General features: G+C 70.1%; 46 protein-coding genes and 1 pseudogene. 21 read left to right on the top strand and 26 right to left on the bottom strand.

Translation table 11 applies throughout. The annotated features are described in order from the left end of the window. Window positions 1–45 precede the first annotated feature (45 nt). Complete coding sequence (locus tag AKJ13_RS18055; protein ID WP_050734599.1) at window positions 46–1,824, bottom strand: glucan ABC transporter ATP-binding protein/ permease; 1,779 nt, start codon at window positions 1,822–1,824, stop codon at window positions 46–48. A gap of 278 nt (window positions 1,825–2,102) precedes the next feature. On the opposite strand from AKJ13_RS18055, the gene AKJ13_RS18050 reads away from it, so the two are divergent. Both AKJ13_RS18050 and AKJ13_RS18045 read left to right on the top strand, forming a co-directional pair. After that, window positions 2,103–2,876 (top strand): MotA/TolQ/ExbB proton channel family protein, encoded by a 774-nt coding sequence (locus AKJ13_RS18050; protein WP_039902939.1) that lies wholly within the window; start codon window positions 2,103–2,105, stop codon window positions 2,874–2,876. Window position 2,877: 1 nt separating this feature from the next. Then, window positions 2,878–3,711, top strand: coding sequence for a flagellar motor protein MotB (locus AKJ13_RS18045; RefSeq protein WP_050734598.1), 834 nt, complete (start codon window positions 2,878–2,880; stop codon window positions 3,709–3,711). Window positions 3,712–3,716: 5 nt separating this feature from the next. On the opposite strand, the gene AKJ13_RS18040 is transcribed toward AKJ13_RS18045, so the two are convergent. Both AKJ13_RS18040 and AKJ13_RS18035 read right to left on the bottom strand, forming a co-directional pair. Beyond that, window positions 3,717–4,226 (bottom strand): CAP domain-containing protein, encoded by a 510-nt coding sequence (locus AKJ13_RS18040; RefSeq protein WP_200905659.1) that lies wholly within the window; start codon window positions 4,224–4,226, stop codon window positions 3,717–3,719. A gap of 101 nt (window positions 4,227–4,327) precedes the next feature. Next, entirely contained in the window at window positions 4,328–7,015 is a 2,688-nt protein-coding gene (locus tag AKJ13_RS18035) for a DUF3772 domain-containing protein (RefSeq protein WP_050734596.1), read from the bottom strand. Window positions 7,016–7,640: 625 nt separating this feature from the next. On the opposite strand from AKJ13_RS18035, the gene AKJ13_RS18030 reads away from it, so the two are divergent. Further along, a complete protein-coding gene (locus AKJ13_RS18030; protein WP_007563401.1) occupies window positions 7,641–8,189 on the top strand; it encodes an HNH endonuclease in 549 nt (182 codons plus the stop codon). A gap of 7 nt (window positions 8,190–8,196) precedes the next feature. Here AKJ13_RS18030 and AKJ13_RS18025 read toward each other — a convergent pair whose 3' ends face one another. The 3 genes from AKJ13_RS18025 to AKJ13_RS18015 all read right to left on the bottom strand — a co-directional run bounded on the left by AKJ13_RS18025 (window position 8,197) and on the right by AKJ13_RS18015 (window position 10,611). Further along, window positions 8,197–8,442: a hypothetical protein gene (locus AKJ13_RS18025; RefSeq protein ID WP_050734595.1), complete on the bottom strand. Its 246-nt coding sequence runs from the start codon at window positions 8,440–8,442 to the stop codon at window positions 8,197–8,199. Between the two features lie 26 nt (window positions 8,443–8,468). Then, window positions 8,469–9,365 (bottom strand): outer membrane beta-barrel protein, encoded by an 897-nt coding sequence (locus tag AKJ13_RS18020; RefSeq protein ID WP_050734594.1) that lies wholly within the window; start codon window positions 9,363–9,365, stop codon window positions 8,469–8,471. 253 nt (window positions 9,366–9,618) lie between these two features. Then, window positions 9,619–10,611 carry an outer membrane beta-barrel protein gene (locus tag AKJ13_RS18015; RefSeq protein ID WP_050734593.1) on the bottom strand — a complete coding sequence of 331 codons (993 nt, stop codon included), beginning with the start codon at window positions 10,609–10,611 and terminating at the stop codon, window positions 9,619–9,621. Window positions 10,612–10,834: 223 nt separating this feature from the next. Here AKJ13_RS18015 and AKJ13_RS18010 point away from each other — a divergent pair, with 223 nt between their 5' ends. Beyond that, complete coding sequence (locus tag AKJ13_RS18010) at window positions 10,835–11,167, top strand: MmcQ/YjbR family DNA-binding protein (RefSeq protein WP_082317010.1); 333 nt, start codon at window positions 10,835–10,837, stop codon at window positions 11,165–11,167. Window positions 11,168–11,235: 68 nt separating this feature from the next. Here the strand turns inward: AKJ13_RS18010 and glmM are convergent, their stop codons facing one another. The 6 genes from glmM to pal form a co-directional block, all read right to left on the bottom strand. Then, window positions 11,236–12,579 carry a phosphoglucosamine mutase gene (gene glmM / locus AKJ13_RS18005; protein WP_050734592.1) on the bottom strand — a complete coding sequence of 448 codons (1,344 nt, stop codon included), beginning with the start codon at window positions 12,577–12,579 and terminating at the stop codon, window positions 11,236–11,238. 134 nt (window positions 12,580–12,713) lie between these two features. Beyond that, the gene (locus tag AKJ13_RS18000) at window positions 12,714–13,460 is read right to left on the bottom strand and encodes a sulfite exporter TauE/SafE family protein (RefSeq protein ID WP_050734591.1); all 747 of its coding nucleotides are present in this window, start codon (window positions 13,458–13,460) and stop codon (window positions 12,714–12,716) included. 421 nt (window positions 13,461–13,881) lie between these two features. Continuing rightward, window positions 13,882–15,804: an ATP-dependent zinc metalloprotease FtsH gene (ftsH, locus tag AKJ13_RS17995; protein WP_007565388.1), complete on the bottom strand. Its 1,923-nt coding sequence runs from the start codon at window positions 15,802–15,804 to the stop codon at window positions 13,882–13,884. A 147-nt stretch (window positions 15,805–15,951) separates the two neighbouring features. Further along, the gene (gene tilS, locus AKJ13_RS17990) at window positions 15,952–16,962 is read right to left on the bottom strand and encodes a tRNA lysidine(34) synthetase TilS (RefSeq protein WP_050734590.1); all 1,011 of its coding nucleotides are present in this window, start codon (window positions 16,960–16,962) and stop codon (window positions 15,952–15,954) included. 75 nt (window positions 16,963–17,037) lie between these two features. Further along, window positions 17,038–18,048, bottom strand: coding sequence for a tol-pal system protein YbgF (gene ybgF / locus AKJ13_RS17985; RefSeq protein WP_050734589.1), 1,011 nt, complete (start codon window positions 18,046–18,048; stop codon window positions 17,038–17,040). Window positions 18,049–18,220: 172 nt separating this feature from the next. Then, window positions 18,221–18,715 carry a peptidoglycan-associated lipoprotein Pal gene (gene pal / locus AKJ13_RS17980; RefSeq protein ID WP_007565379.1) on the bottom strand — a complete coding sequence of 165 codons (495 nt, stop codon included), beginning with the start codon at window positions 18,713–18,715 and terminating at the stop codon, window positions 18,221–18,223. A gap of 349 nt (window positions 18,716–19,064) precedes the next feature. Here pal and AKJ13_RS17975 point away from each other — a divergent pair, with 349 nt between their 5' ends. Then, window positions 19,065–19,457 carry a response regulator gene (locus tag AKJ13_RS17975; protein ID WP_050734588.1) on the top strand — a complete coding sequence of 131 codons (393 nt, stop codon included), beginning with the start codon at window positions 19,065–19,067 and terminating at the stop codon, window positions 19,455–19,457. Window positions 19,458–19,468: 11 nt separating this feature from the next. Here the strand turns inward: AKJ13_RS17975 and AKJ13_RS17970 are convergent, their stop codons facing one another. Next, on the bottom strand, window positions 19,469–20,536 hold the full coding sequence (locus tag AKJ13_RS17970) for a WcbI family polysaccharide biosynthesis putative acetyltransferase (protein WP_050734587.1): 1,068 nt from the start codon (window positions 20,534–20,536) through the stop codon (window positions 19,469–19,471). Between the two features lie 40 nt (window positions 20,537–20,576). Here AKJ13_RS17970 and AKJ13_RS17965 point away from each other — a divergent pair, with 40 nt between their 5' ends. From AKJ13_RS17965 to AKJ13_RS17945, 5 genes are all read left to right on the top strand, one after another. Continuing rightward, window positions 20,577–21,644 (top strand): GSCFA domain-containing protein, encoded by a 1,068-nt coding sequence (locus tag AKJ13_RS17965; RefSeq protein ID WP_050734586.1) that lies wholly within the window; start codon window positions 20,577–20,579, stop codon window positions 21,642–21,644. Between the two features lie 67 nt (window positions 21,645–21,711). Further along, window positions 21,712–22,203 (top strand): BrnT family toxin, encoded by a 492-nt coding sequence (locus AKJ13_RS33270; RefSeq protein ID WP_348270952.1) that lies wholly within the window; start codon window positions 21,712–21,714, stop codon window positions 22,201–22,203. Beyond that, a complete protein-coding gene (locus AKJ13_RS17955) occupies window positions 22,184–22,486 on the top strand; it encodes a BrnA antitoxin family protein (protein ID WP_050734584.1) in 303 nt (100 codons plus the stop codon). The genes AKJ13_RS33270 and AKJ13_RS17955 overlap by 20 nt, the downstream gene beginning before the upstream one ends. Before the next feature lie 133 nt (window positions 22,487–22,619). Continuing rightward, on the top strand, window positions 22,620–23,219 hold the full coding sequence (locus tag AKJ13_RS17950; RefSeq protein WP_082317007.1) for a nitroreductase family protein: 600 nt from the start codon (window positions 22,620–22,622) through the stop codon (window positions 23,217–23,219). 99 nt (window positions 23,220–23,318) lie between these two features. Further along, complete coding sequence (locus AKJ13_RS17945; protein ID WP_082317006.1) at window positions 23,319–24,101, top strand: SHOCT domain-containing protein; 783 nt, start codon at window positions 23,319–23,321, stop codon at window positions 24,099–24,101. Window positions 24,102–24,138: 37 nt separating this feature from the next. Here AKJ13_RS17945 and AKJ13_RS17940 read toward each other — a convergent pair whose 3' ends face one another. Then, window positions 24,139–25,164 carry a KpsF/GutQ family sugar-phosphate isomerase gene (locus AKJ13_RS17940; protein ID WP_007565364.1) on the bottom strand — a complete coding sequence of 342 codons (1,026 nt, stop codon included), beginning with the start codon at window positions 25,162–25,164 and terminating at the stop codon, window positions 24,139–24,141. A gap of 259 nt (window positions 25,165–25,423) precedes the next feature. Between AKJ13_RS17940 and AKJ13_RS17935 the strand changes: the two genes are divergently transcribed. Further along, entirely contained in the window at window positions 25,424–26,866 is a 1,443-nt protein-coding gene (locus tag AKJ13_RS17935) for an FAD-linked oxidase C-terminal domain-containing protein (RefSeq protein ID WP_050734582.1), read from the top strand. Between the two features lie 73 nt (window positions 26,867–26,939). Here the strand turns inward: AKJ13_RS17935 and AKJ13_RS17930 are convergent, their stop codons facing one another. The 6 genes from AKJ13_RS17930 to AKJ13_RS17905 all read right to left on the bottom strand — a co-directional run bounded on the left by AKJ13_RS17930 (window position 26,940) and on the right by AKJ13_RS17905 (window position 36,366). Next, window positions 26,940–29,708 carry an EAL domain-containing protein gene (locus AKJ13_RS17930; protein WP_050734581.1) on the bottom strand — a complete coding sequence of 923 codons (2,769 nt, stop codon included), beginning with the start codon at window positions 29,706–29,708 and terminating at the stop codon, window positions 26,940–26,942. 158 nt (window positions 29,709–29,866) lie between these two features. Continuing rightward, window positions 29,867–32,095 (bottom strand): EAL domain-containing protein, encoded by a 2,229-nt coding sequence (locus AKJ13_RS17925; RefSeq protein WP_050734580.1) that lies wholly within the window; start codon window positions 32,093–32,095, stop codon window positions 29,867–29,869. Between the two features lie 290 nt (window positions 32,096–32,385). Then, a complete protein-coding gene (locus AKJ13_RS17920; RefSeq protein ID WP_050734579.1) occupies window positions 32,386–32,937 on the bottom strand; it encodes a MucR family transcriptional regulator in 552 nt (183 codons plus the stop codon). Between the two features lie 401 nt (window positions 32,938–33,338). Continuing rightward, a complete protein-coding gene (locus AKJ13_RS17915; protein ID WP_050734578.1) occupies window positions 33,339–34,553 on the bottom strand; it encodes an ABC transporter permease in 1,215 nt (404 codons plus the stop codon). A 58-nt stretch (window positions 34,554–34,611) separates the two neighbouring features. Continuing rightward, entirely contained in the window at window positions 34,612–35,130 is a 519-nt protein-coding gene (locus AKJ13_RS17910; protein ID WP_082317005.1) for a DUF4112 domain-containing protein, read from the bottom strand. An 81-nt stretch (window positions 35,131–35,211) separates the two neighbouring features. After that, window positions 35,212–36,366, bottom strand: a complete 1,155-nt coding sequence (locus tag AKJ13_RS17905; protein WP_050734577.1) for an aminotransferase — start codon at window positions 36,364–36,366, stop codon at window positions 35,212–35,214. 333 nt (window positions 36,367–36,699) lie between these two features. On the opposite strand from AKJ13_RS17905, the gene AKJ13_RS17900 reads away from it, so the two are divergent. From AKJ13_RS17900 to AKJ13_RS17880, 5 genes are all read left to right on the top strand, one after another. Beyond that, a complete protein-coding gene (locus AKJ13_RS17900; RefSeq protein ID WP_050734576.1) occupies window positions 36,700–36,879 on the top strand; it encodes a hypothetical protein in 180 nt (59 codons plus the stop codon). Between the two features lie 212 nt (window positions 36,880–37,091). After that, window positions 37,092–38,480 carry an MdtA/MuxA family multidrug efflux RND transporter periplasmic adaptor subunit gene (locus tag AKJ13_RS17895; protein WP_050734575.1) on the top strand — a complete coding sequence of 463 codons (1,389 nt, stop codon included), beginning with the start codon at window positions 37,092–37,094 and terminating at the stop codon, window positions 38,478–38,480. A gap of 22 nt (window positions 38,481–38,502) precedes the next feature. Further along, the gene (locus tag AKJ13_RS17890; protein WP_050734574.1) at window positions 38,503–41,628 is read left to right on the top strand and encodes an MdtB/MuxB family multidrug efflux RND transporter permease subunit; all 3,126 of its coding nucleotides are present in this window, start codon (window positions 38,503–38,505) and stop codon (window positions 41,626–41,628) included. After that, window positions 41,625–45,062 carry an efflux RND transporter permease subunit gene (locus tag AKJ13_RS17885; protein ID WP_050734573.1) on the top strand — a complete coding sequence of 1,146 codons (3,438 nt, stop codon included), beginning with the start codon at window positions 41,625–41,627 and terminating at the stop codon, window positions 45,060–45,062. The genes AKJ13_RS17890 and AKJ13_RS17885 overlap by 4 nt, the downstream gene beginning before the upstream one ends. Before the next feature lie 197 nt (window positions 45,063–45,259). Continuing rightward, window positions 45,260–46,762, top strand: a complete 1,503-nt coding sequence (locus AKJ13_RS17880) for an efflux transporter outer membrane subunit (RefSeq protein ID WP_144426294.1) — start codon at window positions 45,260–45,262, stop codon at window positions 46,760–46,762. 58 nt (window positions 46,763–46,820) lie between these two features. Here AKJ13_RS17880 and dmeF read toward each other — a convergent pair whose 3' ends face one another. Then, on the bottom strand, window positions 46,821–47,798 hold the full coding sequence (gene dmeF / locus AKJ13_RS17875) for a CDF family Co(II)/Ni(II) efflux transporter DmeF (RefSeq protein ID WP_050734630.1): 978 nt from the start codon (window positions 47,796–47,798) through the stop codon (window positions 46,821–46,823). 116 nt (window positions 47,799–47,914) lie between these two features. On the opposite strand from dmeF, the gene zwf reads away from it, so the two are divergent. Next, window positions 47,915–49,441, top strand: a complete 1,527-nt coding sequence (zwf, locus tag AKJ13_RS17870) for a glucose-6-phosphate dehydrogenase (protein ID WP_050734571.1) — start codon at window positions 47,915–47,917, stop codon at window positions 49,439–49,441. Between the two features lie 136 nt (window positions 49,442–49,577). Here zwf and rnhA read toward each other — a convergent pair whose 3' ends face one another. The 4 genes from rnhA to AKJ13_RS17850 all read right to left on the bottom strand — a co-directional run bounded on the left by rnhA (window position 49,578) and on the right by AKJ13_RS17850 (window position 53,252). Then, a complete protein-coding gene (rnhA, locus tag AKJ13_RS17865; RefSeq protein WP_050734570.1) occupies window positions 49,578–50,051 on the bottom strand; it encodes a ribonuclease HI in 474 nt (157 codons plus the stop codon). 7 nt (window positions 50,052–50,058) lie between these two features. Further along, window positions 50,059–51,024, bottom strand: a complete 966-nt coding sequence (gene thrB, locus AKJ13_RS17860; protein WP_050734629.1) for a homoserine kinase — start codon at window positions 51,022–51,024, stop codon at window positions 50,059–50,061. Between the two features lie 232 nt (window positions 51,025–51,256). Then, window positions 51,257–52,273 carry a 4-hydroxy-3-methylbut-2-enyl diphosphate reductase gene (gene ispH, locus AKJ13_RS17855; RefSeq protein ID WP_050734569.1) on the bottom strand — a complete coding sequence of 339 codons (1,017 nt, stop codon included), beginning with the start codon at window positions 52,271–52,273 and terminating at the stop codon, window positions 51,257–51,259. 133 nt (window positions 52,274–52,406) lie between these two features. Further along, a complete protein-coding gene (locus AKJ13_RS17850) occupies window positions 52,407–53,252 on the bottom strand; it encodes an NlpC/P60 family protein (RefSeq protein WP_050734568.1) in 846 nt (281 codons plus the stop codon). Window positions 53,253–53,520: 268 nt separating this feature from the next. Between AKJ13_RS17850 and AKJ13_RS17845 the strand changes: the two genes are divergently transcribed. Continuing rightward, window positions 53,521–53,853 carry a hypothetical protein gene (locus AKJ13_RS17845; protein WP_244471645.1) on the top strand — a complete coding sequence of 111 codons (333 nt, stop codon included), beginning with the start codon at window positions 53,521–53,523 and terminating at the stop codon, window positions 53,851–53,853. Window positions 53,854–53,934: 81 nt separating this feature from the next. Here the strand turns inward: AKJ13_RS17845 and AKJ13_RS17840 are convergent, their stop codons facing one another. Next, window positions 53,935–54,645 carry an MgtC/SapB family protein gene (locus tag AKJ13_RS17840; protein ID WP_050734566.1) on the bottom strand — a complete coding sequence of 237 codons (711 nt, stop codon included), beginning with the start codon at window positions 54,643–54,645 and terminating at the stop codon, window positions 53,935–53,937. 223 nt (window positions 54,646–54,868) lie between these two features. Here AKJ13_RS17840 and AKJ13_RS17835 point away from each other — a divergent pair, with 223 nt between their 5' ends. From AKJ13_RS17835 to AKJ13_RS17825, 3 genes and pseudogenes are all read left to right on the top strand, one after another. Continuing rightward, window positions 54,869–55,888 carry a MoxR family ATPase gene (locus tag AKJ13_RS17835; RefSeq protein WP_050734565.1) on the top strand — a complete coding sequence of 340 codons (1,020 nt, stop codon included), beginning with the start codon at window positions 54,869–54,871 and terminating at the stop codon, window positions 55,886–55,888. 161 nt (window positions 55,889–56,049) lie between these two features. Beyond that, entirely contained in the window at window positions 56,050–56,907 is an 858-nt protein-coding gene (locus tag AKJ13_RS17830; protein WP_244471647.1) for a DUF58 domain-containing protein, read from the top strand. A gap of 141 nt (window positions 56,908–57,048) precedes the next feature. Next, window positions 57,049–57,267 (top strand): annotated as a pseudogene (locus AKJ13_RS17825) (DUF4381 domain-containing protein); the annotation flags it as partial.

The raw sequence follows: 57,267 nt of genomic DNA, 5'->3' as shown, positions 1-57,267 counted from the left end.
AAAGATTGAGACTTCCTTGGGCGCCGGCTGACCGGCGCCCGTTCCTCACGCCGCCAGGGCCAGGCGACCCTCGTCCTCGTCGGCCGCAGCCGCCATGAACTGGGCCCGGGCGAGTTCGGCGAAGCGGCCGTTCTGGGCGACCAGCGCGTCGAACGTGCCGGCCTCGACGATCCGGCCCTCGTGGAAGACCAGGATGCGGTCGGCGTTGCGGATCGTGGCGAGCCGGTGGGCGATCACGAAGGTGGTGCGCCCCTCCATGACGGCTTCCAGGGCGCCCTGGAGCTTGCGCTCGGTGGCCGCGTCCAGCGCCGAGGTCGCCTCGTCGAGGATCAGGATCGGCGGGTTCTTCAGGAGCGCCCGGGCGATCGAGAGCCGCTGGCGCTCGCCGCCGGAGAGCGACCGGCCGCGCTCGCCGATCACCGTGTCGAGCCCGTCAGGCTGGCGCGCCATGAACGCACCGGCCTGGGCCCGCTCCAGCGCGTCGAGCATCTCGGCATCGGTGGCATCGGGACGGCCGACCTGCAGGTTCTCGCGGATCGAGCGGGCGAACAGCATCGGCTCCTGGAACACCACGCCGATGTTGTGACGCAGGGACGAGAGGCCGATGTCGCGCACGTCGATGTCGTCGATCCGGATCGACCCGGAAGCCGGATCGAAGCTGCGGTGCAGGAGGCCGAGCGTCGTCGACTTGCCCGAGCCGGTGGTGCCGACCAGGGCCACGGTCTCGCCGGGACGGGCCGAGAACGAGACGCCGTCGAGCGCTTGGCGCCGGCCATCATACGAGAAGGCGACGTCGTCGAAGGTGACCTCGCCCTCGAACCGGGCGACCTGGCGGGCATGCGGGCGGTCGGCCACGGCCGGCACGGTGTCGTAGATCTCGAAGAACTCCGCGATCTTGGGTGCCTGCTGAAACAGTCCGTTAACGAAGCCGACCACATGGTCGAGCCGCGCCACGAAGGCGGTGGCCAGGCTCATGAAGGCCACGACCTCGCCCACGGTGGTGGTGCCGGCCTGGTACAGCCAGATGCCGGTGACGAAGATCGCCGTCATGGTGATGGTCGCCGAGGCGCGGGTCGCGACATTGGCGAGCGCCCACCAGGACAGGACCGGAATCTGCGCGGCGAGCAGGTTCGAGATGATGCCACGCATCGCGTCCTTCTCGGCCTTGGCGCGGGTGAAGGACTGGATCACCGCGACGTTGCCCAGCGCGTCGGAGGCGTGGGCGGCGAGGCCCGAATTGAACGCCTCGACCTGGCCCTGGAGCGTCTCGGTCCGGCGCATCACGAAGGTGGTGAGCGCCGTGAACGCCAGCACGAGGACGACCAGGATCGAGCCGAGCTGCCAGTTGATGAACAGGGTCATCGGCAGGAGCACAACCAGCGAGACCAGGGCGACGAGGTGGTCCCGGAAGAAGCCGAGCCACAGCCAGGCCATGCCGTTGGTGCCCTCCAGCATCGCCTTCAGCACCCGGCCCGAATGGTTCGCCGAATGGAATGCCAGCGGCAGGTCGAGGACATGCTCGAAATAGCTCGCCATCGAGGACAGGCGGTTGCGGTGGGCCAACCGGTCGGCGTGGAGCGCGATGAACACGCCCGCCGCGATGGTGAAGAAGCCGAACGCCACCCAGGCGGCCAGCAGGGGCAGCATCGTGCCCATGGCGTTGCCGCCGCGCTGCAGGTGGGTCAGCTGATCGATGATCCGGCCCATGAGCAGCGGCTCGGCGAAGGCCGCGATCGCCAGCACGACGTTGGTGGCGGCCAGACCGATGGCCAGCCGCCGCTCCGCCTTCAGGAAACCAAGGACCCGCCCGTACAGACGAACCATCGCACCGCTCCACCACCCCCGGCGCGGCCCGTGTGCCCGGGTCTCGCGCCATTTCTTAAGGTCCGTGCGGCGGGCGGATACAGCCGCCTTCGCCACCAAACCCCTTACACGACACGGCTTATGCCCGGGCCCGCCTGAACGGGCGATGACGGCCCTATACAGGGTCGAGGCCATCGCCTTTACGGTTCGTTCAGCAAGATTTCCTACCGCTGTGAATAACCCGGCCGCAAGCGACCGCGGAGTCAGCTTTTTTACGTTTCTGGACCGGGCGCTGCAGCATGGATCTCGCAACCGCACTCGGCCTCCTCTCAGGCCTCGGCGTCGTGGTCGGGCTGATCGTGCTCGACGGCGGCCATTTCGGCGCCTACGCGTCGGAGCACGCGGTCGTCGTGGTGTTCGGCGGCGCCACCGCGGCCACGATGATCCGCTTCCCGTTCTCGGTGATCGTCCACGGCCTGCCGATGGGCCTGCGCTTCGCCTTCATGATGCGCTCGGTGAAGCCGCAGGAGCTGATCGAGGAGATCACGAAACTCGCCGACGTGGTCCGCAAGTCCGGCCCGATGGCGCTGGAGAACATGGAGATCTCCGACCCGTTCCTGGCCCAGGGCGCGCGCTACATCGCCGACGGCTACGACCGGGACTTCATCCGGGACACGATGGAGCGGGACCGCGACAACTTCCTGATGCATCTCGACGAGGGCTCGAAGGTCTACCGGGCCTACGGCGACTGCGCCCCCGCCTGGGGCATGATCGGCACGATCCTCGGCATGGTGGCGATGTTCGCCAACATGTCCGACCCCTCGAAGCTCGGCCCCGCCATGGCGACCGCCCTGCTCGCCACCCTGTACGGCGCCGTGATCGCCAACCTGATCACCCTGCCGCTCGCCGACAAGCTGCACGTCAAGCTGGAGGAGGAGGACGTCTCCCGCTCCCTGATCATCGACGGCATCCTGATGATCCGCGACCAGAAGAGCCCGATGCTGGTGCGCGAGATGCTGGTCGCCTACCTGCCGCACAACCATCGCGAAGCGCTGCTGGAACCGGCCGCCTGATATGGCCAGACGGAAGCGCGGCGGCGCGCATGGCGGCCACGGCTGGTTCGTGACCTTCGCCGACCTGATGGCGCTCCTGATGAGCTTCTTCGTGATGGTCGCGGCCTATTCGACGCAGGACCAGAAGAAGATGCAGGTGGTCGCCGGCTCGATGCGCGACGCCTTCGGGGTCAACAAGGAATCGAAGTTCGCCGGCATCCTCGAATCCGAGGGCCTGCCGGCCGCCGACCACGTGAAGTACCTGCGCAGCATCCCGCCCGAGAAGGCCACCGACCGGACGACGCCGCCCCGGCGCGACCAGAGCAGCGAGTTCGGCCTGACCGAGACCGGCGAGCCGGATAATTTCGGCCTCGCGGCGGCCTCCCTGCGGCAGGCGCTGCAGGACATGCCGGACATCGCCGAACTGTCGAAGAACGTCGTGATCGTCCGGACCGACCAGGGTCTCGAACTGTCGATCGTCGACCAGGACGGGCGCTCGATGTTCCCGGACGGCTCGACCCGCCCGAACGAGCGCACGAGGCGCCTCTTGGAGAAGCTCGCCCCGGCCTTGCGGCAGATGCCCAACCGCATCGCCATCACGGGCTTTACCGCCACCGAAAGGCCGGGCCAGCGCCTGCCGGTGTCGCCCTGGGAGCTGTCGGCCGGCCGGGCGATCAGCGTGCGGGAGATCCTGGCCGGGGCGGGCGTGCAGGACGACCGGTTCGCCTCGGTCTCCGGCAAGGCCGACACCGAGCCGATGTTCCCCGACAACCCCTATCTCGCGGCCAACCGCCGGGTGACGGTGACGCTGCTGAAGGAGGCGCCCCCGGTGCCGAACGTGAAGGGGCTGCCGTAGCACGCCTACTTGGCGGTGAGCAGCGCCCAGTAGACCTTGTATTTCGAGCCCGGCGCGTAGGCGGTGGCGATCCCCATCCGGGTCGCCCGGGGGTCGAGCATCGTGGCGTCGTGCGGCCCGCTCTCGCGCCAGCCGGAGAACGCCTCGGCCAGGGTGTGATAGCCGGCCGACAGGTTGGCGTTGACGTCGGAGAAGCCGAGCCGCCCGACCGCGGCCTTCACGGTCTGCGCCTTGCTCGGCCGGTCGGCGACCGCCATGGCGGCCGCCTCGGCCTCGGCCAGACGCTGCAGCTCGGGATCGACCGTGAGCGGCCCCGCGCCGCGGTTGCGGCGATAGGACGAGATCATGTCCCGGGCGGCGTCGGTGTCGACATGGGCGGCCTGGCTGGCCAGCGGCAGGTAGATGCTCGGCAGCGCCGCCGTGGTCGGCGCCTCGGTGGCGCAGGCGCCGAGCAGCGCCAGCGCCGGGATGCAGGCCGCCGCCCAGAAGCCTCGTCTCAGGTTGCGTCCGCCCACGTTCGAAGATCCATGCTCGCGCATCCGGCTCGGACGCCCGGCCCATATAGGGAGCCCCGGGCGATCGCGCGACCGGTCCCGCTGAGGCCGCGCGTGCGCCTTCAGCCCCCGGCGCTCCGGAGGCCGCGGTCGCGCTGCAGCTGGGACGGCGGCGCCTCCTTGGACTCCGGGATCTCCTTCGGCTCCTGGGGCCCAGGCGCGACCTGGCCGAACCGGCTCGCGATCTCGCCCATCGCGGCCTGCATCGTCTCGAAGCCCTGCACGGTGACGATGCTGGCGCCGGGGCCGAGCGGCGGGATGAAGCCCGCGCCCGACAGGGTCGCGAACACCGCGTAGTTCAGGTCGGTCTGGACCTTCAGGCCGAGGCTGACATCGACGATCCAGACCAGCAGCTCGAATTCCAGGAACGGATCGCCGATCTTCTTGAACACCACCCGGGGCGCCGGATCCTTCAGCACGTCGGCATGGGCCTGGGCGCAGCCGACGATCATCTCGGCGGCCCGCACCGGGTCCTGGTTGCGCAGGACGCTGACCGTAATGCTGACCCGGCCCGAACGGTCACCGCGCACGCGGTTCTTGACCACCCCGGAAATCAGGTTCGAGTTCGGCACGATCACGGCCGAGCGGTCGAAGGTCTGGATCTCGGTGGAGCGCACCGAGATGCGCTTCACGATGCCCTCCGAATCGCCGATCACCACCTGGTCGCCGACCCGGATCGGGCGCTCCCACAGGAGCAGCAGGCCGGAGACGAAGTTGTTGACGATCGACTGCAGGCCGAAACCGATACCGACCGACAGGGCGCCGGCCACGATGGTCAGCTTCTCCAGGCTCAGGCCGAGATACGAGAAGGCGAGCGCCAGGGAGAGCAGGAAGCCGCAATAGCCCGCGATCGTGGTGATCGAGTTGCGCAGGCCGGAATCGAGGTCGGTGGCGGGCAGGTAGGTCTGTTCCAGCCAGCGCTGCACCGCCCGGGTGACGAACACGCCGAGCACCAGGATGCCGATGCCGAACGCAATGCTCGACAGGGAGATCGTCACGTCCCCGACCTTGAAGCCGAAGAAGGCCTGCCGGATCGACGAGACGATGTCGGTGGAATCGAGCCCCCAGGGCGCCAGCACGAGCAGTGCCGCCACCAGCATCAGCACGACCCGGGCGGCCCCGGTCGCCAGGACCGAGATCTGGTTCAGCGAGCGCTTGCGCAGGCCGGTATTGGCCTGGAGCGCGGTGGCGAGCCGGGTCTCGTCGGTAAGCGCGCGGCCGACGAAGGTGTCGACGCTCTGGACCAGCAGGTAGAGCAGCACGAGCACGCCCGCGGCCCAGATCAGCTGGTCGATCAGGAAGGCCGCGAAGGCGACGTAGCCGACGAGCGCGCCGAGCCCGATCAGCGCGACCCCGGCCCAGCCGAGGAGCCGGGCTGGGCCGCCGATGCCCGTGGTGGTCTTGGTCGGCACGTAGGGGCCGAAACAGGCCTCTTCCTCCTGCTCGGTATCGGCGAACCGGTGGAGGCCGACCGCCAGGATCAGCGCGGTGGCCACGGCGCCGAGGCCGCGGGTCGCGATCGAGATCGGCAGCGCCGCCGAGATCCCGGAATTGAGCGCCTCCACGGATTTCACCACGGTGATCACCGTGGCGATGCCGACCGCGAGCCGGGTCAACCGGGTGGCGGCCGCGTCGCCGACCGGGGCGGGCCGCCAGGCCGGCTTGTCGGGGCTCAGCAGCCCGTCGCACAGGGCCTCGACGAAGGCGATGAAGGCCAGCCCGCCCAGGATCGCGGCGGCCACCGGCAGCAGCCGGGACGGCAGCAGGTTGGTGGCGTCGAGCGCGTAGTAGACCGCGTAGGAACCCGCCACCGCCGGCACCGTGCCGAGCAGGATCACCCGCCAAGCGGCCAGCAGGGTGGCGCGGCGCGACGGCTCGGTGGCGGACGCGTCCCGGCGGGCGGCCCGGGGCGCGATGTTGCGCCGGCCGAAATACAGCGCGACCGAGATCCCGAAGGCGAGCCCCAGGAATAGCAGGTTGCCCATGCTGCCGTTGCGCGAGAACAGCAGCCCGATATCGGACACGGCGCTCTGCAGCGAGCGGGTATCGCGCGGTATGTCGGCCATGACCTTGGCCCAGAGGCCCGGGCTGACCAGGGGCTGCGAGCGCTGGAACAGGTCGCGGGTGAACGATTCGCGCCGGCGGTTCGACACCCGGTCGATGATCTGGTCGCCCTGCACCAGCAGGGAGCGGGCGAGCCGCTGGGTCTCGTCGATGCGGGTCACCGCAGCCTCGCGCTCCACGCGCTGCTCGGCGATCTCGGGGCTTTCCTGAGTGTCCTTCGGCTTCGGGCCGAGCTGCGCCAGCCGCTCGCGTGCCGCCTCGAGCGGCGCATCGAGCCGGGTGATCAGCGCGCGGATCTCCTCGGTGACGGTCCCGGCGCTGTCGCGAATCGCCGCCAGGTCGGTGGCGGTCAGATCGGGATGCCCCAGCTGCTTCTCGCGCGCCTCGAGCTCGGCCTTGGCGGCGTCGAGCTGGGCCCGGACCGCTTTGAGCTGCTCGGACATCTCGGGTTTCGGCGCCGCGGGCTTGGCGTCGGGCGCCTTCGCGTCGGCCGGCTTGGTCTCCGCGGGCTTGGACTCCGCGGGCTTGGTCCCCGGGTGCTGCCCGGCCGGCGCCTCGCCCTGGGCCCAGGATGCGGGCGGCGCGGCGGCCGGGATGCCCAGCATCAGCGCGGCCAGGAGGGCCAGCGCGGCGGGCCGGCGCGGCGCGCCGTTCGGCTTCCGGGGGCGCACGGGCGTGCGAATCATAGGCTACCTCTCGTCGGGCGCGCCGGGGGCGCGGTCGGAGCCCGGCATCGGCGGACCGGCGGTCATCGGGAACCGCGCGGGCCTTCTCGAGCGCTCGCCGCCGGAGGGGATACCGGTGGGGACGCCGGTTCGGCGTCGGCGAGCGCGTGAATCGAAGCCTGAGGGGCGCGCCTGATCGCAGGGCGATTCGGGCACGGCCCTCGAGGCCGGGCGCTGTGGGCTTCCAATAGGGCGAAACCGTGCCCTCGCCCACCCTGGCGCCGGCCGGCGCGCCCGGCACCCGCTGTGGGTGCGTCCCCAGGCCCCTGAGGGACGAGCTTCACAAGGCTGTCACGGTGGGATTAGATGAACACCAGATGGACAGGGCCTTTTCGTCGTCACGCGAAAGGGTTCGGCCGGCGCCGATGCCGGTCCGGCCCGGCCGCGTTCCGGTTGCTACCGCACCGACTGGCGTCACCGCGCGCCGGCCCGCCGCCCTGTTGCTCCTTCCGCCTCTCCCGCCGAGCCGACGTCCCGTCCGCCGGCCCGTCCTGTACCGGCCCGCGGCCGCGTCGGACGGGCCGGTGGGGCGCCGGCGCGTTCCCGCGCGTTATACGCGTCAGAGATAGTCCGAAGAGTCGCGCCGATGATGGATCTCCAAACCCTCGTCCTGAACGCGGATTATCGGCCGCTCTCCTACAATCCGCTCTCGCTCTGGTCGTGGAAGGACGCCTTCACGGCCCTGTTCCTCGACCGCGTCACTCTGGTGGCGAGCTACGACGTCGAGGCGCGCTCACCCTCACGGGCGCTGCGGGTGCCGAGCGTCGTGGCCTTGAAGAACTACGTGACGCTCGCGCGCAGCCCGGCCTTCACCCGCTACAACATCTACCTGCGCGACGGTTTCAGCTGCCAGTATTGCGGCCTGCGGCTGCCCTCCGGCGGCCTGACCTTCGACCACGTGGTGCCGCGCTCCCGGGGCGGCCTGTCGAGCTGGGAGAACGTCGTGGCGGCCTGCTCGCCCTGCAACCTGCGCAAGGCCAACCGCACGCCGCAGGAGGCCGACATGCCGCTCGCCACCGAGCCCCGCCGGCCGACCCGCTACGAGCTGCACCACCGGCAGCCCGAATTCGACCACCGCCAGTACCACCACACCTGGCTCGACTACCTGTATTGGGACAGCGAGCTGGAGAGCTGAGGCCGGATCACCAAGCCGGCCCGCGGCGGGGCGGCTCGTTGTACATCGGGACGTTGTGGTTGCGCGGCAGGTAGCCCCGGACGATCACGGGCGGCGGCACGGCCGCCAGGTCGGGCCGCACGCGGATCACGCGCCGGAGGCGGGGCGGATCGAAGCCACGGTCCTCGGGCCAGGCGGAGGCCGGCGCGGGGACGAGGGCGAGCCCGGCGAGGAGGCCGAACGTGAGCGGTCGCAATCCCCTCGGGTCGAGCATCGGAAGCCTCCCGGCGCCAGGCCGCATCAGAACTTGACCGCCGCGCCGGCCCGGACTGTGTTCAGGTTGACCTTGTGCCCATCGAACTGACTGAACAGCACGTACTGATACTCGGCGCGCAGCAGGATGTTCGGCGTGATCGCATATTCGAGACCGGCGCCGACCGTCGCACCGGCGACCACCTTGGTCTTCGATTGCGTCTGGATCGACGTGAACGGTGTGCCATTGTAGGGCGCGTTCGGATTGAAGCTCGTATAACCGAAATTGGACACGTAGGTCGGTGTCCCGGAGAGGTTGGCGTTGTAGGCGGTGACGTCGAAGCCATAGTTCCGGTACATCGTCGTGTCGGCGATGCGTGCCCGGCCGATCGCCAGACCGCCGGTCACGAAGGGCAGGAAGTTGCCGAGAGCGTAGCCGGCCCGGGCCCGCAGCGTGCCGTAATCGTTGACGCGCGTGGCCGTGTATCCGGCCATATCGACTGTTTCGAGAATGTTCGAGGCGGTCTTGCTGCGCCCGAGTCCGTCGCTCGACACGCCCATCTTGCCGAAATTCGTGTAGTCGGCCTCGAAGCCGAAGACGAAGTCGTCGAACTGCACATTGTAGCCGACGAAGGCGCCAAAGCTCGTGTCGCCGACCCGCTTCGACGGAGGATTGAGAAGGGTCGACGCACGAAACGTCGATTCGCCGGTCGTATCGTGAGAGTCCCGATAGATCAGGGGTTGCAGCGCGCCCTTTGTACCCAGCGCCGCGGACGTGTACCCGCCATGGCCGCCGACATACACGCCGCTCCAGTCGACCACCGGGGCCGGGACCGGGTCGTAATCGGCGCCGCGCAGGTAATCGTAGTCCAGGTCGGCGGCCTGGGCGGTGCTGGCGCCGCAGAGGCCGAGGATCGCCAGCAGCGGCAGGGTGACGGTACGCATCGGGATCGTCCTGGAACTGCGAGACGGACGGCGGCTCGGGCCTCGATGCAGTGATAGTTGGGTAACCTTAAGCGTCCGTTATTTCGGGGTTCTTCGGAGATCCCGATTCGATCATCGCGACTAGGCCAGAACTATCCGACGGACCAATGTTGATCTGCGCCTCGCGATCGATGTCTGCCCCGGCGACAGGACGAAAAAAAAAACGGCGCGGAGAGCATCCGCGCCGTCGACCATGAGAGATTTGGAGAGACAATTAGTACTTGCGGACCAGCGGGCCGGGGATCGGCTCCGGCATCAGCGGCGGCAGCGGCGCCGCGACCAGGCCGCCGAGGTAGTAGCGCAGGCCGATCTTCACGTCGTGGGCCTCGATGTCCTTCACCTTGATCGGGCGCAGGGCCTCGGTGCAGCACGGGACGAAGCCGGCGCCGGTCTCGGCCTTGCCGAGGTTGAGGTAGCGGTAGGCCACCTCGATCTTCAGGGCGTCGCTCACGTCGTAGGCGAGACCGGCATGCAACGCCCAGGCGAAGCTGCCGCTGGTCTTGCTCTTGTAGAATTTGCTGCCGCTGTTGGTGTTGTACACCGGGTTGCCGTTGTTGTCGTAGACCGGCGCGTAATTGTAGTAGGGCTGGCCGCACTTGCAGTCGTAGATCGGGTTGCCGTAATCGTAGGCGTAGGTCGGGCTGGTGAACTGCTGGTTGGTCGAGTAGCCCGAAATGTGGTTGAAGGCGTAGCCGACGCCCCCACCGATGAACGGCGTGATGCCGTACCAGGTGCCGAGGTCGAAATACGCGTTGGCCAGCACCACCGCGGAATCGAAGTTGCTGGTCGACTTGTTGACCCCGTAGGAGCCGAGGCCGTTGTCGAACTCGGGGCCCTTGTAATACTCGCTGCCACGCAGGCCGGTGGAGTAGCGGTACTCACCGGTCACGTCGCCGCGCAGGAATGGGGTGAACTGGTAGCCGACGCCGACACCCGCGAAACCACCGCCGCCGATCTCGTTGCCGAACGACCGGTTGGCATCCGCGTAGCCGGTGTAATCGTAGGCCTCGGTGTATCTCGGGCGGGTATACACGCTCGCGCCGACATCGCCGCGCAGGTACCAGCCGCCGCCGACCTCGATCGGGGGTGGAGGGGGCGGGGGCGGAGGCGGGGGCAGCAGGTCCGCAGCAGCGGCTAGGCAGGGCGCGCCGACGCTCGCCGCGAGCGTCAGGCTGCGCACCAAAGCGTTCAGCTTGGAGCGGGCCATAAGGATTCCTTCACTGGACTCGTGTGCCGGAAGCTTGACATGCCGGCTCTGATGACGAGGCGAAGGATGGATCGAACGTCTTAAATCCGGCTTAACGTTAAATGTTAGCCTTGCCGGGCTCTTGCAGCCTGGAAAAGCCGCAGCTCAGTAAAGGATTCGCCAGTCTTGGTCCCAGCACCCGGCACGATCGCGACACCCTTCGCCCGCGGGCCGGGCTGAGCCGGTGCTGCCCGAGGACGTGCGCGCCCTGGCGCTGATGCTGCCCGAGACGGTGACGGGCGCCCATCGCGGCAACCCGGATTTCCGCGTCGGTGGCCGGGTGTTCGCGACCCTGTGGGTCGAGGAGGACCGGGTCGTGCTGCGCTTGGCGCCCGCCGACCAAGCGGACCTGTGCGAGGCCGAGCCGGACCTGTTCACGCCGCTCGATGGCGCCTGGGGCCGGCGCGGCTGGACAAATCTCGACCTCGACCCGTGCGAGGAAGAAATTCTGCGCGCCGCCCTGTTGGCGGCCTGGCGGTTCACCGCGCCGGCGATCCTGCGCGCCGCCTACGCGTGAGCGTTGAGCCCTCAGGGGCTCCGCCCCTGAACCCCGCCGGGGCCGCGGGCCCTTCGGGATCCCGGGCCTCAGGCCGCGACCTTCGTCACCGCCTCGACCACCTCGTCGACCACCGCGTTGACGAGGCCGCGGTCGTCACCCTCGGCCATCACGCGGATCACCGGCTCGGTGCCGGAGGGGCGGATCACCAGGCGGCCGCCATTGCCCAGGCGGGCGCGGGCCTGGGCGATCGCGCTGACCACGCTGTCCTGGCTGAGCGGCTCACCGGCGCGGTAGCGGACGTTCTTGAGGATCTGCGGCAGCGGGTCGAAGCAGTGGCAGACCTCGCTCACCGGCCGGCCCTGGCGCTGCACCACGCTGAGCAGCTGCAGGGCCGCCACCAAGCCATCGCCCGTCGTGGTGTAGTCCGACATGATGATGTGGCCGGATTGTTCGCCGCCGAGATTGTAGCCATGCTCGCGCATGTGCTCGAGCACGTAGCGGTCGCCCACCGCGGTCCGGGCCAGGGTTAGGCCAAGGCCGCCGAGGAAGCGCTCCAGGCCGAGATTGGACATGATCGTCGCCACCAGCCCCGGCTGGGTCAGCCGCTCGTCCTCCTGCCAGGAGCGCGCGACCACGGCCATCAGCTGGTCGCCGTCGACTACGTGGCCCTTCTCGTCGACGATCAGCACCCGGTCGGCGTCGCCGTCCAGCGCGATGCCGATATCGGCCCGGCGCTCGCGCACCTTGGCGACCAGCGCCGCCGGGGCGGTGGAGCCGACATCCCGGTTGATGTTGAACCCGTCCGGCTCGGTGCCGATGGCGATCACCTCGGCACCGAGCTCCCACAGGGTCTCGGGGGCGACCCGGTAGGCGGCGCCGTTGGCGCAATCGACCACCACCCGCAGGCCGTCGAGCGTCACGTGCCGGGGCAGGGTGCGCTTGGCGAACTCGATGTAGCGGGCATGCACGCTCTCGATGCGCTTGGCCCGACCGAGATCGGCGGAGCCCGCCAGCTTCGTGTGGAGCTCGGCGTCGATCAGCTCCTCGATCTCATGCTCGATCGTGTCGTTGAGCTTGAACCCGTCGGGACCGAACAGCTTGATGCCGTTATCCTCGAAGGCGTTGTGCGAGGCCGAGATCATCACCCCGATATCGGCCCGCATGGAGCGGGTCAGCATCGCCACCGCGGGAGTCGGCACCGGGCCGAGTTGCAGCACGTCCATGCCCACCGAGGTAAAACCGGCGATCAGCGCGGTCTCGATCATGTAGCCCGACAGGCGGGTATCCTTGCCGATCACCACCCGGTGGCGGTGGTCGCCGCGCTGGAACACCAGGCCCGCCGCCTGCCCGACCTTGAGGGCGAGTTCCGGGGTGATCACCCCGTTGGCCCGGCCCCGGATGCCGTCGGTTCCGAAATACTTGCGCGCCATCAGGATCTCCGGTGCCCGGCCTCTCGTCCGGCCAACGCGGCGACAGAGTAGCCCGACAGAACTTAGCAGATTGGATTGTCCCGGGTGCTCCCCGACAAAGACGGTCGAAATGCGGCGTGACTCCGGGCGAGGCGCTACAGCACCCGTGGGAGCGCCGCCGCCAGCAGCGTGATCCCGGAGATCGTGAGGAGGCCGAGCACCACCCGGCGGAAGGCCGTCTCGCTCAGGCCGACATAGACCCGGGTGCCCAGCAGGACCGGGATCAGCATGGCGGGCAGCACCACGGCCAGCATCGGCAGCGCCGTGCGGGTGACGAGGCCCGAGCCGAGATAGACGAGCATCGTGACGGCCAGCATCGTCAGGTTGAAGTTCTGGATGATCGTGCGCTGCACGTCGCGCTCGTAGCCGCGCAGCACGCACCACAGGGTCGGCAGCGTGCCGGTGAAGCCGCCGAGCCCGCCGAGCATGCCGCCGCTCATGCCGACGACGGCGTCCGCGAGCCGCCCGCCCGTGGTGATCCGCGGCAAGTCCTTGGCGAGCAGCATGGCCGGGCACCAGACCACCAGCAGGGTGCCGAGCACCACCTTGAACCAGTCGGCATTGAGGTGCGGCAGCAGGAACACGCCCAGCGGAATGCCGGCGAGCCCGCCCAGCACGAACGGGGCGAGGCGGGCCCGGTCGAAGCCCCGCCGGACCGTGACGGCGGCCACGACTTGGCCGGTGAGGGACCCGGCCACCGCCAGGACGGCGGCGAGTTGCGGATCGATCACCCAGGCCCAGAACGACAGGGCCACCAGCCCGAAGGCGAAGCCCGACAGCCCCTGCACGAAGCCGGCGACCGCGGCCCCGAGGGCGACGACGAGATAAACGGACAACGCCATCGGGTGTGCGGCTCGGACAGGTTCCCGCCCCGGTCTTTCCGATTCGCCGGCCGGAGCCGAGCCTCCGGCCAAGCTTCCGGGCAACGTTCACGGACAGGCGGGGCGGATTGTCATGCGGGGAGGCGCAGGGCGGTCAGTCCAGATCTGCCACGCGCCTTCCCTCCACGGCAATCCATGGTGGTCACACAACGGTCGGCGGGGATCGCGACGTGCCCCCTTTCCCGTGCGGGAGAGGGTTGGGGTGAGGGATACGCCCTATCCGGACGAACCTGTTCCCTCGCCCTGTCCCTCTCCCGCACGGGAGAGGGGACCCGCGCCATATCCGGCGCTGTGAAATCGGATCATCCCGAAACGGGCCCGGCGCGGAAGACCCAACGAAAAAGGGCGCCTCGCGGCGCCCTTCTCATCCATCCGTCCAAATTCAGGCTTGCGGCTGAGGCTCCAGGCCGCCGTCGCTCTCCTTCGGCCGGCCGCGGCCGGCGGAGGGGACCGAGGAGCCTCGGGCCGGGGTCGGCGGCACGTCGCCGCCGTCGCGGATCGGGGGCTGGCCGCGCAGGAGGTTGCGGATCTCGTCGCCCGAGAGCGTCTCGTATTCGAGCAGCCCCTGGGCCAGGGCCTCCAGGTCGTCCTTGTGCTCGGCCAGGATGCGGCGGGCCTCCTCCAGGCCGGTCTCGACCAGGCGGCGAACCTCGGCGTCGATCTTCTGGGCGGTCGACTCGGAGACCGATTGCTGCCGGCCCATCGACATGCCGAGGAAGACCTCGTCGTTGTTCTCGCCGTAGGCCACGGTGCCGAGCTCGGGCGAGAAGCCCCAGCGGGTCACCATCATCTTGGCAAGCCGCGTCGCCTGCTCGATGTCCGATTGGGCGCCCGATGTCACCTTGTCCCGGCCGAAGGTCATCTCCTCGGCGATGCGGCCGCCCATCATGATCGCCAGCCGCGAGGTCATCTGCTCGAAGCTCATGGAGAGCTTGTCGCGCTCGGGCAGCTGCATGACCATGCCCAACGCCCGACCGCGCGGGATGATGGTCGCCTTGTGAACCGGGTCGGTGGCCGGGACGTTCAGCGCCACGATGGCGTGGCCGCCCTCGTGATAGGCAGTCAGCCGCTTCTCGTCCTCGGTCATGACCAGGGTGCGCCGCTCGGCGCCCATCATGACCTTGTCCTTGGCGTCCTCGAACTCATGCATCGTGACGATGCGCTTGCCGCGACGGGCCGCCAGCAGGGCCGACTCGTTGACGAGGTTCATCAGGTCGGCGCCCGAGAAGCCCGGAGTGCCGCGCGCGATGGTCTTGAGGTCGACGTCGGGGGCCAGCGGCACCTTGCGGACGTGGACCCGCAGGATGCGCTCGCGGCCGGTGACATCCGGGTTCGGCACCATGATCTGGCGGTCGAACCGGCCCGGACGCAGCAGCGCCGGGTCGAGCACGTCGGGGCGGTTCGTCGCCGCGATGATGATGACGCCCTCGTTGGCCTCGAACCCGTCCATCTCCACGAGGAGCTGGTTCAGGGTCTGCTCGCGCTCGTCATTGCCGCCGCCCAGGCCGGCGCCGCGATGACGGCCGACCGCGTCGATCTCGTCGATGAAGATGATGCAGGGCGCGTTCTTCTTGGCCTGCTCAAACATGTCGCGCACGCGGCTGGCGCCGACGCCCACGAACATCTCGACGAAGTCGGAGCCCGAGATGGTGAAGAACGGCACGTTGGCCTCGCCCGCGACCGCCCGGGCGATCAGGGTCTTACCGGTGCCGGGCGGGCCGACGAGCAGCACGCCACGCGGAATCCGGCCGCCGAGCCGCTGAAACTTCTGCGGGTCGCGCAGGAATTCCACGATCTCCTGAAGGTCTTCCTTGGCCTCCTCGACGCCTGCCACGTCGTCGAAGGAGACGCGGCCGTGGGCCTCGTTCAGGAGCTTCGCCTTCGACTTGCCGAAGCCCATGGCGCGGCCGGCGCCGGACTGCATCTGGCGCGACAGAAAGATCCAGGCGCCGATGAAGACGAGGATCGGCAGCCAGCTCACGAGCAGCTGGATGAACCAGGGGGTATTGTCCGACGGCGGGCGGGCCGTGATCGTCACGCCCTTGCCCTGGAGCTTGGAGACCAGGCTCGGGTCGTTGGGCGCGTAGCTGGTGAAGTTGCCGCCCCCGACATAGGTGCCGGACACGTCCTGCCCGGAGATCACCACCGACTGGATCTTGCCGGCATCGGCGTCGTTGAGGAGCTGGCTGTAGGCAATCTCACTGCCGCCGCCCCGGTGACCCGGGTTCTGGAACAGGGTCACGAGGGCCAGCACCAGCAGGAAGATGACGACCCACAAGGCAAAGTTGCGAAAATTCGGGTTCATCGATCGATCCTTGGTGCGTGCGGCCCCCTAGACGGACACATCGCGCGGCTTTGCCGGTCCATCCGTGCACACCTCGCCAATGTAGGCGGGGGGGCCTTCGTTGCCAAGTAAGCCGGCCCCCCCTGCGGCGAGGGGAACATCTGTTCTTCAATCCGCCGCCTTGAAACGCCGGGGCGGCGCAAGGGTGAGGGTCAGGGTGCCAGCGGCATCGGCGGCGACCAGGATTCCCGCCAGGGTCCGCCGGATCGGCTCCCGGCGGCGCAGGGCGGGAAGCAGCGCGTCGAGCACAAGAGATTCCAGGCGCTCCAGGCGGCGCGGTCCGGCGCCGGCCCGGGTCAGGGCGGTGTCGAGGCAGCGCAGGGCAAGGGCTTCCGGCAGGGCCGCCAACGCGGCGCCGTCGAGGTGCAACGCCGCAGCGTCGGTATTCTTTGCCGGCAGAAGGGCCGCCGCAAGGGCCTGCTCGGCCGCGGCCCGGAGGGCGTCGTCGTCCCGGGCGGCCCGTTCGGCGAGGCGCGCGAGCCGCGCTGGGCTCAGGCCCTCGCGCTCCAGGGTCGCCCAGGTGGCGCGCAGGCGGCCCCGGGCGAAGCGCGAATCGGCATTGGCCGGGTCGCGGACATGCGGGATGCCCCGGGCCGCGCACCAGGCCACCAGCGTCGCCTTGGGCAGGGCCAGGAAGGGCCGCCCGAGGGTGAGGCCGGGGGCGAGGGGACGCTCGGTCCGCATGCCGGCAAGCCCCGCCGGTCCGCTGCCGGCGGCGAGCCGCATCAGCACGGTCTCGGCCTGGTCGTCCCGGGTATGGCCGGTGAGCACGAGGCCGGCGCCGATCGCCGCCGCGTGCGCGGCCAGCAACCGGTAGCGGGCGGCCCGGGCCGCATCCTGCAGGCCGGTTCCGGGCTTCGGCCCCGTCCAGGTCAGGACCGCATGCGGCAGGCCGAGCGCCCGGGCCGCCCGCCCGACCCCCTCGGCCTCCGGTCCGGAATCCGGGCGCAACCCGTGATCGACGGTGGCGACCTGCACGGAGGCGCCGAGCGCCGCGGCGGCGTGCATCAGCGCGCTCGAATCGGGCCCGCCCGAGACGGCGAGCAGCACGCCCCGGTCGGACCGGCCGAGCCAGGGCCCGAGGGCGCGGAGGACCGGATCGTCCGATGGGCCAGTCATGGATTCAAAAGGTCCGGGACCTTTTGCGGGTTCAGGGCAGAGCCCTGCTGCCGGGCATGCCCTTCGGGAGGCCGGTCAGGCCGAGCAGTGGGCGCGCTTCTGCTCCCGGACGACGCCCTGGCGGACGGTGCTGCCGGCATTGGGGAACTTCCGGTCGAGCTCGGCCAGGGTCGCGCAGGCCTGCTCGCGGGCCCCGAGGGCGTTGAGCGTGACGCCGAGCTTCAGCATCGCGTCCGGCGCCTGGGACGAGCGGGCATAGTCGGTGGAGACCTTCAGGAACTGCTCGGCCGCCTCGCGGTTGCGGCCGCGGGCCAGGTAGCTCTCGCCCAGCCAGTAGGTCGCGCCGGCGACCCGGTTGTCGCGGGGATGCGACTGGATGAACTGGCGCAGGCCCATCTCGGCCTGCTCGTACTGCTTGGAGCGAACCAGCTCGACCGCGGCCTCGTAATCGGCGGCCGGGTCGCCGGTTCGGGTGGCGGCCACGCTCTCGGCCGGGCGGGTCGCCGGGACCGGGATTGCGCCGGTGCGGGCGGGCGGCCGCAGGTCCACGGGCTCGTCGTAGCCGGGGGCGGCGCCCTCGGCGTCGGGATCCTCGTCCTCGATCGCGGCTCGGGGCAGGGCCTGCGGCCGGGCCGGCGCCGCCTCGGCGGCCTCCCGGGCCGGCAAGGGCGGGGAGGGCGGGGTGCTGCCGAGCGGCATCGGCGCCCCGGGGGCGCCGGGGGCGTGGGACGGGTCGAACGCGTCGCCGCGCTTCCCCGGGCGCCCGGCACCCGGATTGCCGCCATTGACCGCGCCGGCCGGAGCCGGCGCCGCCGAAGGGGCCGCCGATGGGCTGGATCTGCCGCCGCCCTTGCCCTCGTTCAGGCGAAACTCGACATCCTCCTGGAACTTGCGCAGCTGCTCTTTCAGCTGACGGTTCTCATACTGGAGGGTCTCGATCTGCCCGGCCATGATCCGGGACTGGTTCTCGATGCGCCCCAGGCGCACCACCAGTTCCGAGGCGTCCTGCGCGGCGGCCGGATGGCCGAGGAGCAGGGCCCCGAGGATCGTCGTGAGCGCGAGGCGAGTGCGAAGGCGGGCGGGCATGATGGGCTGCGGTCCGATGGAAGCGCGAGGCCCTATCAGATGCGCCGTTCCGCGGCAAAACTGCGGCGCAGCCGGGTCGGCGCCGCGGCCGGCGAATTCTTTGCGGCAATGCCTGCCGGTTCTTCGAAGGAACCGGCAGGCGGACGTAGCTTAGCGGCGAATCCGTGAAGACTTACGCGCCGGCGCCGCGGTCGAGCACGATCACCGCGCGGCGGTTCTGCGACCAGCACGAGATGTCGTTGCACACCGCCACCGGCCGCTCCTTTCCGTAGGAGACCGTGCGCATCCGGTTCGCCCCGATGCCCCGCGTGGCCAGGTAGTCGTTGACCGCCTGGGCCCGGCGTGCGCCCAGGGAGAAGTTGTACTCGCGGGTGCCGCGCTCGTCGGCGTGGCCCTCGATGATGAAAGTGTAGCGCGGGTAGCGCTGCAGCCAGGCCGCCTGCTTGTCCAGGGTGGCGGTGGCGGTGGGCGTCAGGTCGGTGGAATCCGATTCGAAGAAGACCCGGTCGCCGATATTGACGACGAAGTCCTGCGCGCTGCCCGGGGTCGCGGCGCCGGCCCCGAAGGCGGAGGCGTCGGCGAGATCCTTGTCGTTGCTGCAGGCGCCGAGCCCGAGAGCGGCGCAGACAGCGAGGCCGAGGGCGAGTGCGCGGAAACGCTGGGGCATGATCGTTCAACTCCTCGAGCGGTGCCGAAGGCCGGCTGCTGGTCTTCGAGGCGGGTCCGCGTAGTCCTGAGCGCCGGTGATAGGCGCGGATGGTTAAGCGACGGTTCCGACCGGCGCCGAGGAGCGTCCTGCGAGTCCCGGCCGGTCGGCGGCGTGCGCTGCCGCACGCTGGCGGATGCTGACGCGCCCGGATTGCGGCAGGGCCGGGGCGATGGAACAAGCGGGGCCATTTCCGCTCGGCCGGTTGCCGCGGTGCAACAGGGCCCGATACCGCTTTCGCGGCCACTTTAAGAGATCCTCAACCCTATGGGTTCTTGATTCGCCCCATCGATCCCCGGACCCTCAAAGCATGCGCCCCGCCCAGTGCGTCCTCATCGTCGAGGATAGCTACCTGCTCCTCGAGATCATCGCGAGCCTGTGCGAGACGCAGGGCATTCGGGTGATCGAGGCCTCCACGGGCGAGGCGGCGCTGACGCTGCTGCGGGCGCGGGGCGCCGAGATCGACTGGTTGTTCACCGATATCCACCTGCCCGGGCTGATCGACGGCTGGACCGTGGCCCACGCCTTCCGGGCGATCCATGCCGACCGGCCGGTGGTCTACACCTCGACGGATTCGAGCGGCGGACGGGGCGTCCCGGGCAGCTTGTTCCTGCGCAAGCCGTTCCAGGTGCAGGCGGTCAACGGCCTGGTGCGGATGATGGTCGAGGGCCTGAGCGACGCGCCCCTGTGTGCGGCAGTCTGAGCAGGTCTCGCCTATCCGGCCCGGAACAGGGCGACGATCTCGGGCGCGGCGAGCCACGCATCCACCCGCTGGCAGGCGAGGTCGCCGGCCGGCATCGCGTCGTAGATCGCGAAGCTCGCCGCGATGAAGCCCGGCAGGTCGTAGAGCTTCGGAAAATCGTCGCCCCGGGGCTTCATCTTGAACAGGAACGAGCCGGTCAGCCCGAAATGCTCGGCGATCGGCGGGTAGAGCGGCCAGACCACGTCCTGGGCCAGTTCGTCGCCGAGATAATCCTCGACCTCCACGGGCTCGGGTCGAATCCCGCTCTCCAGCAGCAGCCGCCGGGCGATGTCGCCGATGACGAAGGCCTTGGGGTGGTTCATCACGTGCATGAAGGCGCCCCGCCGCGCCCAGCGGGTCACCTCCCGGTCCAGGCCGAAGCCCAGGGCGGATGCGGACGCGACCAGCTCGTGGACGGCCGGATCCCAATGGTCGAGATAGCCGAGCCGCCGGAACACGTCCTCGCGGAACAGGGCGGCGGTCCGCCCGGCATCGAGGCCGAGCCGGTGGGCGCAGAGGACGATCGCCGAGTGATACTGCCCCATCGGCGAGGGCGCGAGCTTGAGCGCGGCGAGGTCCGAGGCCTGGCCGACATAGACCATGTCGGGATGGAAGGCCGAGAACACGATCGACGGGAACAGCTTGAGCCGCGGGTCGGCCGCCCGCAGGGTCGCGATATCGCCTCCCGGGATCAGGCCGGCCGGGAAGGCCTGCGAGAAGACGTGGTCGTGGGAGCGCAAGGTCCGGATCAGGCCGTCGACATGGCCGTGGTCGCGCTTGAGCGAGCCCATGGGCAGGTAGCGCACGGGGCTCTTCGGCGCGAGCAGGCGCATCGCCTGGGCGATCCCCCGGGCCTGGCAATTGCCCAGCACCGCGATGGCCGGTCCGTCGCGCGTCGTGGCGGCGCGCGCGCGGTTTCGCCATGGTGTCGCCCAGGTAGGCGCCCAACTGGGGGTCGACAGGGAAAACGCGCTGCGGGCGCGCCGGGGCAGATCGTTCAGGGCCACGTCGCGTGCCGGTGTCAGCGGACGGCTCAGCATCCCCGAGGGCGCTCGCCGTCGTGAAGAAGAGGGTTCGAAGATGGCGTTGAATCCGTACACGGGTCTACCGGCCGAGCGATTCTGGCGCAAGGTCGTGACCAACGTGCCGCCCTTCGCGGTCAATCCGCATCCGAAGGCCACGTTCGCGATCGGGCCGACCGACAAGGTCGCCACCGGCGGCTCCTGCTTCGCGCAGCGGGTGGCCGAGGCGGTGCGCGGCGCCGGCTTCAACTACTACCTGACCGAGCCGCCGCCTCCCGGCATGAGCGCCGAGGAGGCCAATGCCCGCCAGTTCGGCACCTTCTCGGCCCGGTACGGCAATCTCTACTACACGCGCCAGTTCGTGCAGCTGTTCGACCGGGCCTACGGACGGTTCGAGCCGGAGCTGAAGGCGTGGCTGCGCGACGACGGCCGCTACGTCGACCCGTTCCGCCCCACCGTCGAGCCGGCGGGCTTTGCCAGCGAGGCCGAGGTGGTCGCAGCCCGCGACGCGCATCTGGCCGAGGTGCGCCGGCTGTTCGAGACCCTCGACGTGTTCGTGCTGACGCTCGGCCTCACCGAGGGCTGGCGCTGGCGGGCCGACGGCGCGGCGCTGCCCCTCGCCCCCGGGGTCGCGGGCGGCACCTTCGATCCGGAGCTCTACGAGTGCGTCAATGCCGGCGCGGCCGAGGTCCTGGGCGACCTCAACGGTTTCCTGGACCGGCTCTGGAGCGTGAACCCGAAGGCGCGGGTGATCTTCACGGTTTCGCCGGTGCCGATGATCGCCACCTACATGGACCGGCACGTGATGGAGTCGAACAGCTACTCCAAGTCGGTGCTGCGTGTGGCTGCCGGCGAGGTGGTCGGCCGGGGCGATCCGCGGGCGGTGTACTTCCCGGCCTACGACATCGTCACGAGCAACGTGAATGCCGGGCGCTACTACAACGAGGACCAGCGGACCATTAACGACGCGGGCGTGCGCCACGTCATGCGGCTGTTCCTCTCGACCTTCGCGCGCGACCGCGCCGCCGCTGCCCCGACCCACGCCCCCGTGGACCTCGCGGCCGAGTTCGAGGGCAATGCCGGCGTGATCTGCGACGAGGAGGAGATCGAGCGCAGCGTGGCGTGAAGTCGGCGCGGCGCGAGCCCGGGGAGTTCCGCGCCGGTCATTCTGCTGACGGCGTCCTGCTTTCGGTCTGAGCCGATCGCTGCAGCTTGAGCACGAGGGAGCCGGGGATCATCGGCTCGCCTCGGGTCCGAGCGGCGAGCCCGCCGGCTGTAGCCAACGATTCGCAAACGTAGATCCGATCCCATCTACGACGGGTCCTTCAAACGGAGACACCAGCGATAGGGAAGCTGTCCTTTGTGATGATGCTCATAATTATGTACATTACGATATCGGTGAGAATGAGCTGACCGAGTGGGATGATGAGAAGAATGCGCTCACGATCTCCCGCCGTAAGATCGACTTCGCCGATCTGGCAGCGGCCTTCGATGGGCGATTTGCCCTGGTCAAAGAGGATCAGCGGCAGGATTACGGCGAACAGCGCTTCAATATGATCGTTGAGGTGCACGGAATCATCTTCAACATCACCTTCACGCCGCGCGGGGGCAAACAGCGGATCGCGTCCGCCCGCCTCGCCAACCGGAAAGAAAGGAGGGCCTACCATGCCAGGGAAAGCAGCTAAGCCCCCACAGGGCCAGACCGATTGGGCGGCCCTGCGTGCCCTGTCCGAGGATGAGATCGAGCGGATGGCCGCTGAGGACATAGACAACCCGGCGACTGTCAGTGACGACGCGTGGGCGCAGGCGACCGTCTACGTCCCCATAGGCAAGACCGCGGTCCACGCGACGTTCGACCGGGATGTAGTGGCGTTCTTCAAGCAGGGCGGCAGGGGTTATCAGACCCGCATGAACGCCGTGCTGCGGCGCTACATGGAAACCCAGCAGGCCAAGAAGGCCGGACGATAAAGCCAACGCGAAACAGGCTTGAGCCTTCCGCGGGCCTCCGCGGCCCGGGTTCCAATCCGGGTTTGCCTCCGGCCAACCCTTTCGGGCAAGCTGGACCTTGCCCGGGCGCCCATGCCCTCCGGAGACGAATCCCTTGAGCCTGCCCCCGCCCCGCCAGCCCGACCACGCCATCGATCCGATCTTCGTGGCGCGGCACTCGCCCCGGGCCTTCACGGGCGAGGCGCTGCCCGAATCCGAGCTGCTCCGGATGATCGAGGCAGCGCGCTGGTCGCCCTCGGCGTACAATTCGCAGCCCTGGCGCTTCCTCTACGCCCTGCGGGGCGACGCGAACTGGGACACGTTCTTCGGCCTGCTGGTGCCCGGCAACCAGAAATGGGTCTCGGGCACCGGCGCGATCCTGTTCCTGGTCTCGAACGGCCTCATGAAGGTCGGCGACGAGCTGAAGCCGTCCTACAGCCACTCCTTCGACACCGGCACCGCCTCGCTGGCCTTCCAGCTCCAGGCGATCCACCAGGGCTGGCACGCCCATGGCATGACCGGGTTCGACCATGTCCGCGCGCCCGAGGTGCTGCGCCTGCCGGAGAACCACCGGGTCGAGGCCGCCTTCGCGGTGGGCCGCAAGGTCCCGGATGCCGAGCTCACCGAGGAGCAGCGGCCTCGCGAGGCCCCGAACGGCCGCCGGCCGATCACCGATTTCGTCATCGCCGGCCCGTTCCCGCAATCCGACCGCTGACGCGGTCCGGAACCGGGGGTGCGACCGGGACTTGGTCGATATTGCCATCGCGCGGCGGGGCTGACGCATCCCCCGCCCCGCGCCGATCGGAGTTCGCCCATGGACCCGAAACCCTCGGCCCCGCCCGGCGGCACGGCCGCCCCCGCGCCGTTCCTGGACGAGGGCGGGTTTGACCACGCCTCGGGCCTGCGCAGCATCGCCGAGCGCCACGGGGTCAGCCTCGATGCGGTCCGCCATCTCGTCCAGGCCCTGGAGCGCGGGCACGGCACGATGGCGCAGTTCAACCATCCCGATCTCGGCGGGATGGGGCAGTGGTTCTCCGGTGGCATGGTGATGGTGGGCCGGATGTTCGACGACGGCCTGAAGGCGCGGGTCGACGCCCTCTGCACCGAACTCGCCGCGGCCCTGCCGGCGGGCGGGTTCTCGGACGCCGCGCCCGAATCGCGGCGCGGGGGCGGCGATTGGTGGCCGGCCGGCCTCGGGCACCCCGCGAGCACCGGCGCGCAGGATGGAATGCGCTACGCCTATTTTCCCGAGACGCGGCGGCTCGCGATCGATTCGGGGGCCGGCATCGCCCTCTACGATACCGGCGAGCACCACATCTCGGGGGTCTCGCAGGCGAACGGCAGCCTCGACCTCACGGGCCCGCGGGGCGTCGTCGCCCTCGACCGCCTGCGCCGCATCGAGGCGGAGACGGCCGCCCCAAGGCAGGTCGACCCGGCAGCACCGCCGGCCGCACCGCCTCAGCCGGCCGCGCCGGAGGCATCATCCTCGGGTGACGTGCTAGCGACGATCGAGCGGCTGGCGGAGCTGCACGCCCGCGGCATCCTCACCGAGCGGGAGTTTTCGGACAAGAAGGCCGAGCTGCTGGCACGGCTGTAGAGGCGTCTCGGCACGCAGCCGGCCGGATACCGACCGCTCAGGCGATGCCGGCGCGCAGCAGATCGTGAACGTGGACGATGCCCACCGGCCGGCCATCCGTAACCGCGAAGACTGCGGTGATCAGCCGGCGGTTCATCAGTTCGAGGGCGGCCTGGGCGAGCTTGTGCGGCTCCACGGTGATCGGGTCGCGGGTCATGATCGCCGAGACCGGGGTATCGAGGATCTCGGGGCCCATGTGGCGGCGCAGGTCGCCGTCCGTGACGATGCCGACGAGGCGGCCGGCGCCGTCGGTGACGCCGACGCAGCCGTAGCGGCGCGCCGCGATCTCGATCAGCACCTCGGACATCAGCGCGGTCTCGTGGACCAGCGGCATGTCCTGCGGCCCGTGCATCACCTGCTGCACGGTCTTGAGCCGGGCCGCGAGCGTCCCGCCCGGATGGAGCGTGTGGAAGCGCGCCGAGGTGAAGCCGCGCCGCTCCAGCAGCGCCACCGCCAGGGCGTCGCCCAGCGCCAGCTGGATGAGGCTGGAGGAGGTCGGCGCCAGGTCGTGCGGGCAGGCCTCGCGGACCCGGGGCAGTTCCAGCAGCACGTCGGCGGCCTTGCCCAGCGTGCTGGCGCCGTTGCGGGTGATGGCGACCAGGGGAATCGAGAAGCGGCGGCTGAAGCCGACGAGGTCGGACAGCTCCGCGGTCTCCCCGGACCAGGACAGGGCGACGATCACGTCGTCGCGGGCGATCATGCCGAGATCGCCGTGGCTCGCCTCGGTGGGGTGGACGAAGAACGCATGGGTGCCCGTGGAGGCGAGCGTCGCGGCGATCTTGCGGCCGATATGCCCGCTCTTGCCGATGCCGCTGACGATCACCCGGCCCTTGCTCTGCAGGATGGTCTGGACCGCCTCCTCGAAGGCCACGCCGAGCCGGCCCTGGAACGCCGCGCTGGTCTCCTGCAGGGCGGCGATGCCCAGCTGCAGGCTGCGGATCCCGACATCGCGGGTGCTGGCGAGGTTCGTGGACGCCGAATCGTAGAGATCGTCGCGCAGGGCGCTGGAGGCGGGAGCGTTCATCGGTTCCGTTCTGGACCCGTCGGGCGGATCCGGCGCCCAAGGGGCTGCAAGGGGGGCGATGCGAAGCGAGGCTCGCGACGCTAGGGAGCCGTCATGGTTGAAATGTGACGCCGGGACGACATGCCGCCCCTCTCTGTCCGCCCGGCGGTTGAAGGCAGGCCCCGGCGGGTCCATGCTCCCGGCACGCCAGGAACAGGCATCCTCCCGAAAGCCGGCCCGCGCCGTTCGGGAGGACGCTTCAAAGAAGGGCCCGAGCCCCATGACCATCCGCTTCCCCGAGCCCGACCCCAAGATCCTCGCCCGGCGGGAGGCGATCCTGGCGGGCCTCGCACCCCTGGTCGCCCCGGAGGCGCTGGTGACCAGCGAGGACGAGCGCCGGGCCTTCGAGACCGACGGGCTCACCGCCTACCGGCAGATGCCCCTGGCCGTGGTCCTGCCCTCGACCACCCAGGAGGTGGCGGCCGTCATGGCCTATTGCCACGCCCAGGGCGTGCGGGTGGTGCCGCGGGGCGCCGGCACCTCGCTCGCCGGCGGGGCGATCGCGCAGGGCGACGCCATCATCCTGGGGGTCGGCAAGATGACCCAGGTGCTCGACCTCGACTTCGAGAACCGCACCGCCCGGGTGCAGAGCGGGCTCACCAACCTGGCGATCTCGGGCGCGGTCGCCCATGAGGGCTTCTTCTACGCCCCCGACCCGTCGAGCCAGCTCGCCTGCACCATCGCGGGCAACATCGCGATGAATTCCGGCGGCGCGCATTGCCTGAAATACGGTGTGACCACCAACAACCTGCTGGGCGTCACCCTGGTGCTCAACGACGGCACCGTGGTCGAGGTCGGCGGCCAGCATCTCGACAGCCCGGGCTACGATCTCCTCGGCCTGATCTGCGGGTCGGAAGGCCAGCTCGGCATCGTCACCGAGGCCACGGTGCGGATCCTGCGCGCCGCGGAAGGGGCGCGGCCGGTGCTGGTCGGCTTCTCGAAGGTCGAGGATGCGGGCGATTGCGTCGCCGCGATCATCGCGGCCGGCATCATCCCGGTCGCGATCGAGTACATGGACCGCGAGGCGATCCTGATCACCGAGGATTTCGCGAAAGCCGGCTACCCGCGCGACGCCGAGGCGATGCTGATCATCGAGGTCGAGGGCTCGGATGCCGAGTGCGACGCGATGCTGGCGCGCATCGAGGCGATCGCCAAGGATTTTCGACCGACCAGCGTGCGGGTCTCCCGCTCGGAGGCGGAGTCGGCCGCGATCTGGAAGGGCCGCAAGTCGGCCTTCGGGGCCACGGGCCGGATCTCCGACTACATCTGCATGGACGGCACGATCCCGACCGGCCAGCTCGGGCCGGTGCTGGAGCGGATCGGGGCGATCTGCGCCGGGCACGGCCTGCGGGTGGCCAACGTGTTCCATGCCGGCGATGGCAACCTGCACCCGCTGATCCTGTTCGACATCAACAAGCCGGGCGAGTTGCAGAAGGCCGAGGCCGCCGGCGACGAGATCCTCAAGCTCTGCGTCGAGGTGGGCGGCTGCCTGACCGGCGAGCACGGCGTCGGCATCGAGAAGCGCGAGCTGATGCGCTTCCAGTACAGCCAGGCCGACCTGGAGCAGCAGATGCGGGTGAAGGCGGTGTTCGATCCCGACTGGATGCTCAATCCCGCCAAGGTTTTTCCGCTGGAGGGACGGCTGGAATCCAGGGCAGCCTGAATTCGGGGATCCCAAAGGGCTCAGCCCTTTGGCGGGGTTCAGGGCAGAGCCCTGATGAAGCTCCGACTCTTTGTCAGGCCGCCACACCGTCGCGCCTCAGCCCGACTTCCGGCGCCCGCAGGCTTCCCGAGGTGAGGGCAAGGATCGCGGCGAGGTCGGCCACCGGCGCGGGGCGGCCGAACAGGTTGCCCTGCAGCTCCTGGCAGCCTTCCTCGCGCAGGATCCGGGCCTGCTCGGGGGTCTCGACCCCCTCGGCCAGGACGTCGATCTTCAGGGCCCGCCCGAGCCAGACCATGGCCCGCAGGATCTCGACGCTGCCGCCGTCGCGCGCCAGCCCGCGCACGAAGCCCGGGTCGATCTTGAGCCGGTCGAACGGGAACCGGTGCAGGGTGCCGAGGCTCGAATACCCGGTTCCGAACGCGTCCATGGCGATCCGCACGCCCGCGGCGCGCAGCGCCCGCAGGACCGACAGGTTCGCGGCGTTGTCCTGCGACAGGACCGATTCCGTGATCTCGAGCTCGAGGCGTTCCGGGCGCAGGCCGCTCTCGGCGAGCGCCGCCCGCACATCCGCGTCGAGGCCCTCGCCGGCGAAGTGCAGGGGCGACAGGTTGACCGCGACCCTCACCGAGTCCGGCCAGGCGGCGGCGGCCCGGCAGGCGGTGGCGAGCATCCAGGCGCCCAGCGGCTTGATCAGCCCGACCTCCTCGGCCAGCGGGATGAACTCCGCCAGGCCGACATCGCCGTGCTCAGGGTGATGCCAGCGCGGCAGAGCCTCGAAGCCGTGCAGGGCCTGGCTGTGGGCCCCGACGATCGGCTGGAAGTGCAGCACGAACCGGCCTTCGGCCAAAGCGCGGCGCAGGTCGGTGCCGAGCTGGCGGCGGCGCTGGATCTCGACATCCATGGCCGGATCGAAGAAGCGCCAGGTGCCGCGCCCGGCGGCCTTGGCCTGGTACAGGGCGATGTCGCCCTGCCGCAGGAGCGTGGCGGCGGTGCTGGAGGCGTCGTCGGCGCTCGCGATGCCGATGCTGGTGCCGATCGCGAGCGTGTGACCGTTCACCGTGATGGGGGCCTCGAGCGCCGCCACGAGGCTCCGGGCCAGGCGCGCCGCATCCGCCGGCAGGGCGGCCATGCCGAGGACGATGGCGAACTCGTCGCCGCCGAGCCGGGCCACGAGGTCGTCGGCCGCCACCGTCGCGGCGAACCGGGCCGCCACAGCGCAGAGCAGCGCGTCGCCGACCGGATGCCCGTGGGTGTCGTTGACGGTCTTGAACCCGTCGAGATCGAGGCACAGCACCGTGGCCGGGGCGCGGGGTTCGCAGCGGGCGAGCGCGGCATCCATGCGCTCCTTCAGGACGAGGCGGTTCGGCAGGCCCGTGAGCGCGTCGTGCCGGGCCATATGGGCGACCCGGGCCTCGCTGCGGCGGCGCTCGGTGACGTCCTCGTGGGTGCAGAGCCAGCCGCCACCGGGGATCGGCGCGTGGACCACGTTGACCGCCCGGCCGTCGGCGAAATCGCAGGTCAGCGAGACCGGATGGCCTTGCGCGGCGGTGTGCTCGCAGGCCGCCACCAGGGCCGCGGCGGCTGCCGGGCCGAGGCCGCGCTCGGGGTCTTCCAGATGGGCGAGGAGGGCGGGCAGCGCGGTCCCGGGCCGGCGCAGGGCCTCGGGCGCCGCGTACATCTGCGCGAAGCGCGCGTTCATGACGATGAGGGAGGCGTCCCGGTCGAACAGGCACAGGCCCTGGACCATGTTGTCGAGGGCGATGCCGAACCGGGCATCCTGGACGCGCAGAGCCCGCTCGCCGCGCTCGCGCGCCTCGGCCGCCGCCCGGGCCGCCTCGGACTGGGCGAGCTGCGCCTGCGCACGGGCCCTCCGGCGGCCGAGCAGGACCAGCCCGAGCAGGCCGAGATCGAGCAGGAGCGTCGCGGCGCCCACGATGACCGCCTGTTGGCGCACGGCCGCCAGGCAGGCCTCGGCGGTGCGGCTGACGCTGAGGATCAGCGGGTAGGTCTTCAGGGCGCGGGCGGCCACGAGCCGGTCCTGGCCGTCGATCGGGCTGACGGTGCGCGTGACGCCGCCGAGGGCGGGGCTTGCGGAGATCAGGGCCGCGCCGGCCTGGGAAAAGATCCGGCCGATCGTCCCCGGGCGGTGCGGGTGCCGGACCAGCAGCATGCCGTCGTTGCGAAACAGCGACACGACGGCGTCGTCCGCCGGCGAGATCCGATCGTACAGGCCCTCGAAATAGCCGAGCTCGACCGCGCCCAGGACCAGGCCAAGGAAGGTGCCGTCCGGGGCCGCGACCTTCCGGGCGATGTAGATCGTCATGGCGCCGTCGCCCCGGTTGGAGACCGGACGGCCGACGTAGCGCTGCAGGCTCGGCTCGGAGGAGAGCGCCTTGAAGTAGTCCCGGTCGGCGATGTTGACCGTCGGGATCGGCCAGTAGCGGCTGAAATTGAGCAGCTGTCCGCTCGCGTCGACCAGCGTGATGGCGTTGGCCTGCGGCAGCGCCGCGATCCAGGTCCGCAGGGCCGCGTGCATGGCCGGCCGGGAGGCCACCTCGGCATATTGGTCGGCGCTGCGGATCCCCGCGGTCCGGAACTCGGCCAGGACGGCATCCTGGACGAGCTCGATCGCCTGCAGGGCCCGGTCCGCCTGGTCGGCCAGGATCGTGGCGAGGCCGCCGAGGCTGCGCTCGTTGTCCTCGACCGCACGGGTTTCCAGGTGGACGATGAACAGGGCGGCCGAGCCGGTGATGACCAGAGCGAGGCCGAGGGCCGCCCAGGCCCGCAGATCGAGCGCGTGCCGCCCGCCCATGCGCCGGCCCGCCCACGCGACGAACGGCATGATAGATTTCGAACCCACCTGAACACGCCCGAACAACGCTCGATAACAGCGCTATAGTGGCCCCGTTAATGAGTTGTTGTTCCGATCGTGTGGATTGGCGGACGATTCGACAATTGATTTTCGTGTGCGTTGTATGCCGCCGCGGGCGATCCCGGCCCTCATTCGGCCGCGCGCAGGGTCGGGACGCTCAGCCACGCATCCCCCTGGCGGCCTGCCAGGAGACCCGTCAGGCCGGCGGCCGGCATCGCCCGCCCGTAGTGGAAGCCCTGGCCGACCTTGCAGCCCAGCGCCCGCAGGACGACCTCCTGGCCCTCGGTCTCGATGCCCTCGGCCACGGTTTCGAGGCCGAGGTCGTTGCTCATCCGGATGATGGCGCGGGTGATCGCCGCGTCGTTGGCCTGGGTGAGCAGGTCGCTCACGAAGGTCCGGTCGATCTTCAGGGTCGTCAGCGGGAAGCGCTTGAGGCTGCTCAGCGAGGCGTAGCCTGTCCCGAAATCGTCGAAGGCGATCCGCACCCCGAGGGCGCGCAGGTCCCGGATCGTCCCGAGGGTGCGGTCGTCGCTCTGCAGGACGACCCGCTCGGTGATCTCCAGCTCCAGCCAGTCCGGCGCGACGCGATGGCGGGCGAGCGCGTCGGCGACCTCGCGCACGAGGTTGCCCGCCTTGAACTGGGCGGAGAACAGGTTCGCCCCGACCCGGAAGGGCGGCAGCCCCTGGTTCCGCCAGGCCGCGATCTGCCGGCAGGCGGCGTCCAGCACCCAGGCCCCGACCGGGAGCGCCAGCGGGCTCATCTTGATCGCCGGAAGGAACGCGCCGGGCAGGAGGAGGCCGCGCTCCGGGTGCTGCCAGCGGATCAGGGCCTCGGCGCCGACGAGCTGGCCGGTCGCGAGGCAGATCTGCGGCTGGTAGTGCAGCACCAGCTCGTCGCCGTGCAGCGCGCGCAGCAACGCGTCCTGGGTGCTGCGCAGCGCCACCGCGGCATGGCGCATCTCGGACGTGAACATCCGCGCACCGCCCCCGCCTTCCTGCTTGGCCCGGTAGAGCGCGAAATCCGCGCTGCCGATCAGCTCCTCGCCGTTCCGGCCGTGATCGGGGGCCAGGGCGAAGCCGATGCTCGCGCCGACCCGCAGGATATGGGCCTCGACCACGACCGGATCCGCCAGTGCGGCCAGGATCGCGCTGGCGCAGGTGCGTGCTGCCAGGGGATCGCCGGTCCCAGGCAGCAGGACGACGAACTCGTCGCCGCCCAGGCGGGCCATCACGGCACGGCTCGGCAGCACCGCCGGGATCCGGACCGCGATCGCCTGCAGGAGCGCGTCGCCGACCGCGTGGCCGAGGCTGTCGTTGACCGCCTTGAACCCGTCGAGATCGACCAGCAGCACCGTCGCGGCCTCACCGCGGCGATACAGGTCGTTCAGCAGGGCCTCGAACCGACGCCGATTCGTGAGGCCGGTCAGGGCATCCTGGTGGGCGAGCTGAAGCAGACCGGCCTCGCGCCGACGCCGCGCGGAGATGTCCTGGATGACGGCGCCGAGATTCGGCTCGCGCTCGTCGTCCCACAGGGACAGGGAGACCTCCACCGGGCATTCCGAGCCGTCCTTGCGCCGGACCATCACCTCGAGGGTGCGGCCGACGACCTTCGCGAGATGGCCTTCAAAGATCCGCCCCAGGGCGGCCCTGTGGGCCGCGCGCATCCGCTCGGGCACGATCAGCTCGAAGGGCGCGCCCAGCATCTCGTCGAGATCGTAGCCGAACAGGGACGCGGCCGCCCGGTTGGCGAACCGGATCCGCCCCTCCCGGGTGAGCGCCAGCAGCGCCAGCTCGGTGGCGTTGGCGAAGCCCATCATGGACAGCCGCGCCAATTCGCTGCGCCGCAGGGTCATCTGCTCGACCACCATCGCGGCGAGATCCGCCAGCGCCTGGCGGTCATGGGCCGGGAAGAGCTCGCGCGGCGCCGTGTCGGCCACGCACAGGGCCCCGAGCCGGAAGCCGTCGGCGGTAATCAAGGGGGCGCCCGCGTAGAAGCGGACGAAGGGCAGCCCAACGACCCGAGGATTGTCGATAAAGCGCGGGTCGCGCTGCGTATCCGGGATGACCAGAAGATCGTCCGACCGGATCGTGTGGGTGCAGAACGACGCGCTGCGGGGCGTCGGCCCCCGATCGAGGCCGACCGGACCGAGGCCGGTCTGCGCCTTGAGCCATTGCCAATGCTGGTCGATCAGCGAGACGTAGGCGATCGGCGTCCGGAACAGGCGCGCGGCCAGCCGGGCGATCGCGTCGAAGCGCTCCTCCGGGGCCGTTCCCGTGATCTGGAACCGGCCCAGCGCGTGAAGGCGCAGCGATTCCTGCTCCGCCAGAGCACATTCCGACGTGGTCGCTGCCGACACCAGTTCTGCCCCCGGCGCTTCAGACCCGACATTCTCGGGCGCTGCCAGGGATGAACTTAATCCGCGAGTCTTATCGGAGGTTTAAATCAGTGGTTGTTGCGGTGTTTCGGTCCTGAAGACCGCATCGCGCCCGTTCGAAACGACGGCTCTCGACCGTTTCCGGCCGAGAGCCTGTATCCGCCCGGCAATCGCGCCGCAATCTCTGTCACCCGCGACGCGATTGCCTCAATCCGAGACCGCGAAATCGTGCCCCGGCCCATGACGGTGCCGGGGACGGCCTGCGAGAGCTCTCAGGCGGCCTCGACCGACTTGCGGCTTGTGCGGCCCTTGGTGGCGGGGGCGGATTCGGTCTTGCGGCCGCGGCGAGCCGGAGCGGGCGTCGGCTCCGCGTCGGCCTCCACGTCCAGTTCCTTGCCGCCCTGCTGGGCGCGGCCGGGCTGGCCGAGGCCGAGGCTCTTGGCCAGGGCCGAGCGCTGCGCCGAATAATTCGCCGAGGTGGTCGGGTAATCGGCTGGCAGGCCAAAGCGCTCGCGGTAGCTCTGCGGATCCAGGCCGTGCTTGGTCAGGTGGCGCTTGAGCGTCTTGTACGATTTGCCGTCGATGAAGCTGATCAGGCCATCGGGCCGGATCGACTTGCGGATCTGGGCCGGGGTCGGCCGATCCACAGTGTCTTCGGCTGCGGCAGAAGGCCCCGAGGCGATCGAATTCAGCGCCTCATGGATGCTCGCGATCAGCGACGGCAATTCGGTGGGGGGGAGGGAGTTGTTGGCGACATAGGCCGCGACGACGTCCACGGTCCGCTCGATATAGTGCACTTGGGATGTCGGCGCTTCTTCGGACATTCTCACTTTCCCTGGGTTGGACGCTCGTTGAGGTAGCCTCTTATTGCGAATTAAAACACCGGCTGAAAAAAGCAAGGTGACCCATACAATTCCCCGTGATCGCGTGAAAGTTCAGGTCTACATCGACCGGCCATGGCTACAGGTTGAAGTTGCATTGGCAGCGTTTTCACCGCACTTGCCCAGCGCTTTATCCTGACGCGGGCGACGAATTCTGCTGCAGGCCGGAGGCCGGGTTTTCGCTGGCGGGAGAGACAGTTACGCCCTAGGTGAACGGCGGCCGTGCGCGGTCTAGGCGGGTCTTTCCCGGCCCTGCACCGGTCTTGCCATGAAGACGCAAAATATTTTTGCTGACCCGTCAATCGCCTGTGTGTTCCCGCACCGCGGGGACGGCTGATTCGGGCTCAGGCGAAGGATTTGCGCGGATCGAACGCGTCGCGCACTGCTTCACCGGCAAAGACCAGGAGGCTGAGCATGACCGCGATGACCAGGAATCCGGTCAGCCCGAGCCACGGGGCGGTCAGGTTGTCCTTGCCCTGGGCGAGCAGCTCCCCGAGCGAAGGCGAGCCCGGCGGCAGGCCGAAGCCTAGGAAGTCCAGGGAGGTCAGCGTCGTGATCGAGCCGTTCAGGATGAACGGCAGGAAGGTCAGGGTCGCCACCATGGCGTTGGGCAGCAGGTGAACCGTCATGATCCGCAGGTTCGACAGGCCCAGCGCGCGCGCGGCCCGGACGTATTCGAAGTTCCGGGCCCGCAGGAATTCGGCCCGCACGACGCTGACCAGCGCCACCCACGAGAACAGCAGCATGATCCCGAGCAGAACGAAGAAGCCCGGGGCGATGAAGGCCGAGATGATGATGATCAGGTAGAGGGTCGGGATGCCGCCCCAGACCTCGATGAAGCGCTGGAAGGCGAGATCGACCCAGCCGCCGAAATAGCCCTGTACGGCCCCGGCCACGACCCCGATGGCGGACGAGACCGCGGCCAGGATCAGCCCGAACAGAACCGAGATGCGGAAGCCGTAGATCACCCGCGCCAGCACGTCCCGGGTGGTGTTGTCGGTGCCGAGCCAGTGCCAGGGAATGTCGGCACAGGTCGCGCCGCCGAGCTTCTCCGCCACCGGCTTGCACTGGGCGTCCGAGAGCATCCAGGTCGGCGGCGAGGGCGAGGGCGTCGGCAGGTCCTCGTTGATCGTGTCGTAGGAGAACCGGATCGGCGGCCAGAGCGCCCAGCCGTGCTCGGCGATCTCCTTGCGGATCTCGGGCGAGCGGAAATCCGTCACCGCCAGGAACCCGCCGAACTTCTCCTCCGGGTAGTCGACCAGAACCGGGACCAGCCACTCGCCCTTGTAGGACAGGACGATCGGACGGTCGTTGGCGATGAATTCGGCGAACAGGCTGAGGACGAACAGCGCGGCGAAGATCAGGAACGACCAGTAGCCGAGGCGGTTGCGCCGGAAATTGTCGAGCCGGCGTCGGTTGAGCGGCGACAGCCAGCCGCGCCCGCCCGAGACCGGGGCCGGCGCGGGAACGGCCTCATCGGGCCGCAGGACGATCGGCTGGGCGCCGGGCAGCGGCGCCGGGACGACCTCGCTCTCGCCGGGACGCGCGATCTCGTTCATGGCCGCGGCCCTTGGCGAACGGGACGGGCCACGTCCGGCTGCGACGTCCGAAGACCGATCAGGTATCGAGGCGGATCGCGGTGCCCTCGATCTCGTTCGGGCGGACGCCGCCGGTCCGCTCCATCCAGCGCCGGAGCAGGTGGACGTTGCGGCGATTGGCCTTGAAGGCGGCATCGAACAGGTCGCCCGCCAGGGGGACCACGCCGAGCAGGCCGTCGACGGCGACGTTCAGCCCCATCCGGGCGACCAGCCAGCGGGGCGCTCCGAGGCGCTTGGCCTCGTAGACGATGAACGAGGAGATTACCATGCTGGCCACATCGCCGATCACCGGCACGAGGCCGATCAGCGCGTCGAACCCGACCCGCCGGTTGATCCCCGGGATCACGAAGGCGGTGTCCATGACATGCGCCAGCGTCTCCAGACGGGCGAGGCTGGCCTCGCGGTCGAGATTCGCCGACAGGAACGGCGGCAGCCGGGTGGACGTCGCGCCGGCAGAATTCCTGCCGCCGGGAAAGGCCTCGGCGCCCACGATGGGACCGGTCCGGGGAGCCTGCCGGGAAGCCTGGGTGAAATCCATCGCGGGGATCCGTCGGAGAGCCATCACCCTCAACGACGTGGCCCCCCGGCCGGATCCTCGCAAGGCGGCGGCCTGCGACCATCATGCCGCACCCCCGGCGAGGCCGCGCATCCGTTCCAGGGCGGTGTCCAGGGTGGCGTCGGCCTTGGCGAAGCACAGGCGCACGAGGCTGCGCACCGACCCGTCCGGATAGAAGGCGCTGACCGGGATCGCCGCGACGCCGTGTCGGGTGACCAGAGCCTCGCAGAAGGCCACGTCGTCGGCGTAGCCGAGACCCGTTATGTCGATGTTGAGGAACCACGTGGCCTGCGCCGGAAGGACCCGGAAGCCGAGATCGCGCAGGCCCGCGTCCAGCCGGTCGCGGGAGGCGGCGTAGCCCGCCCGCATGGCGTCGAACCAGGGATCCGGCTTGGCGAGGCCGTAGGCCACCGCATCCTGGAGGTTGGGCGGCGTGGTGAAGGTTAGGAACTGGTGCGCCTTGGCGAGCACGCGCATCAGCCGGGCATCGGCCATCACGAACCCGACCTTCCAGCCGGTAAGGGAAAAAATCTTGCCCGCCGAGCCGATCTTGACCGTCCGCTCGCGCATCCCGGGCAGCGCCATCAGCGGCTGGTGGCGGGCGCCGTCGAAGACCACGTGCTCCCAGACCTCGTCGCAGATCGCGGTGACGTCGAAGCGCGTGCAGTACCTGGCGAGCAGCGCCAGGTCGTCCGCCGCGAACAGGGTCGCGCTCGGGTTGAGCGGGTTGTTCAGAACCACGGCCCTGGTCCGCGGGCCGAACGCGGCGGCGAGCGCCACCTCGTCGAGCCGGAAGAAGGGTGGCTGCAGGGACACGACCCGCGGCACGCCGCCGGCCCGCTGCACCAGGGGCAGGTAGGCATCGTACATCGGGGCGAACAGCACGACCTCGTCGCCGGGCTCGATCAGCGCCAGCAGGGCGCCGGCCAGCGCCTCGGTGGCGCCGGAGGTCACCATCACCTCGGTGTCGGGATCGAGGGTCAGGCCCTGGTGCCGGGCGTAATGCGCGGCCACGGCCTCGCGCAGGGCCGGCAGACCCATCATCGGCGGGTACTGGTTCCAGCCGTCGATCAGGGCCCGGGCGCCGCGCTCGCGCACATCCGCGGGGCCCGCATCGTCCGGAAAACCCTGCCCGAGATTGACCGCGTCATGGGCCCGGGCGAGCCGCGACATAGTCTCGAACACCGTGGTCGGCAGGGCGGCGAAGACCGGGTTCATGCGGGGCGGGACGCCGCTTCGGGCGCTGCAGACGAGCGAGACATTGTCGGCATGTAGCATGGGGTCGGCGGCGTGCGGAATGTGCGCGGCCGCACAGACCCGGACGCCACCACCGGACGCCGGGACTGACGAATGTTGACATTCATCAGTCGTATCGTAGGTTTGTCACACGGCTGGGGCGGCGCTCTTGCCGGCGGGGCTTTGCCCCCTCGCTCCGTCAGCGAGACGCCGCTCCGGTCCCGTCAAAGGGCCACCGATCCCCGGATCGGTGGCCCTTTTCGCATGCCGAAGGCCGGTCGCTCTGGTAGCGTCTCAGGCCCGACGGAAGCGACCATGCGGACGACACGCTGCCTCCTCCTCGCCGTGCTGATCGCCGGCCTGGGCCTCGCCCTCCGCCTCGGCGTGCCGGTCACGCCCGTGGATCCGCCTTTCCGCGCCGTGCTCAACGCCTATGCGGCACCGGATTCGTCCGCGGCGGGACCCAGCAACACGGCTGAAACCTCGCCGCCCTAGTGACGGCGCATTGGCCGGGCATCCAACACTCGCCCGGCGACGGAATATGCCGCAGCGGCTAGACGCAGTCCGGCCCCTATAGCCGCGTAGGCCGATGCGACCGTCCGGGCCACCGAAGCGTAGGCGGCCGGGACATGCGCCATGGGGGCGTGCACAGCGAGGGATAGGGTACCGTCGGTCGCGCAGGCGTCCGGCATGTGCTCTAGTCAGGCATGAACGAGAGTTCACCGATCCGCACCGACACGGCGCGTGCCTACCAGCCGGGCGAGGCGCCGGCGCGCGAGGTCCGCACGCGGCGCTTCCGGCCGATCCGGTGGCTCGTGATCCTGGCCCTGCTGGCGGGGGCCGGGGCGATCGGGCACCGCTGGTACGAGGCGCGCACCGACAAGGGCGCCGAGCCGGCCACGGCCCACAGGGCCGGCGGCCGCGGCGGACGGCACGGCGGCGGCGACATGGCGCAGGCGGTGGGCATCGCCACCGTGACGACCGGCGACATGCCGGTAGTGCTCCAGGGCCTCGGCACGGTGACACCGCTCGCCACCGTGACGGTGAAGTCGCAGATCAGCGGCTACCTGATGGCCGTGAAGTTCCGCGAAGGCCAGACCGTCAAGGCCGGCGACGAGCTCGCCCTGATCGATTCCCGCCCCTACGAGGCGCTGCTCGCCCAGTACCAAGGTCAGCTCGCCCGCGACCAAGCGCTGCTTCAGAACTCGAAGCTCGACCTCCAGCGCTACCAGACGCTGAACCGGCAGGACTCGATCTCGAAGCAGAACGTCGACACGCAGGCCGCCCTGGTCAAGCAGAACGAGGGCACAGTGGCGGCCGACCAGGCGCTGGTCGACCAGCAGAAGCTCAACATCGCCTACACCCACATCACGTCGCCGGTGGACGGGCGGGTCGGCCTGCGCCAAGTCGACCAGGGCAATTACGTCTCGGCCGCCTCGACCGCGATCGTGGTGGTGACCCAGCTCCATCCGATCTCGGTGATCTTCACCCTGCCGGAGGACGACGTCGCCCGGGTGATGCGCCAGGTCCGGGCCGGCACCAAGCTCGCCGTGCGCGCCTACGACCGCGGCGACGCCCACCAGATCGCGGTCGGCAGCCTCGACACGGTCGACAACCAGATCGACACGACCACCGGCACGGTGAAGCTCCGGGCCCTGTTCGACAATGCCGACGAGGAGCTGTTCCCGAACCAGTTCGTCAACGCCAAGCTCACGGTCGACACGGTGCGGGGTGCCGCCCTGGTGTCGAATTCCAGCCTGCTGCAGGGCACGCCCGGCACCTACGTCTACCTGATGGATGGGGACAACAAGGTCACGGTCCGGCCGGTCAAGACCGGCGAGACCGACGGGACCAACACCGTCGTGGTCTCGGGCCTGAAGCCCGGCGACCGGGTCGTCGTCGACGGCACCGACCGGCTCAAGGACGGCGCCGAGGTCCGGATCACCGACGGCGCGCAGGCCGCAGGCGCGGCCGGCGCGGTCACGGGCGCGGGCGACAAGCCCGGCGGGAAGCCGGCCGCCGGACCGGACGGGACGGCCGATACCGCCCGCCCGGCCGCTCCGGAGGGCGGGCGCCGGCGCCGCCAGCAGCCGTGAACCCGGCTTCGGCGCGCCTGCCATGAACCCGTCCCGCCTGTTCATCCTGCGGCCGGTGGCGACGACGCTGCTGATGCTGGCGATCCTGATCGTCGGTGGCGTGTCGTACCTGAACCTGCCGGTCTCGGCGCTGCCGGCCGTCGATTACCCGACGATCCAGATCCAGACCTTCTATCCGGGCGCGAGCCCTGAGGTGATGACCTCCTCGGTCACGGCGCCGCTGGAGCGGCAATTCGGCCAGCTCGCCAACCTCAACCAGATGACCTCGCAATCCTCGGCGGGCGCCTCGGTCATCACGCTGCAATTCAGCCTGGACCTGGCGCTGGACGTGGCCGAGCAGCAGGTCCAGGCGGCGATCAACGCCGCCGGCAACCTGCTGCCCTCGGACCTGCCGGCCCCGCCGATCTACGCCAAGGTCAACCCGGCCGACGCGCCGGTCCTGACCCTCGCGCTGACCTCGAAGACCCTGCCGCTGACCCAGGTGCGCGATCTCGCCGAGTCGCGGCTCGCCCAGAAGATCAGCCAGGTGGCGGGCGTCGGCCTGGTCAGCATCTCGGGGGGCCAGCGCCCGGCGATCCGGGTGCGGTTCAATGCGCGGGCGCTCGCCGCCTACGGGCTGAACATCGACGACCTGCGCACCACCATCACCAACCTGAACGTCAACACCCCCAAGGGCTCGATCGACGGCCCGAAGCAATCCTACGCGATCAACGCCAACGACCAGATCCGCGACCCGAAGGCCTACAATTCGGCGATCATCGCCTATCGCAACGGCGCCCCGGTGATGCTCTCGGAGGTCGCCGACGTGGTCGAGGGGCCGGAGAACACCAAGCTCGGCGCCTGGGCCGACGGGACGCCGGCGGTGATCCTCAACATCCAGCGCCAGCCGGGCGCCAACGTCATCGCCACGGTCGACAAGATCAAGGCGCTGCTGCCCCAAATGCAGGCGAGCCTGCCGACCGCGGTGGCGGTGGCGCCGCTCACCGACCGCACCACCACGATCCGGTCTTCGGTGGAGGACGTGCAGTTCGAGCTCGGGCTGGCGATCGCGCTGGTCGTGCTGGTGATCTTCCTGTTCCTGCGCAGCCTGTCGGCGACGCTGATCCCGAGCCTGTCGGTGCCCCTGTCGCTGATCGGCGCCCTGTCGGTGATGGACCTGTACGGCTTCTCCCTCGACAACCTGTCCCTGATGGCGCTGACCATCGCCACCGGCTTCGTGGTCGACGACGCCATCGTGGTGATCGAGAACATCGCCCGCCACGTGGAGGCCGGCGATTCGCCCCTCGAAGCGTCCCTGAAGGGGTCGCGCGAGATCGGCTTCACCATCATCTCGCTCACCGTCTCGCTGATCGCGGTGCTGATCCCGCTGCTGTTCATGGGCGACGTGGTCGGGCGCCTGTTCCACGAATTCGCCATCACGCTGGCGGCCACCATCGTGATCTCTGCGGTGGTCTCGCTGACCCTCGTGCCGATGCTCTGCGCGCGCCTGCTCAAGCACGTGCCCGAGGCCCAGATCCGCCGCCGCGAGGGCGTGGTGTCGCGCGCGGGCCGGCGCGCCATCGACGGCCTGATCGCTGGCTACGGCCGCGCCCTGCGCGTGGTCCTGAACCACCAGGGCCTGACCCTGCTGGTGGCCCTCGGGACCCTGGTCCTGACCGTCTACCTGTTCGTGGTCATCCCCAAGGGGTTCTTCCCGGTGCAGGATACCGGCGTGATCCAGGGCATCACGCAGGCGGACCAGTCGGTCTCCTACGGGGCGATGGCCGAGCGCCAGCAGCGGATGGCCGCGATCATCCTGCAGGATCCGGACGTGGCCAGCCTGTCCTCGTTCATCGGGGTCGACGGCCAGAACGTCACGCTCAATTCCGGCCGAATGCTGATCAACCTCAAGCCGCGCGACCAGCGGACGGACTCGGCCAGCGCGATCATCCGGCGGATCAATGCGGCGGCCCGGGCCGAGCCCGGCATGCGCCTGTACATGCAGCCGATCCAGGACCTGACTATCGACACCGCGGTCTCGGCGACCCAGTACCAAGTCATCTTGGAGACCCCGAACCTCAACGATTTCGAGACCTGGGTGCCGCGCTTCACCGAGGCCCTGGCGAAATCCCCCGTGGTCGCCGACGTGGCGAGCGACCACCAGGCGCAGGGGCTGGCCGCCTACGTCACCATCGACCGGCCCACGGCGGGCCGCTACGGCATCACCCCGGCGACCATCGACAACGCCCTCTACGACGCCTTCGGCCAGCGGATCATCTCGACGATCTTCACCCAGTCCAACCAGTACCGGGTGATCCTGGAGGCCGACCCGAACCTGCACACCACCCTGCGCAGCCTCGAGACGATCTACCTGCCGTCCTCGACGGCGGCCAACGGCCAGGTGCCGCTCTCCGCGGTGGCGCGGATCAGCGAGCGGCGGGCGCCCCTGCTGATCTCGCATCTCGGGCAGTTCCCCGCCACGACGGTGTCGTTCAACCTCGCACCCGGCGCGGCCCTCGGGCAGGCGGTCGAGGCGATCGAGCAGGCCAAGGCCGCGATCGACCTGCCGCCCTCGTTCCGGGTGGTGCCGCAGGGCTCGGTCTTCGCGTTCCAGTCGGCGCTCAGCAACGAGCTGTTCCTGGTGCTCGCGGCGATCATCACGGTCTACATCGTGCTGGGCGTGCTCTACGAGAGCTTCATCCACCCGATCACGATCCTGTCGACCCTGCCGTCCGCCGGCATCGGGGCGCTGCTCGGCCTGATGCTGTTCGGCCTGTCCCTCGACATCATCGCGGTGATCGGCATCGTGCTGCTGATCGGCATCGTGAAGAAGAACGCGATCATGATGATCGACTTCGCGCTCCAGGCCGAGCGCGAGGACGGGCTCGATCCCCGGGAGGCGATCTTCCAGGCCTGCCTGCTGCGCTTCCGCCCGATCCTGATGACCACGCTGGCCGCCCTGTTCGCCGCGGTGCCGCTGATCCTCGGCACCGGCGTCGGCTCGGAGTTGCGCCAGCCGCTCGGCATCTGCATCGCCGGCGGCCTGATCGTCAGCCAGGTGCTGACCCTGTTCACGACCCCGGTGATCTACCTGGCGTTCGACCGGCTGGAGCGCCGGATCGCCGGGCGGCGGGCGCCGGATGTCGCGGGCGGCGAGGCGCTCCCGTGAACATCTCCGAGCCGTTCATCCGCCGGCCGGTCGCGACCACGCTGCTCACGATCGGCGTGCTGCTCGCCGGCCTGTTCGCGTTCCTGAAGCTGCCGGTGGCGCCGCTGCCGCAGATCGACTTCCCGGTCATCCTGGTCCAGGCGCAGATGCCGGGCGGCTCACCCGAGACCATGGCGACCACCGTGGCGGCCCCCCTCGAGCGGCGGCTCGGCGCCATCGCGGACGTCAACGAGATGACGTCCACGAACGCGCTCGGCTCCACCCGGATCGTGCTGCTGTTCGGCCTGAACCGCGACATCGACGGGGCCGCGCGCGACGTGCAGGCTGCGATCAACGCGGCGCGCGCCGACCTGCCGGCCTCGCTCCGGCAGAACCCGACCTACCGCAAGTTCAACCCCGCCGACACGCCGATCATCATCCTGGGCCTGACCTCGGAAACGCTGACCCGCGGCCAGGTCTATGATTCGGCCGCCACAGTGGTGCAGCAGAAGCTGTCCCAGCTGCCGGGCGTCGGCAATGTCGATATCGGCGGCTCGTCCCTGCCGGCGGTGCGGGTGGAGCTCGATCCCACCGCCCTGTTCAATTACGGCATCGGCCTCGAGGGCATCCGGGCGGCGCTCGCCTCGGCGAACGCCAACTCGCCCAAGGGCGAGATCGATGCCGGCGGACGGCGCTACCAGCTCTACGCCAACGACCAGGGCCGCAAGGCCGAGGATTACCGCGACATCATCGTGGCCTACCGCAACGGCGCCGCGGTGAAGCTCACGGATGTGGGCCAGGTGCTCGACGGCGTCGAGGACAAGCGCAACCTCGGCATCGTCAACGGCAAGGCCGGGGTGCTGCTGTTCGTCTACAAGCAGCCTGGCGCCAACGTGGTCGAGACCATCGACGCCGTGAAGAAGGCGCTGCCGCAGCTCACCGCGGCGCTGCCGGGCGGCATCGACATCAAGCTCACCGGCGACCGCAGCGCCACGATCCGGGCGTCGCTGGCGGCCACCGAGGAGACCCTGCTCGTGGCGGTCGGCCTCGTGATCCTGGTGGTGTTCGGCTTCCTGCGCTCCGGCCGGGCGACCCTGATCCCCGCGGTGGCGGTGCCGATCTCGATCATCGGTACCTTCTCGGCGATGTACCTGCTCGGCTACTCGCTCAACATCCTGTCGCTCACCGCCCTGATCATCGGCACCGGCTTCGTGGTCGACGACGCCATCGTGGTGCTGGAGAATGTCCAGCGCCACATCGAGGAGGGCAAGCCGCGGCTGCAGGCGGCCCTGATCGGCGCCCGGGAGGTCGGCTTCACGGTGATCTCGATGAGCCTGTCGCTCATCGCGGTGTTCCTGCCGATCCTGCTGATGGGTGGCCTGATCGGCCGGATCTTCCAGGAATTCTCCGTCACCCTGTCGCTGTCGATCCTGATTTCTCTGGTGTTGTCGCTCACGACGACACCGATGATGTGTGCCCGGCTGCTGCGGCCCGAGGGGCACGGGCGTCCGGTGGGACGCCGCCCGAATATCCTGATTCGCGGCCTGGAGGGCGGCTTCTCCTGGCTGCTCGACGCCTATGCCCGGACGCTCGCGGTGGCGCTGGCGCACCCGCGCCTCGTGCTGCTGAGCCTGCTCGCCACGGTGGGGCTCAACGTCTACCTCTACGTCATCGTGCCGAAGGGCTTCTTCCCCGAGCAGGATACCGGCCAGATGATGGGCGGCGTCCAGGCCGATCAGCGCATCTCGTTCCAGTCCATGGAGACCAAGCTCCGGCAGGCCACCGCCATCGTGGGCGCGGATCCGGCGGTGGAGAGCGTCGTGGGCTTCACGGGCGGGCGCGGCACCAACTCGGCCAACGTGTTCATCGGCCTGAAGCCCATCGGCGAACGGGCGCCGATCTCCGCCGTGATGGCGCGGCTCCGGCCGAAGCTGGCCCAGGTGGCGGGCGCGCGGCTCTACGTCTTCCCGCGTCAGGATCTGCAGATGGGCGGCCGCCAGAGCTTCGCCCAGTACCAGTACACCCTCCAGGGCGACACCGCCGAGGAGCTGTTCGCCGCCGCCCCGAAGCTGCTGGCCGCCCTGCAGAAGGACCCGACCTTCGCGGACGTCACCTCGGACCAGCAGGAGGGTGGGCTGGAGACCCGGGTCGTGATCGACCGCGCCACCGCGTTCCGGTACGGCATCACCCCGAACAAGATCGACAACACGCTGTACGACGCCTTCGGCCAGCGCCAGGTCTCGACGATCTACAACCCCCTGAACCAGTACCACGTCGTGATGGAGATCGCCCCGCGCTACCTGGAATCCCCCGAGACCCTGAAGCAGATCTTCGTCTCGACCTCCGGGGGCAACGCGCCGGGCTCGGCCACCACCAACGCGGTGGCCGGCACCGTGGCGGCGGCGGGTGGCGTCAACACCAATGCGGCCACCGGCACCAGCAGCCCGGGGAGCGGCGCCGCCGCGACGGGGGCCACGACCGGCACGGGCGCGGTCGGCGGCGCGTCCACCGGCGTCGCCGCCGCGTCGACCGCGGCCGCCAGCACGGCCGACGCATCCTCGAACGCCGCCGCGATCGCCTCCGATTCAGCCCGCAACGCCTCCTCGAACGCCATCGCGGCGAGCAAGGGCGGGGCCTCGTCGAGCGCGCCGGTCTCGGCCGCCAAGGAGACCATGGTTCCGCTCTCGGCCTTCGCGCGGATCGAGCCCGGCAACGCCCCCGTGCAGGTGAGCCACCAGGGCCTGTTCGTGGCGACCACGATCTCGTTCAACCTGGCGCCGGGCAAGAGCCTGTCGGATGCCACGGTGGCGATCGACCGGGCGATGTCGTCCCTGCGGCTGCCGGCCACGATCCACGGCGAATATGCCGGCGCAGCCAAGAACTACGTCGCCTCGGCCTCGCGTCAGCCGCTCCTGATCCTGGCCGCGATCCTGGCGGTCTACGCGGTGCTCGGCATCCTATACGAGAGCTTCGTGCACCCGCTGACGATCCTCTCGACCCTGCCGTCGGCGGGCGTCGGGGCTGTGCTGGCCCTGCTGGTGACCGGCACCGAATTCACCATCATCGCGCTGATCGCGGTGTTCCTGCTGATCGGCATCGTGAAGAAGAACGCGATCATGATGATCGACGTGGCCCTCGATGCCGAGCGGACCCGGGGCGCGAATCCCGTGGACGCGATCCGCGAGGCCTGTCTCGTGCGCTTCCGGCCGATCATGATGACCACGCTCGCCGCGATGCTCGGGGCCGTGCCGCTGATCCTGGCCACCGGCGAGGGGGCCGAGCTGCGCCGGCCCCTGGGCATCGCCATCGTGGGCGGATTGATCGTGAGCCAGATCCTGACCCTGTACACCACCCCCGTCGTCTACCTGACCCTCGACCGCCTCCGGCACCGGGTGCTCGCCCGCCGCAGGCGCGCCGGGCGCGGCGGCGCAGCGGCATTGCCGGCCGGAGAGTGATGCGCCCGTTTTCACGTGAAACACCGCCGGCACCCGCGCGCGCGCCCATATCCGTCGGCACTGTGGGCTGCACGCGCGCATCTTCGACGGATGCGGCGCAGGTCCCCTCTCCCGTGCGGGATAGGGGGCACGTCGCAGCTCAACGCCTACTGACGCAGGGTGACTTGCCTCCTTACGCAGAGGGCAGAGGGAGACGTATCGGCAACCTACGCAGCGCCCTGATCCTCCTCCCCATCATCCCCGCGTTGGCGGGCTGCGTGGTCGGCCCCGACTATGCCCGGCCCTCCGTCGAGACACCGCTCGCCTACAGGGAAGGCGGCAAGCGGGAGGACAGCCCAGCCGTCGTGGCCGCGCGCAAGAAGGGCTGGCGCGAGGCCCGGCCCAACGACGCGGCCGAGCGGGGCGATTGGTGGCGGGTGTTCAAGGACCCGATCCTCGACCGCCTGATCCGCCTGGTCGACGTCGACAACCAATCCCTGCGGCAGGCGGTGGCGAATTACCGGCAGGCCCGGGCCCTGGTCGCCTCGGCCCAGGCCGCCCTGTACCCGACCGTCATCGGCGCCCCGAGCATTACCCGGACAGGCAGCGGCAACACCGTGCGCACCAGCGCGTCGCTGCTCGGCCAGGCCAGCTGGGAGCTCGACCTGTTCGGCGGCACCCGCCGGAACATCGAGAGCGAGGCGGCGCTCGCCCAGTCCGACGCGGCCACGATCGCGTTGACCCGCCTGACCATCCAGGCCGAGATCGCCGCCGACTACCTGACCGTGCGCTACGCCGACGCCCTCCAGAAGGTGCTCGACGAGAACGTGGCGAACTTCAAGAAGACGCTCGCCATCACCGAGAACCAGTACGCCGCCGGCGTCGCGGCCCGCTCCGACGTGATCACCGCGCAGACCCAGGTCCAGACCATCGAGGCCCAGGCCATCGCGGTTCGGCTGACCCGGGTGCAATACGTCAACGCCATCGCCACCCTGATCGGGCGGCCACCCTCGGAGGTCTCGATCCCGGTGGCCGGCATCGGCCGCAACCCGCCCGCCGTGCCGGTCGGAATCCCGTCCGACCTTCTCGAGCGGCGCCCCGACGTGGCTCAGGCCGAGCGTGTGGTGCAGGGACAGAGCGAGCGGATCGGCGTCGCCGTGGCGGCCTTCTTCCCGACCGTCACGATCTCGGCCCAGGGCGGGGTCTCCGGGCTGACCCGCAACGGCCTGTTCTCCGCGGCCAACCAGGTCTGGTCGACGACCGCGGCCGGGACCGAGGTCCTGTTCGATGGCGGCGCCCGCACCGCGGCCGTGCGCTCGGCCGAGGCCGGCTACGACGCGGCGGTGGCCAATTACCGGCAGGTGGTGCTCGCCGCCCTGGCGGAGGTCGAGAACCAGATGGCGGCCCTGCGCATCCTCGGCCTGCAGCAGGGGGCCCAGGATGCGGCCGTCGAATCCTCGCGCAAGGCCGTGGAGATCACCCTCAACGAGTACCGGGCCGGCACGCAGAACTTCACCACCGTGGTGACCGCCCAGGGCCTGCTCGTGAACAACGAGATCAACGCCCTTCAGGTCCGGCTCAGCCGCTTCACCGCGGCGGTCACGCTGATTCGGGCGCTCGGCGGCGGCTGGGACGTGCGCTCCCTGCCCAGCGACGCCGAATTGAAGGGCCCGGCCCTGCCGATCGACCGGGGCGGTCAGGCCGTCCGGGTGGACGAGTAGCTTATCGGGGCTCCGCCCCCGAACCCCGCCAAAGGGCTGAGCCCTTTGGGATCCCGGATCAGGCATGTCCCGGGCAGGGCTGCACCTCGATCGTGACGTGGCTCAGGTCGCGCAGCCCGGCGAGCCGGGCCTTGTAGTGGGCCGGCGGCTGCGGGTTGTCGCTGACCAGGGCGATCACGGCGGCGCGATGGCCCGGCCCGACCTGCCAGAGATGCAGGTCGCTCACCCGGTCGCCGTCCGTCTCCAGGCGGGCGCGGATCTCCGCGGTGGCAGCCGGCGACGGCCGGGCGTCGAGGAGCACGAGGCCGGCCGTGCGCAGGAGGCTCCAGGACCAGGCCAGGATCACCACCGTGCCGACCAGACCCATGGCCGGATCGAGCCAGGCGAGGCCGAGATAGCGCCCGCCGAGGAGGGCGGCGATCGCCAGCACCGAGGTCAGCGCATCCGCGAGCACGTGGATATAGGCGGCGCGGAAATTGGTGTCGTGCCCGCCATGCCCGTGAACACCATGACCATGCCCCCCGTGCCCGCCATGGCTGTGGCCGCCATGGGCATGGCCATGATGCCCGTGGTCGTCATGGTCGTCGTGCAGGAGCCAGACGCTGGCGAGGTTCACGGCCAGCCCGAGGATCGCGATCGGGATCGCCTGCCCGAAGCCGATCGGCGCCGGATGGAGCAGCCGGTCGATGCTCTCGGCGCCGATCAGGAGCGCGACCAGGCCCAGGATGATCGCGCTGGCAAACGCCGCCAGATCCCCGAACTTGCCGGTGCCGAAGGTGAAGCGCGGATCCTCCGCGTGCCGTCGGGCAAAGCGATAGGCCAGGGCCGCGATGCCGAGCGCCGCCGCATGGGTCGACATGTGCCAGCCATCGGCCACCAGCGCCATCGAGCCGAACCAGCTGCCGCCGGCGATCTCGACCACCATCGTGACCGCCGTCAGCGCCACCACCGCCCAGGTCCGGCGCGCGTGCCGGTCGTGCCGATCCCCCAGGAAGACGTGGCCGTGGCTCCAGGGTTCGAGGGAATGGGTATGCATGCGCATCTCCGTTGCAATCGTCTCGGTGGAGCATAGCGGCGGACAGCCGGAACGGGCATTGCTACAGGCCAGTTGTCACGCCGATTTGCTGCACCGCAGACCGATGGGAGCCAGGAATGGCCGAGCAGACGACAGCCCTCAAAGATGATGCGGCCAGCGGTACCAAGCCGGCGCCGCCCTGCACGCTGGTGATCTTCGGAGCCGGCGGCGACTTGACCAAGCGCCTGCTGATGCCCTCGCTCTACAACCTCGCCGGGGCCGGGCTCCTGCCGGAGGGCTTTTCCATCCTGGGCGTCGACCATTCCGACGGGACCGACGAATCCCTGCGCGACAGCCTCACCAAAACCATGGAGGCGTTCAGCAAGGATCCGACCTCGGAGTTCCACGCCGACCATATCGATCCCAAGAGCTGGGGCTTCATCCGCGACCGGCTCCATTACCTGAAGGGCGATTTCGAGAAGCCCGAGACCTTCGCCGCGGTCAAAGACAAGGTGCGCGGCAGTGCGGTGTTCTACTGCGCGGTGGCGGCCCGGTTCTTCGGGACGATCGTCGATGGCCTCGGCCAGGCCGGGCTGCTCCGCCAAGAGAACGGCGATTTCCGCCGGGTGGTGATCGAGAAGCCGTTCGGTTCCGACCTCGCCTCCGCCCGGGAGCTCAACGCCCGGATCCTGAAACAGGGCGACGAGAGCCAGTTCTACCGGATCGACCACTTCCTCGGGAAGGAGACGGTCCAGTCGATCATGGCGTTCCGCTTCGCCAACGGCCTGCTGGAACCGGTCTGGCGGCGGGAATACATCGACAGCGTCCAGATCACCGCGGCCGAGACCGTGGGCGTCGAGGAGCGCGGCGGCTTCTATGAGCCGACCGGGGCCCTGCGGGACATGGTGCCCAACCACATGTTCCAGCTGCTCTGCATGGTCGCCATGGAGCCGCCGAACTCCTTCGACGCCGAGGCGGTGCGCTCGGAGAAGGCCAAGCTCGCCCAGGCGGTCAAGCCGATCCCCCCGGAGGACGCAGTGCGCGGCCAGTACACCGCGGGCACGTCGGAGGGGCATGACGTGCCGGGCTACCGCGACGAGCCGCATGTCGCCAAGGATTCGGTCACCGAGACCTACATCGCCCTCAAGCTCAACATCGAGAACTGGCGCTGGGCCGGCGTGCCGTTCTACGTCCGCACCGGCAAGCGCATGACCGGGCGGCGCACCGAGATCGCGGTGCTGTTCAAGCCGGCTCCGTTCAAGATGTTCGAGGACACGCCCAACGCCGATCTTGGCCCGACCGTGATGCGGATCATGATCGATCCGGACCACGGGGTCAGCACCGAGTTCAACGTGAAGGTCCCGGGCCCGGAGATGCGGATCGGCCGGGTCGGGGCAACGTTCCGCTACAAGGACTTCTTTCCCGATCAGCCGAATGTCGGCTACGAGACCCTGCTGTACGATTGCATGATCGGCGACGCGACCCTGTTCCAGCGGGCCGACAATATCGAAGCCGGCTGGGCGGCGGTCGATCCGCTGCTCAAGGGCTGGCCGCAGGCGGATGTGAAGCCCTATCCCGCCGGCAGCACGGGGCCGAAGGAGGCCGACGAGCTCCTGGCCCGCGACGGCCGCCATTGGCTGGGCCTCGACGGCAAGACGGATTGAAACCAGTTCTCAAGGACTCGGCTTCGATCCGCGAAAGCCCCGGATTCAAAAGGTCCGGGACCTTTTGCGGGTACGGGCAGAGCCCGCACTCTTCAAGGGCTTCGCCAAAGGGCTGAGCCCTTTGGAAACCCCGATCTCAGCGCCGCTTGAACGGCAGCATCGCGGCCACGGCGAGCGCGTCGACCCGGTTGTTCAGCGGGTCGCTGGCATGGCCCTTGACCCAGTGCCAGGCCACATCGTGGCGCTCGCGAGCGGCGTCGATCCGGCGCCAGAGATCCTCGTTCTTCACCGGCTTCTTGTCGGCGGTGCGCCAGCCCCGGGCCTTCCAATTGTGGATCCAGCTGGTGATGCCCTGGCGCAGGTACTGGGAGTCCGTGAACAGGTCGACCCGACAGGGGCGCTTGAGCGCCTCCAGGGATTCGATCGCGGCCAGGATCTCCATGCGGTTGTTGGTGGTGAAGGCCTCGCCGCCCGAGAGCTCCTTCTGGGTGTCGCCGAAGATCAGGATCGCGCCCCAGCCGCCCGGGCCGGGATTCCCCGAGCAGGCGCCGTCCGTGTAGATCTTCACCCGCGTCGGCTCGGCCGCGGTCTCGGTCGTCTCGGTGCTCATCCGTCCCTCAGGCCTGCCGCCCGTAATCCTGCGCGTCCCGCGCCTGGCGGTGGAAGGTCAGCCGGTGATCGAATTCCCGCGGGTCCTTGGGCTTCACCAGGGCACCGGGCGGCACGTTCAGCCAATCGACCAGGCGGGTCAGCATGAAGCGCAGCGCCGCGCCCCGGCACAGGATCGGCAGCGCCGCGACTTCCGCGGGCTCCAGGGGTCGCACCGCCTCGTAGCCGGCAATCAAGGCAGCCGCCATGTCCCGGTGGAAGGTGCCGTCGGCCTCGAAGCACCAGGCGTTGAGGCAGACCGCGAGGTCGTACGCGAAGGCGTCCGTGCAGGCGAAGTAGAAGTCGATCAGCCCCGAGAGGGCGTCGCCGATGAAGAACACGTTGTCGGTGAACAGATCCGCGTGGATCACCCCGCCCGGCAGGTTTTCGGGCCAGGACGCTTCGAGGAGCGCGAGGTCGGCGCGGGTGCGCTCCGCCAGCCCCGGCGCGACCGAATCGGCCTGGGCCTCGGCCTGCGCGAAGAGCGGGCGCCAGGATTCCACCGAGAGGCTGTTCTCGCGCACCATGCGGAAATCGGCGCCGGCGGCGTGCAGCTCGGCGAGCGCCCGGCCGAGTTCCCGGCAATGCCCGACGCCCGGTGTCTTGACCGAGACCCCCTCCAGAAAGCTGACGATGGCGGCGGGCCGGCCGCAGAGCTGGCCCAGAGCCGTGCCGGCCCGGTCCCGCACCGGCTGCGGGCAGGCGAGCCCGCGGGCCGAGAGATGCTCCATCAGCCCGATGAAGAACGGCAGATCCCCCTCCCGCACCCGCTTCTCGTAGAGGGTCAGGATGTAGCGGCCCCGGGTGGTCTGCAGGAAGAAGTTGGAATTCTCAACGCCCTCGGCGATGCCCTTGAAGGAGAGCAGGCTGCCGATGTCGTAGGCGGACAGGAACTCGGAGAGCGCCGCGTCGGATACCTCGGTGTAGACGGCCACGTGTTCGCGCTCGGGTTCGGGATTCGTTTGGGATTCGGGATCGCCCATGGGCCGGACGGTCCCGGTCTTCCGCCCCCTCATCCTGAGATGCTGCGCAGCAGCCGCGAAGGAGGGCTCCAGCCGGCCGCACGACCCCTGAAGCCCTCCTTCGCGGCTCCCGCTACGCTTCGGCCCCTCAGGATGCGGGATTTGGTCGGGATAAGCCCCCGTCGGGGGCCGTATCCGGAGCGGCCTACTCGGCCGCTTCGCTGCGCAGCTCGCGCGGCAACGGGAAGACCATGTCCTCGACCACTGTCGAGACCGTGTCGACGATCACGTCGTAGCGGGCCGCGAAGGCTTCGATGATCTCCTCGACCAGCACCTCGGGGGCCGAGGCGCCGGCCGTGAGGCCGAGCTTGCGGATGCCCTCGAAGGCCGGCCAGTCGATCTCCTCGGCGCGCAGCACGAGGCGGGTGATCGGGCAGCCGACGCGCTCGGCGACCTCGCGCAGGCGCTGCGAGTTCGAGGAGTTCGAGGAGCCGACCACGATCAGGGCGTCCACCAGCGGGGCCACCTGCTTCACCGCTTCCTGGCGGTTGGTGGTGGCGTAGCAGATGTCGTCCTTGTGCGGCCCGGTGATGTTCGGGAACTTCTTCTTCAGCGCCTCGACGATGTGGCGGGTGTCGTCGACCGACAGGGTCGTCTGGGTGACCCAGGCGAGGTTGTCGGGGTTCTCGGGGGTCAGGGCCTGGATCTGGTCCAGATCCTCCACCAGGGTGATCGAGCCCTTGGGCAGCTGGCCCATGGTGCCGACCACCTCGGGATGGCCGGAATGGCCGACCAGCAGCACGTGGCGGCCGCGCTTGTGGTGGATCTCGGCCTCGCGATGCACCTTGGTCACCAGCGGGCAGGTGGCGTCGATCGTGGTCAGCCCGCGGGAATCGGCGTTGGCCGGCACGGTCTTGGCGACGCCGTGGGCGGAGAAGATCACCGGGGCGCCGCTATCGGGCACCTCGTCGAGCTCGCGCACGAACACGGCGCCCTTCCGCTTCAGGCTCTCGACCACGTACTTGTTGTGGACGATCTCGTGCCGGACGTAGACGGGCGGCCCGTAGAGGGCGAGAGCCCGCTCGACCACGTCGATGGCCCGCACCACGCCGGCGCAGAAGCCGCGGGGGGCACAGAGCAGGATCTCCAGCGGCGGCTTGCCGGTGGTGCCTTCACCAGAGGAGCTCTGGGCGGGCGCGAGGGACGCGATGTCTGCGGTCATGGGGGCGATGTGGCGAGGGCGGGGCTGTCCTGTCAACGGTCCTGGACTGCGAACCGGGCAGGAAGACGACCGCGGAGCGCCTCTGTAGCACGTTTGCCGCGCCAATTGGACCCGGGGCGCCCGGATCCACCCCCTAGAGCCGCCGGATCCCCGTCACCGCCCCAAAACTGTTCTCCTGGATCCGGGCGACCGCGCCGGCCAGGGGCTCGACCGCCACGGCCATGTGGTGGCCGTTGGCGTGGATCAGCGTCTCCGGGTCGAGCATCAGCCCGACATGGCCGCGCCAGAACACGAAATCGCCCCGGCGCAATCCTTCCAACGCCAGCGGCAGCGCCCGGCCGAGGTCGCGCTCCTGCATGTCCGCGTCGCGCGGGCAGGGGAGGCCGGCGGCGTCGAGGCAGAGTTGCACGAGGCCGGAGCAATCGAGCCCCAGGCTGGTGCGGCCGCCCCAGAGATAGGGAATGCCCACGAGCCGCTCGGCCGTGGCGGCGTAGTCGGGCTCGTGCTGCGCCAGCGGGGCGCAGTGGCGCGCGAAGACGTAGCCGCCGGGGGTCTCGAGATAGGCCCCCGCCTCACCGGTGACCACGAGGCGCGCGCCGAGGCTGAGATGCGCGCGCACCGGCCGCTTCAGGTCGGGCTCGGGATACAGGAAGGTGCGCAACGCCGTGACCCGATGGGTCGGCTCGGGATCGGCGTCGCCCAGGGATGCGGCCGGCAGGTAGCCGACATAGCTATCCCGGACGAGTTGCACGAAGGCGAACCCGTCCTGCTCGGCGTAAAAATCCACGGCGTCGCCGAGCAGCGCCTCGGTGTCGAGCCCGGCCGCCGGGGAGGGCGCCCGGCGCAGGGGCGCGGCGGGCGCCACGACCCGGCGCGGCGTGGCGGCGACGAACCGCTCCGCCGTGACCCGGCCTCTCAGACTCAGGTCGGCGATGTCCGGGCGCGCCGGGGTCAGGCGGGGATCGAGCGATTCGGTCATGGCGGTCAGCCTATACATTCACCGGCCCGCCCGGGATCGGACGGGGCATTCCGTCTGGCCGCTGGTCGATATGCGCGCTCTTATGCCGCATCGGGATGCCGGACGACTACCGGATGATTTCGCCCTGGGAAATCAGGCCGCTGGCCTGCCTGATGCCGTGACACCGATGCGAGTCATGTTCCCGGGACGGGCGGCCGACGTTTTTGATGCACTGCACAACCCGTCGGGAAAGCGCTATGTCCGTCCCATGATGACCGCGAGTCGCCCCGTGAAGAAGACGCAGAAGAGCTTCGCCGACCTGCCGCCGATCCGCGTGCGCCGCGAGCCGCCGACGGTGAACGAGGCGGTCGCCGCCGCCCAGGATCTGGCCGACGATGTCGAGCAGCAGGTCGAGATCGCCGCGGGCCTGATCGGGCTTCCGGCCGATGAGGTGCGCCCGCACGTCCTGGCGGCCAAGAAGGCCAAGCCGGAGCGCGCGCCTGAGCGGATCCTGACCCATGCCAGCCCGAGCCGGGCGCCGCGCACCGTGGTGGTCGAGCGCCGCACCCGCCCGACCGTGGTGATCGAACGCCGCAGCCGGCCCCTCGCGCCGCCGCGCTGATAGGGCCGGACCGGTCCTCACCGGACCTCACGGGCGTCGGCGCACCGGCTGCAGCCCGGCGCGACGCCAAGTCCAAAAAGATCAATCGGCGGTCTGGACCGACCAGGTGGCGTGGCGGATGCCCGGGGCCTTGGCGAGATCGGCCGTGACCGCATCGAGCTCGTCCGCCTTCACGGCGCTGGCGGTGAGCGTCGCGACCACGTCGACCGCGCCCTCGCCGCGCTCCTCCACCTCGACGCTGCTCACCGGATAATTCGCCGCCTCCAGGCGCTCGACCAGCAGGTCCTGGGCGGGTCCGGCCTCGCCGGGCGCGGTGGTCACCTGGACCTCGTAGGTCGCCTCGGTCGCCGATTCGCGGATCGGCGCGCGGTTGATGGCGTTCACCAGCGGCCGCAGCGCGGTGTTGCAGGTCAGCACCGTGATGGTGACGAACACCGCCTCCAGCGGCAGGTCGGCGCCGCAGAACGCGCCCACGGCGGCGGAGCACCACAGGGTCGCGGCCGTGTTGAGGCCGCGCACGTTCATCCCCTCCTTCATGATCACGCCGGCGCCCAGGAAGCCGATGCCGGAGATCACGTAGGCCACGGTGCGGGTACCGCCGTCCGGGCCGGTCAGCCGCATGCCCAGATCGACGAAGGCCGAGGCGCCGATCGCCACCAGCACCGCCGTGCGCAGGCCCGCGGTACGCTGCCGGTATTGCCGCTCGGCCCCGATCGCGGTGCCGAGCACGAAAGCCACCATCAGGCCGATGGCGGATTTCAGTTCTTCCGGGATGGCGGCGTAGCTGGTCATGGCGGTCTCTTGCGAGGGGAGACGTGACGAAACCGTGACATCATGGCTCGGCCGCTCCACCGAAGGCGGAACCCGTCGGGATTGACGGCCCCACCGGGCAGCAGGCACACCGGCTCCAACCTGAGGATCCCATGAGAATACGGGACCCGGCCGAGGAGACGTGCAGGATGCAGGACACGGCCCCCGCGGCAGGAGTTTGTCTCCCCGCACGAGCGTTTCCCGCATGAGCGGCGCCCTCGTCGAAAGCCGGCCCGCCGCCTTCACCCCGGATGCCGCCACTCCAGACGCCGCCCTACACGGGCGGGTCATGGCGCTCCGCGACGGACTGGAACGCGGCTTGATCGGCAGCGCCGGCCTGGTCGAGCGCCTGCTGATCGGGCTTCTCACCGGCGGCCATCTCCTGATCGAAGGTGCGCCGGGGCTGGCCAAGACCCGCGCGGTCAAGCGGCTGGCCGACGGGCTCGACGGGTCGTTCGCCCGCATCCAGTGCACCCCGGACCTGATGCCGGCCGATCTCACCGGCACCACCGTCTGGCGCCAGGACAGCGGCAGCTTCGAGTTCCTGCAGGGCCCCCTGTTCCACGCCCTGGTGCTGGTGGACGAGGTCAACCGCGCGCCGCCGAAGGTGCAATCGGCCCTGCTCGAGGCGATGGCCGAGGGGCAGATCACGGTCTCGGGCTCGACCCATCCGCTCGCCGACCCGTTCATGGTCGTGGCGACCCAGAACCCGATCGAGCATGCCGGCACCTTCCCGCTGCCGGAGGCGCAGCTCGACCGCTTCCTGCTGCACGTCGTGGTCGAGATGCCCGACGAGGCCACCGAGCGGGCGATCCTCGACCTCGTGGAGGGTGAGATCACCCACCATGCCGAGGCGATGCCGGTGCGCCTGTCGCTCGCCGACGTGCGCGCTGCCCGGGAGGCGGCGCTCGCCACCTACGTGTCGCCGGCGCTCAAGGATTACCTGGTCCGCCTGGTGGCGGCGACCCGCACCGATACGGCGGCGCCGGACCTGCGGGCCATGATCGAGCATCCCGCCTCGCCGCGCGGCACCCTGGCGCTGATGATGGCCGGCAAGGCCCGGGCCTGGCTCCGGGGCCGGGACCACGTCACCCCGGAGGATGTCACGGAGCTCGCCCGGGACGCGCTCTCCCACCGGATCGGCCTGACCTGGCGGGCCGCCGCCGAGGGCAAGACCGCCCGCGGCCTGGTCGGCGAGCTGGTGCAGCGGGTGCGGGCGCTCTGAGCGTGTTCGGGTTCTGGGACAGGCGACGCCCTCTCCCGCCCCCCTCTGCGGGGGAGGGTACCCTGCGCAGCAGGGGGGGAGAGGGGAGCGCCGCATCCGGACAGGGCGTGGGCTTCGCCAAGTCTCAAGACCACGGCATCCACCTCTCCGGCGAGGCCCTGATGGGCCTGCGCCATCTCGCCCGGCGGGGCGCGGCGCCCGCGACCCGGACGCTCGCGGGCCTGCCCGGCGGCATCGTCACGAAACGGCGCGGGCGCGGTTCCGAGCCGGAGGATGTGCGGCTCTGGTCCGAGGGCGACGACCGCCGGTTCATCGACCGCAACGCCACCGCGCGCACCGGGCAGCTGCATGTGCGCACCCATCACGACGAGCGCGACCGCGCCGTGGTGCTGCTCGCCGATTTCCGGCCCTCCATGCTGTTCGGCACCCGCCGGGCCCTGCGCTCGGTGGCCGCCGCCGAGGCCCTGGCGCTGCTCGGCTGGCGGGTGGCGGCCGATGGCGGCCGGGTCGGCCTCGCCGTAGCGACCGCCGGGGCGCCGACGGTGCTGCGCCCGTCCGGCGGCGAGCGCGCCATGATCGCGGTGACCGGGGCCCTGGCTCAGGCCCATGCCGGCGCCCTCGAAGCCGCCGGCGCCGCCGGGTCCGACGCGCCCCTGGAGCCGATCCTCGGGCTCGCCCGCAGCCTGCTGCCCTCGGGCGGCCACCTGGTCATCGCCAGCGCCCTCGACGCCCCCGGGCCTGGCTTCGACGCGACGCTGACCCTGCTGGCCGAGCGGGTCGCGATCCGGCTCATCCTGGTCAGCGACGCCTTCGAGCGCATCCGCCCACCGGGCTTCTACCCCTTCGCCCTGGCGGATGGCCGGCGCGGGACCGCACTTCCCGCAGCGTTGCCGGGCGAGACCGCCGAGGCGCGGCTCGCCGACTACGCCCGCCGGGGCATCGCCGGCGTGCGCCTCGACGTCGAGGCCGGCCCCGAGGCCTACGCGCCGCTGATGGAGCGCCTCGATGCGGTGCTGTGAGGCGCGGGCGCACGCTTTCGAACGGGATGGCAGAACAGATCCGTCAGTCCGGGCTCCGCTGCGCGGCCCCGGAATGACGGCGTGTCTGGTCACGGCGATCCGTCAGCCGGGACGTGCCGGACGATCCGCGGGCCTCGCGCGATGAACCCCGCCGAGATCGCCCCGTCCCTCGACCAGCTCCGCGGCCTGCACCTGCCCGGGGGCGCCGCCGGGGCGGTGCAGGGGGAGATCGTCGCGGCGGCGGCGCTCGGCTTCCTCGCCGCCCTGCTGGTCGGTCTCGTCCGCTACCTGCGCGGTCGGGCCCGGGCGAGCCTGCGCCGGGCTGCATTGGCGGAACTCGCCGGCACCCGCAGTCTCGAC

Source organism: Methylobacterium sp. ARG-1 (assembly GCF_001262595.1).
Lineage (GTDB): Bacteria > Pseudomonadota > Alphaproteobacteria > Rhizobiales > Beijerinckiaceae > Methylobacterium > Methylobacterium brachiatum.
Note: the sequence above shows the minus strand (reverse complement) of the source record. Positions and strands in the feature narration are given on the sequence as shown.

Coding starts and splice junctions, on each gene's coding strand:
- ispH (WP_050734569.1), bottom strand. CDS start 52,273: ATGACCGCAGACATCGCGTCCCTCGCGCCCGCCCAGAGCTCCTCTGGT.
- AKJ13_RS18000 (WP_050734591.1), bottom strand. CDS start 13,460: ATGGCGTTGTCCGTTTATCTCGTCGTCGCCCTCGGGGCCGCGGTCGCC.
- AKJ13_RS17970 (WP_050734587.1), bottom strand. CDS start 20,536: ATGCTGAGCCGTCCGCTGACACCGGCACGCGACGTGGCCCTGAACGAT.
- AKJ13_RS17890 (WP_050734574.1), top strand. CDS start 38,503: ATGAACCCGTCCCGCCTGTTCATCCTGCGGCCGGTGGCGACGACGCTG.
- dmeF (WP_050734630.1), bottom strand. CDS start 47,798: ATGCATACCCATTCCCTCGAACCCTGGAGCCACGGCCACGTCTTCCTG.
- AKJ13_RS18025 (WP_050734595.1), bottom strand. CDS start 8,442: ATGCTCGACCCGAGGGGATTGCGACCGCTCACGTTCGGCCTCCTCGCC.
- ftsH (WP_007565388.1), bottom strand. CDS start 15,804: ATGAACCCGAATTTTCGCAACTTTGCCTTGTGGGTCGTCATCTTCCTG.
- AKJ13_RS18015 (WP_050734593.1), bottom strand. CDS start 10,611: ATGGCCCGCTCCAAGCTGAACGCTTTGGTGCGCAGCCTGACGCTCGCG.
- AKJ13_RS17965 (WP_050734586.1), top strand. CDS start 20,577: ATGGCGTTGAATCCGTACACGGGTCTACCGGCCGAGCGATTCTGGCGC.
- AKJ13_RS18030 (WP_007563401.1), top strand. CDS start 7,641: ATGATGGATCTCCAAACCCTCGTCCTGAACGCGGATTATCGGCCGCTC.
- AKJ13_RS17850 (WP_050734568.1), bottom strand. CDS start 53,252: ATGACCGAATCGCTCGATCCCCGCCTGACCCCGGCGCGCCCGGACATC.
- pal (WP_007565379.1), bottom strand. CDS start 18,715: ATGCCCCAGCGTTTCCGCGCACTCGCCCTCGGCCTCGCTGTCTGCGCC.
- AKJ13_RS18050 (WP_039902939.1), top strand. CDS start 2,103: ATGGATCTCGCAACCGCACTCGGCCTCCTCTCAGGCCTCGGCGTCGTG.
- AKJ13_RS17910 (WP_082317005.1), bottom strand. CDS start 35,130: ATGGATTTCACCCAGGCTTCCCGGCAGGCTCCCCGGACCGGTCCCATC.
- zwf (WP_050734571.1), top strand. CDS start 47,915: ATGGCCGAGCAGACGACAGCCCTCAAAGATGATGCGGCCAGCGGTACC.
- AKJ13_RS17975 (WP_050734588.1), top strand. CDS start 19,065: ATGCGCCCCGCCCAGTGCGTCCTCATCGTCGAGGATAGCTACCTGCTC.
- AKJ13_RS17930 (WP_050734581.1), bottom strand. CDS start 29,708: ATGCCGTTCGTCGCGTGGGCGGGCCGGCGCATGGGCGGGCGGCACGCG.
- AKJ13_RS17835 (WP_050734565.1), top strand. CDS start 54,869: ATGAGCGGCGCCCTCGTCGAAAGCCGGCCCGCCGCCTTCACCCCGGAT.
- AKJ13_RS18035 (WP_050734596.1), bottom strand. CDS start 7,015: ATGATTCGCACGCCCGTGCGCCCCCGGAAGCCGAACGGCGCGCCGCGC.
- glmM (WP_050734592.1), bottom strand. CDS start 12,579: ATGGCGCGCAAGTATTTCGGAACCGACGGCATCCGGGGCCGGGCCAAC.
- AKJ13_RS17915 (WP_050734578.1), bottom strand. CDS start 34,553: ATGAACGAGATCGCGCGTCCCGGCGAGAGCGAGGTCGTCCCGGCGCCG.
- AKJ13_RS17920 (WP_050734579.1), bottom strand. CDS start 32,937: ATGTCCGAAGAAGCGCCGACATCCCAAGTGCACTATATCGAGCGGACC.
- AKJ13_RS17840 (WP_050734566.1), bottom strand. CDS start 54,645: ATGACCAGCTACGCCGCCATCCCGGAAGAACTGAAATCCGCCATCGGC.
- AKJ13_RS18045 (WP_050734598.1), top strand. CDS start 2,878: ATGGCCAGACGGAAGCGCGGCGGCGCGCATGGCGGCCACGGCTGGTTC.
- AKJ13_RS17830 (WP_244471647.1), top strand. CDS start 56,050: ATGGGCCTGCGCCATCTCGCCCGGCGGGGCGCGGCGCCCGCGACCCGG.
- AKJ13_RS17940 (WP_007565364.1), bottom strand. CDS start 25,164: ATGAACGCTCCCGCCTCCAGCGCCCTGCGCGACGATCTCTACGATTCG.
- AKJ13_RS18020 (WP_050734594.1), bottom strand. CDS start 9,365: ATGCGTACCGTCACCCTGCCGCTGCTGGCGATCCTCGGCCTCTGCGGC.
- AKJ13_RS17955 (WP_050734584.1), top strand. CDS start 22,184: ATGCCAGGGAAAGCAGCTAAGCCCCCACAGGGCCAGACCGATTGGGCG.
- AKJ13_RS17935 (WP_050734582.1), top strand. CDS start 25,424: ATGACCATCCGCTTCCCCGAGCCCGACCCCAAGATCCTCGCCCGGCGG.
- AKJ13_RS17895 (WP_050734575.1), top strand. CDS start 37,092: ATGAACGAGAGTTCACCGATCCGCACCGACACGGCGCGTGCCTACCAG.
- AKJ13_RS17900 (WP_050734576.1), top strand. CDS start 36,700: ATGCGGACGACACGCTGCCTCCTCCTCGCCGTGCTGATCGCCGGCCTG.
- AKJ13_RS17945 (WP_082317006.1), top strand. CDS start 23,319: ATGGACCCGAAACCCTCGGCCCCGCCCGGCGGCACGGCCGCCCCCGCG.
- AKJ13_RS17905 (WP_050734577.1), bottom strand. CDS start 36,366: ATGAACCCGGTCTTCGCCGCCCTGCCGACCACGGTGTTCGAGACTATG.
- AKJ13_RS18055 (WP_050734599.1), bottom strand. CDS start 1,824: ATGGTTCGTCTGTACGGGCGGGTCCTTGGTTTCCTGAAGGCGGAGCGG.
- rnhA (WP_050734570.1), bottom strand. CDS start 50,051: ATGAGCACCGAGACGACCGAGACCGCGGCCGAGCCGACGCGGGTGAAG.
- ybgF (WP_050734589.1), bottom strand. CDS start 18,048: ATGCCCGCCCGCCTTCGCACTCGCCTCGCGCTCACGACGATCCTCGGG.
- tilS (WP_050734590.1), bottom strand. CDS start 16,962: ATGACTGGCCCATCGGACGATCCGGTCCTCCGCGCCCTCGGGCCCTGG.